Genomic DNA, 57,441 nt, shown 5'->3' with positions numbered 1-57,441 from the left:
CGACGTGTTGCTCAACCCGCCGTGCCCTGTTGCTGTCATTCCCACCCATGCGGCGCTGAAGAAGGCGGCCGCTGCGCGAGCGGCTGCGGAAGGTTCCTAGCGTCGTCTGGCACCGCTGGAGAGTGCTGCCTCAGAGCACTTCGACAAGCCGAAATCGTTCGAGAACCACCATCGTGTCATCGTTCACCGTGAACGACGGGTTCCCGAGGAAACTCCGCATCTCATTGCTGTGCCAGTAACGCTCATGTGCGGCCCGCCACTCGGAAAGAGAAGAGTGTCCCTCGCCCTCGTCGCGCGCATGCTCCCAGGGGACTAACCCGAGGCGAAAGTGTTGAACGTCGGTGATCTCGATCACGGCGACAGCCTTCTCAGCCGAATCAACCACAACCTGCCGCGCACCAACCTGCGGGAACGGATCGTCCTCGATTCGATACTCCACGGCCGTGGAGGTCGTCGACGTCTTACTCCCGTCGAGAATCGCCGAAACAAGCCGGTCGCGCAACGGCCCGGGAAAAGCAAACTCAACGCGGGGAGGATCGTCCTGATTCATGTGGCAACCTGGTCCAGGGCGCCTAGCGTCGCCGGGCGAGGCCGCGGTTGATCTGCCTGGCCCAGAGCGGCCCGCGGTAGAGGAACCCGGTGTAGCCCTGCACGAGGGTCGCGCCGGCGGCCAGGCGTTCCGCGACATCCGCCGCGGTCTCCACTCCCCCGACCGAGATCACGCACAGCTCCTGGGGAACGATGGAGCGGATCAGCCGCAGCATGGCGAGCGAGCGGGCGGCCAGCGGCGCGCCGGAGAGCCCGCCCGCGCCGGCGGCCTCGACCACCGAGCGCTTGGTGCGGAGGCCGTCGCGGGACAGTGTGGTGTTGGTGGCGATGATGCCGGACAGGCCCAGGTCGACCACCAGCTGCGCGATCCGGCGGGCTTCGTCGTCGCTCAGGTCGGGGGCGATCTTGACGAGCACGGGGGTGCCGTCCGCGGCATCCCGCACCGCCGTCAGCAGCGGAGCGAGCTTGTCGATCTCCTGCAGGCCGCGTAGGCCAGGGGTGTTCGGCGAGCTGACGTTGACCACGAGATAGTCGGCCGCCGGGGCGAGCAGCCGGGTGCTCTCGACGTAGTCGTCGACGGCGTTCTCCACGTCGACCACCCGCGATTTGCCGATGTTGATGCCGATCACCGGGCGGTTGCTGCGGGATGCCGCGGACCTGAGTCGTGGTGCGGCGGCGGTGGCCCCGTGGTTGTTGAAGCCCATCCGGTTGATCACCGCGCGGTCCGGGATGAGCCGGAACAGTCGCGGCTTGTCGTTGCCTGGCTGCTCGCGGGCGGTGATGGTGCCCACCTCGACGTGCCCGAAGCCGAGCTGGCCGAGCCCCAGAATGCCGAGTCCGTCCTTGTCGAAGCCCGCGGCGACGCCGAACGGCGAGTCGAAATGCAGGCCGAGGGTGTCAACGCCAAGTGACGGATCGGGCCGGGTGAACCGGTGCACCAGCGCGCCGATGCCGAGCGTGGGCAGCAGTCGGATCACGGTGAAGGCGAGGTGGTGCGCGCGTTCGGGGTCGAGCTTGGACAGGAACAGCCGGAACAGGATCGGGTACATGCTGCCGTTACTCGCCGGCGTCCGCGCGGTCGGTTTCGGTCGCCAGGACGCGGGTTTCGCGTTCGACCCTGAGCAGCGCGATGGCGGCCTCGAAGTCCTCGAGCGAGTCGAAGCTCTGGTAGACACTGGCGAAGCGCAGGTACGCCACCTCGTCGAGTTCCTGCAGCGGGGGCAGGATGGCGAGGCCGATGTCATTGGCCTCGATCTGCGAGGCGCCGGTGGAGCGGATGGTTTCCTCGACCCGCTGTGCGAGCACGGCCAGGTCAGAGTCGGTCACCGGGCGGCCCTGGCAGGCCTTGCGCACGCCGGAGACGATCTTCTCCCGACTGAAGGGTTCGACCACGCCGTTGCGCTTGATCACGTTCAGGCTGGCGGTTTCGATGGTGCTGAAGCGACGCCCGCACTCGGGGCACTGCCGACGGCGGCGGATGGACAGGCCGTCGTCGGTCGTCCGTGAATCGACGACCCTGCTGTCGGGGTGGCGGCAGAACGGACAGTACATGGTGGCTCCTTAGGCGGTCAGGCTGAGAACCGGGCGGTGATGGCGTCGCCGTGACCGGGAAGGTCCTCCGCGCTGCTGAGCGCCACGATGCGCGCCTCGACGGCGGCGAGAGCGTCGCGGTCGTAGCGGATGACCTGCTGCGGGCGCAGGAAGGTGTACGCGCCGAGCCCGGATGCGTAGCGTGCCTGCCCGCCGGTGGGCAGCACGTGATTGGACCCGGCCAGGTAGTCGCCGAGGCTGACCGGGGAGTTGCGGCCGAGGAAGATGGCGCCGGCGCTGTCGATCAGGGCCAGCGTGGCGTCGTCATCTGCGGTCTGGATTTCGAGGTGCTCCGGGCCGTACGCGTTGCTGAAGGCCGCGGCATCCGCCAAAGAATTCATCACCACGATCGCGGACTGCGGCCCGGACAGCGCGGTGAGCACGCGGGCACGGTGGTGAGTGGATGTCGCCAGCCGCTCCAGCTCGGCGGTGACGCGGTCGGCGAGTTCGGCGGAGTCGGTGACCAGCACTGAGCCGGCCAGCTCGTCGTGTTCGGCCTGGCTGATCAGGTCGGCGGCGACCAGGGTGGCGTCCGCGGTGTCGTCGGCGATGATGAGGATCTCGGTGGGGCCGGCTTCGGCGTCGATGCCGACCACGCCCTGTACGGCGCGCTTGGCGGCGGCGACGAACACGTTGCCGGGTCCGGTGACCACCTGCACCGGGTCAAGACCGATGCCGGCAACCCCGTGGGCGAGAGCGCCGATGGCGCCGGCGCCGCCCATGGCGTACACCTCGTCGATTCCGAGCAGTCCGGCGGCGCCGAGGATGGTGGGGTGCACGGCTCCCCCGAACGCCTTCTGCGGCGGGGAGGCCAGCGCGATCGAGCCCACGCCGGCGACCTGCGCGGCCACCACGTTCATCACCACGCTCGACGGGTAGACGGCCTTGCCGCCCGGTACGTAGAGACCGACCCGGGATACCGGCTGCCAGCGCTGCTCGATCACGGCACCGGGGGCGAGCTCGGTGCGGGCAGGCGGCGGTACCTGCGCGGCGGTGGCCTGACGTACCCGGATGATCGCCTCATCGAGGGCGGCGCGTACGTCTGGGGCGAGACCGTCGCGGGCGGCGTCGATGTCGGCCTGCGGCACCCGCACCCTGGACGGGCGCACCCCGTCGAAGCGTTCGGCCTGGTCGAGCAGCGCCGTTTCGCCGCGGTCGCGCACGTCGTCGATGAGGGCGTGCACCGCTTCGGTCACCGACGAGACGTCGTTCGCCGTGCGGGGTACGAGGGCGAGCAGCTCGGCGGGGCTTGGCGTGGCGCCGCGAAGATCAATGCGCTGAATCATGACCTATCCATGCTAGTTGCTCGGGTGTTGGGGCCGCGCCCGCAGGTGGGGTGGGGTGCTGGAGCTCGCGGTGCCGCTTGGGCTCGCGCGGGGTGCCGCTCGGTCGGAGAACGGCGGCTCGGGAGGACGTTTTTTGCGGATAACGTCCTCCCGAGCCGCCGAGCTCCGTCCGACCCGTTGGGGTGGGAGGCCTGGGCCCCGCCCCGAGAGTGAGGTCTGGCAATCGGTTCCTCCCTGGCCGCCGGCACCACCAATTGCCAGACCTCACAAGACGGGGGCAGCCGCGCCCGAGGCCGCGCCCGCAGGTGGGTGGGGTGCTGGGGCTCGCGGAGTGGCGGTCGGGCTCGCGCGGTGCCGCTCGGGCCCGCGGAGTGCCGCTCGGTCGGAGAACGGCGGCTCGGGAGGACGATTTTTGCGAATAACGTCCTCCGGAGCCGCCGAACTCCGTCCGACACGTGCCTCAGGGCGGCTCGGGCTACCTCAGGCGAAGCAGTTCGGCCCGAGCAGGCTCTTCAGTTCGCCGAACAGGTCGGCGCTGATCCGCACCGGGTACGGGATCTCGAACACCCGCGCGGTGTCGCCCTTGAGCAGCCGCAGCCGCACCTCGTTGTCGCCGGGGTGCCGGTTGAACACGTCGTACAGGGAGCGCACGATGTCGGTGGTGGCCCGGAACTCCTGCACCGAGATCTGCAGCGGACCGGAGCCCATCGCGTCCCCGACATCCGGAGTGAACATGCTCGCGGCATGCAGGTTCACGCCGTCGTCACGCACGCTCACCCGGCCCTTCAGCACGATGATCGAGTCGGCCTGCAGGGTCGGCCCGAACTCCTGGTAGCTCTTGCCGAGCAGCATCGCGGTGATCTCGCCGCCGAAGTCCTCGACCTGGATCATGCCGTACTGGTTGCCAGAGTTGCGGGCGGTGCGGTGCTGCACGGTGGTGACGAGCCCGGCGATGGTGACCTGCTCGCCATCCTTCACGGTCTCCCCGGCGAGGATGTCGGCGATGGACACCGACGCGTGCTTGGCCAGCGCGACCTCGAGCCCGGCCAGCGGGTGGTCGGAGACGTACAGGCCGAGCATCTCGCGTTCGAAGGCGAGCTTGTCTTTCTTACCCCACTCCGGACGCTCCGGCACCTTCGCGGTCTGCTGCGGCTCGTCGAACAGGCTGTCGAAGTCGAAGCCGACGTCACCGTTCTCTTCGCGTCGCTTGTCCTTGACCGCGCTCTCCACCGCCCCCTCGTGGATCTCGAGCAGCGCCCGCCGGGTGGATCCGAGCGAGTCGAATGCGCCGGCCTTGATCAGCGACTCCATGGTGCGCTTGTTTGCCGCCTGCAGCGGGATCTTCTTCAGGAAGTCGTGGAAGGTGGTGAAACGGCCCTTCGCTTCGCGGGCCTGCTTGATCAGGTCGACCACCGCGAAGCCGACGTTGCGCACCGCGCCGAGCCCGAACCGGATGTCCTCGCCCACGGCGGCGAAGTAGCCGATCGACTCGTTCACGTCGGGGGCCAGCACCTTGATGCCCATGCGGCGGCACTCGTTCAGGTAGATCGCCAGCTTGTCCTTGGAGTCGCCGACGCTGGTCAGCAGCGCGGCCATGTACTCGGCCGGGTAGTGCGCCTTCAGGTATGCGGTCCAGTAGGAGACGACACCGTAGGCGGCGGAGTGCGCCTTGTTGAACGCGTAGTCGGAGAACGGCAGCAGGATGTCCCAGAGCGCCTTGACCGCGGCATCCGAATATCCACGCTCGTGCATGCCGGCGCTGAAGCCCTCGTACTGCTTGTCGAGCTCTGATTTCTTCTTCTTGCCCATCGCGCGGCGCAGGATGTCGGCCTGGCCGAGGGAGAAGCCGGCCACCTTCTGCGCCACCGACATCACCTGCTCCTGATAGATGATCAGGCCGTAGGTGCCGCCGAGGATCTCCGCGAGCGGTTCCTCGAGCTCCGGGTGGATCGGGGTGATCGCCTGCAGCCCGTTCTTGCGCAGCGCGTAGTTGGTGTGCGAGTCGGCACCCATCGGGCCCGGCCGGTAGAGCGCGATAACCGCGGAGATGTCCTCGAAGTTGTCTGGCTTCATCAGCCGCAGCAGGCCACGCATCGGCCCGCCGTCGAGCTGGAACACGCCGAGCGTGTCTCCGCGGGATAGCAGGTCGTATGCGCCCTGGTCGTCGAGCGCCAGGCCCTCCAGGTCAAGCTTTGTCCCGCGGTTCAGCTCGATGTTGTCGAGCGCGTCGGAGATGATCGTCAGGTTCCGCAGCCCGAGGAAGTCCATCTTGATCAGGCCGAGCGACTCGCAGGCCGGATAGTCGAACTGGGTGACGATCTGGCCGTCCTGCTCCCGCTTCATGATCGGGATGATGTCGAGCAGCGGATGACTGGACATGATCACGCCCGCGGCGTGCACGCCCCACTGGCGCTTCAGGTTCTCCAGCCCGAGCGCGGTGTCGAACACCATCTTCGCGTCGGGGTCGGTCTCGACCACGGCGCGCACGTCGGCGGCTTCCTTGTACCGCGGGTGGTCCTTGTCGAAGATGCCGGTGAGCGGCACGTCCTTGCCCATGATGGGCGGCGGCATCGCCTTGGTGAGCTTCTCTCCCATGCCGAACGGGAAGCCGAGCACCCGTGAGGAGTCCTTGAGCGCCTGCTTGGCCTTGATGGTGCCGTAGGTGACGATCTGCGCGACACGCTCGTCGCCGTACTTCTCGGTGACGTACTTGATCACTTCGCCGCGGCGCCGGTCGTCAAAGTCGACGTCGAAGTCGGGCATCGAGACGCGGTCCGGGTTCAGGAAGCGCTCGAAGATCAGGCCGTGCTGCAGCGGGTCGAGGTCGGTGATCCGCAGCGCGTACGCGGCCATCGATCCGGCGCCGGAGCCACGGCCGGGACCGACCCGGATGCCCTGGTTCTTCGACCAGTTGATGAAGTCGGCGACCACCAGGAAGTAGCCGGGGAAGCCCATCTGCAGGATGACGCCGACCTCGTAGTCGGCGCGCTCGCGCACCGCATCCGGGATGCCGCCAGGGTAGCGGAACTTGAGACCCTCGTCGACCTCCTTGGTGAACCAGGTGTCCTCGGTCTCCCCCTCGGGAACCGGGTAGCGCGGCATGTAGTTGGCGTTCTCGTCGAAGCTCACGTCGCAGCGCTCGGCGATCAGCAGCGTGTTGTCGCAGGCCTCCGGGTAGTCCCGGAACAGCTCGCGCATCTGGGACGCGGACTTCAGGTAGAACTCGTCGGCATCGAACTTGAACCGGTTCGGGTCATCCAGCGTCGAGCCGGACTGCACGCAGAGCAGCGCCGCGTGGCTGGTGGCGTCGTGCGCGTGCGTGTAGTGCAGGTCGTTGGTGGCGACCAGCGGCAGGTCCATCTCCTTCGCCAGGCGCAGCAGGTCGGCCATGGCGCGGCGTTCCACGTTGATGCCGTGGTCCATGATTTCGCAGAAGAAGTTCTCTTTGCCGAAGATGTCGCGGAAGTCGCCCGCGGCCTTCTTCGCCTCCTCGTACTGGCCGAGCCGGATCCGGGTCTGGATCTCGCCGCTGGCGCAGCCGGTGGTGGCGATCAGGCCCTTGCCGTAGGTGGACAGCAGTTCGCGGTCCATCCGGGGCTTGAAGTAGTAACCCTCGATCGACGCCTTCGACGACAGCCGGAACAGGTTGTGCAGGCCCTCGTTGGTCTCGCTGAGCAGCGTCATGTGCGTGTACGCACCCGAGCCGGAGACGTCGTCTCCTCCGCCGTTGCCCCAGCGGATCCGGGTCTTGTCGCTGCGGTGCGTGCCGGGGGTGAGGTAGGCCTCGGTGCCGATGATCGGCTTGATGCCGGCGCTTGTGGCGCTCTTCCAGAAGTCGTATGCGCCGAACACGTTGCCGTGGTCGGTGACCGCGACGGCGGGCATTCCCTGCTCGGCCGCTGCCGCCACCAGCGGCTTCACCCTGGCGGCTCCATCCAGCATCGAGTACTCGCTATGCACATGCAGGTGCACAAAGGAATCGTTGCTCGAAGGCACAGGTTCTCCGTCTAGCTCGGGGTGGGTATCTAGCTTAGATCGTCGTCGGCGGAGGGCCGGTCAGGAGGCACGCAGCACGTCGAGAGCGTGCTGCAGATCTGCCGGGTAACCCGTGCTGAATTCGACGTACTGCTGGGTGGCCGGATGCCGGAAGCCGAGCCGCACCGCGTGCAGCCACTGCCGGCCGAGGCCGAGTTTCGCGGAAATCGTCGGGTCGGCGCCGTACATCGAGTCTCCGACGCAGGGATGCCGTTGGGCGGCCATGTGCACCCGGATCTGGTGGGTGCGGCCGGTCTCAAGGTGAATCTCGAGCAGCGACGCGCTCGGGAACGCCTCGATGGTCTCGTAGTGGGTGACCGAGGGCTTGCCGTCGGCGGTGACCGCGAACTTCCAGTCAGACGACGGATGCCGCCCGATCGGTGCGTCGATGGTGCCGGCCAGCGGATCGGGATGCCCCTGCACGACAGCGTGGTAGATCTTGTCGACCTCGCGGTCGTGGAACGCCCGCTTCAGCTCCCGGTAGGCGTGTTCACTCTTCGCCACCACCATCAGTCCGCTGGTGCCGGCGTCGAGCCGGTGCACGATGCCGGCGCGTTCTGCGGCTCCGGATGTCGCGATCCTGAACCCTGCGCCGGCGAGGGCGCCGAGTACGGTGGGGCCGGTCCAGCCGATCGAGGGGTGCGCGGCGACACCGACGGGTTTGTCGATCACCACGATGTCGTCGTCGTCGTGCACCACGGTGAGGTCGGGCACCAGGGTCGGTACGATCCTCGGCGGCTCCTTGGGCTGCCAGGTGACGTCAAGCCAGCCGCCGGCGGTCAGCCGGTCGGACTTGCCGAGCACCACCCCGTCAAGCGTCACTCCCCCGCCGGTCGCCACATCTGCGGCGAAACTGCGGGAAAATCCGAGCAGGCGAGCCAGCGCGCTATCGACCCGTTCACCGGCGAGGCCGTCGGGAACGGGCATGCTGCGGGATTCCATGGCTACGGGGTATCGATCGTCGGGGCGTCGTCGGATCGTGCGGCTTGGGTGCTGTCGGCGCGGGCCCCGGTCTGCTCGGTCTTCTGGCCGTCCAGTCCGATCCCGCGGACCGTCAGCAGGATGAACAGTCCCATGCTCGACACGATGGCGATGTCCGCCACGTTGAAGATGGCCGGGAAGCCCCAGACCTGGATGAAGTCGATCACGTGCCCCTGGCCGAAGCTCGGTTCACGGAACAGCCGGTCGGTGAGGTTGCCGAGCGTGCCGCCGAGCAGCAGTCCGAACATGACCGCCCATGCCAACGACCGGAGCCGGCGGGCGAAGATCAGGATGAAGACGACGACACCGGCCGCGACGATCGAGAAGATCCAGGTGAAGCCGATGCCGAGCGAGAACGCCGCGCCGGGGTTCAGCACGTACCGGAACAGCAGCAGGTCGCCGAGCACGGGCACGGCCTCGCCGAGCGGGAAGTTCTCGGTGATCAGGAACTTGCTGCCCTGATCCGCGAAGTAGGCAATAACGGCGACAACAGCAAGGAGGGCGAGCACCCGAAGACTAATCTTCGTGGTGCTTGCCCTCATCGCTGTCGGCTCAGTTGCTCCCGGCAAAACCGCTGTAGCTGGCAGGGGTGGATGTGTTGGCGCTCTGCGCCGACGACAGCGGCGCGGACTTCTCAGCCTGCGCACCGGCGGTCGTTGACGAGTCGAGGTCGCGCAGCTGGCCCTCGATGTAGCCCCGCAGCTTCTGGCGGTACTCGCGCTCGAAGGTGCGCAGCTCGTCCAGACGGTGCTCAAGCAGGGCACGTTCCTGGTCGAGCGAGCTGATCTGCTGGCGCTGTTTCGCTTCCGCCTCGGCGACGATGCGAGCGGCGGTGGCGTGGCCCTCGGCGATCAGCGCGTCGCGCTTCTCGACGCCTTCACGCACGTGTTCCTCGTGCAGGCGACGGGCGAGCTGCAGCAGGTTGTTGGTGTTCGTGGGGTCGACCGCGTTGGCGTCGGCGGCGGGCGTCGGGTACGACAGAGCCGGGGTCGGCGCGGGTGCCGCGGCCTGAGCAGGAGCCGGAACGACGGCTGCCGGCGCGGCGGCCGCGGACGAGGAGGATCCGCCGCTTCGCTGCAGCTCGCTGATGCGCGAGTCACTCGCGATGAGGCGCTGGCGCAGTTCCTCGTTCTCCTGGTGCAGGCGACGAAGCTCGACGACTACCTCGTCGAGGAAGTCATCAACCTCGTCCTGGTCGTAGCCCTCGCGGAACTTGGTCGGCTGGAACCGCTTGTTGACTACATCTTCAGGCGTCAAGGCCATAACCGTCACCTCTACTACTTTCTGTCACGGAACGTCGAACTAACGCTAGCAACTCCATGGCCCAGCACGGGCCAGAACGATTGACTTAACACTACAGGGAAGCGTCTGTGAGACCGGGTCATCGGATTCCGCCGACGATGGTCATCAGGATGATGCAGGCCAGCAGCACGATGGTCCAGCCGAAGTCGATGGCGGCGGCGCCGATCCGAAGCGGCGGCAGAACCTTCCGAACCATGCGCATCGGCGGGTCGGTCACGGTGTAGCTGGCCTCGGCGACGAGCAGCAGGAACCCCTGCGGCCGCCACCGGCGTGCCAGCACCCGCACCCAGTCGAAGATGAACCTGGCCCACATCGCCAGGAAGAACGCAAAGAGGGCGAAGTACAGCAGGTTCGCGATGATGGAAATAACCACCGCTACAGGTTACTGCTCGGAGAAGAACGAAGCCTCAACGTCGGACTCACCCTCGGCCGCTTCGCCGCTGACCGCGACGTGCGCGGGTGAGAGCAGGAACACCTTGTTGGTGACGCGCTCGATCTTGCCGTACAGGCCGAGCGACAGGCCGCTGGCGAAGTCGACGAGGCGACGGGCATCCGGTTCGGTCATCTGCGACAGGTTGATGATCACCGGGATTCCCTCGCGGAAGCTCTCGGCGATCACCTGGGCGTCCTTGTACTGGCGCGGGTGCACGGTGAGGATTTCATTCATGTCGGCTGGACCCGCATTTCGTGAGGTGGTCGGACGGCGGAGGGGCGTCACGGGCGCGCGTCCGGTGTTCGGCACGGCCACCGGCTGCGCGACGGGCGCTGCCGGTGCGGCAGGGCTCTGGGTGTTCTCGTACTCGAACTCTTCATCCGCGAGGCCGAGGTAGACCATCGTCTTACGCAGCGGGTTTGCCATTTGTTACCTCCACAGTGGGACTTCTGGTTTGAGATTAAGGGTGCAACGGGCGGTTTCCCGTGATTGCCGAGCCAATGCGAAGGTGTGTCGCGCCTTCGGCAATGGCCGCCGCGAAGTCCAGAGACATCCCGGCGGAGATGGCGCCCGCGTCTGGGGCGAGTGCTCTGACCCGGTCGGATGCCGCTTTGACTCTGGCGAACGCGCGGCGCGGCTCCTCGTCGAGAGGCGCCACCGCCATCACGCCGCGCAGCCGCAGTCCGGGGGCGGCGAGCACGCGCTCGACGAGCGGTTCGAGCTGGTCGAGGGCCACGCCGCCGCGGCCGGGGTCATCGGTGAGGTTGAGCTGCACGAAGCTGTCGAGCGGCTCGCCCTCGGCCAGGGCGTCGACCAGCGCCGGGCGGTCGATCGAGTGGATGGCGCTGGCGTACTGCCGCACCTGACGGGCCTTCTTGCTCTGCAGCTGGCCGACGAAATGCCAGCGCAGCCCCAGGTCGGCCAGCTCGGCCGCCTTGGCCTGGGCTTCCTGGTGGCGGTTCTCGCCGACGTCGCGCACCCCGAGTTCGGCCAGTTCACGCACCAGCGACGCCGGATGGAACTTGGTCACCACGATGGTGGTGATGTCGGCCGGGTCCCGGCCGACATCGCGCGCGGTGGCGGCGATCTGCTCTGACACAGTCGCCAGACGCTCGGCGAGCGGTGCGCCGTCACTCACAGGCTCACACCTCTCACCACGGTCTTGCTTCGAAACTGTTTACTTCAGGACTGTCTACTTCAGGAAGTCGGGGACGTCCAGGTCGTCGTCATCGTCGAAGTCCCGATCAATCGCGGCGGATGCCGGAAGCTCGGGCTCGCTCGACCAGGACGCCACAGGGCTCGGCTCTGCTGCCGCAAACGACGACTCCGCCGCGGGAACGGCAGCGCCGACCGACGCTGCTGCGGCAGCATCAACGAAATTTGACCGGCGGTCCTTCGCCTTCTGCGACGGCTCGCCGCCGTCGAACCCGGCCGCGATGACCGTGACGCGAACCTCATCGCCCAGGGTGTCGTCGATGACGGCACCGAAGATGATGTTGGCTTCGGGGTGCACGGCTTCCTGAACCAGGCGGGCGGCGTCGTTGATCTCGAAGATGCCCAGGTTGGAGCCACCCTGGATCGACAGCAGCACACCGTGCGCGCCGTCGATGGATGCCTCGAGCAGCGGTGAGGCGACCGCGAGTTCCGCGGCCTTGATCGCCCGATCGGCACCGCGTGAAGAGCCGATGCCCATCAGCGCGGAGCCTGCGCCCTGCATGACCGACTTCACGTCGGCGAAGTCGAGGTTGATCAGGCCGGGGGTGGTGATCAGGTCGGTGATGCCCTGCACGCCGGCGAGCAGCACCTGGTCGGCGGTCGCGAACGCTTCGAGCATACTGATGCCGCGGTCGCTGATCTCGAGCAGACGGTCGTTCGGCACCACGATGAGCGTGTCGACCTCGTTCTTCAGCGTCGCGACGCCGGCCTCGGCCTGCGCCTGACGACGCTTGCCCTCGAAGCCGAACGGCTTGGTGACCACGCCGATGGTGAGCGCGCCGATCGACTTGGCGATCCTCGCGACGACGGGCGCACCGCCGGTGCCCGTGCCGCCGCCCTCGCCGGCGGTGACGAAGACCATGTCGGCCCCGGCCAGTGCCTCTTCGATTTCTTCTGCGTGGTCCTCGGCGGCGCGTCGGCCGACCTCGGGATCAGCACCGGCGCCGAGGCCGCGAGTGATCTCGCGTCCGACGTCGAGCTTCACATCGGCGTCGCTCATGAGCAGCGCCTGTGCATCGGTATTGATGGCAACGAACTCGACGCCTCGCAGGCCGAGTTCGATCATGCGGTTGACGGCGTTAACGCCGCCTCCGCCAATACCGACCACCTTGATGACGGCTAGGTAGTTCTGGTTTGATGTCACGTCCGGCCTCCGGGAGAAACTTTCAACCTCTACTTGAGGTGTAAAGTTATGCTCAGTATGCATTTCTTAGTCTGAAATTAGGTGGCCGAGGGGTGCCGAACCCTCAGGCGCGCCCGCGTGTCGCGAATCGTTACTGATACTTGTCCCCCCAGCTTGTCACGAGCTGAATCAGGCGGGTCGGAACACGGCGATAGTCGGTGCGGAGACATCGAATTCTCCGGCCAACGCTGGGTCGGTCTGGCGGATCAGCTCGGCGAGCACCCGCGCCTTCTGGGCGGAGCCGTCGGCGCTGCCCCAGCTGACGCTCTGGCCCACCCCGTCGAGCACCAGCGTCACGTCGTCCTTGCTGCGCGCGGTCACCGCGTCGATGCGCCCGCGCAGCTCGGTCGGCACCGCGAGCAGCACCTCGACCACCGACTCGAACGCGGCGCTGTCTGCCGCGTGCCCGCCGACGTCGATCACGGGCACCCCGTCGACGCGGGTGTCCGAGGTGGCGATCACCACGCCGGCGGGGTCGACCAGGTCGAAGGCGGCTCCGCTGTTGATCGTGCCGATCGGGTCGCGCTCGGTGATCCTGACCACCAGGGTGTCCGGCGGCACGGCCTCGGTGACGAAGCTGCGGATCACCGGAAACGCGCCGAGCTCATCTTGCACCCGGCCGAGGTCGATCAGCGCGAGCGGCGTGCCCAGTTGATCGTCGATCGCGGCGCGCACCTCGTCGGCGCTGACGCGGGTGGCGCCCTCGATCTGGATGTTGCGAAGCGCCAGCGCGGGCGAGAACACCGCGATCACCACGGCGATCAGGAGAACCGCGCCGGCGCCGCCCGCGGTCGCCAGGATCGCACGGCGGCGCCTGGTGCGCCGGGTGAAGCGACGCACCTCGTCGCGTTCGTAGCGTTTGCGTGCGGCCTCGGCCCGGCGCAGCTGACGGCGCGCGGCGCGCTCCGCGGCGGCGGCCGAGGGCTCACGGCTGCCGGCGGGCTTGCGGATCCGCGGCATCCGCGGCATCCGCCGCCCCGTCGCTGCCTGCGGCGTCCCGCGCTCGCTCGACTGCGGGGTGGACGGCGGGGTCGCCTGCCCGGTCGCCGGGGTCGGCGCAGCTGCCGGTTCCCTGCGGCGAGACGGCGCGGGGGAAGCTTGCCGGTCGAATCCCTGTGGTCGCTTCACTGGATGGGGCGTCCGGTGCTCTACTCAGCCTGCTGGGGCTTGGCCTGCAGCGCCTCGAGAACCTGCGGGATGATCCGGTACACGTCACCACAGCTGAGGGTCATGATGATGTCCCCGTCCCGGGCAACGGATGCCGCCCGCTCGGCGGCCTGCTGCCAGTCGGGCAGGTAGTCCACGTGGCTGGCGTCGGCGAAGCGGTCGGAGACGAGCGCGCCGGTGACCCCGGGCTCCGGGTCTTCCCTGGCCCCGAACACGTCGAGCACGACGGTGTGGTCGGCAAGCTTCTCGTAGGTTTGGGCGAACTCGCCCGCCATCAGCCGGGTGCGGCTGTACAGGTGCGGTTGGTGCACCGCGATGATCCGGCCGGAGCCGACCACCGAGCGCGCGGCCGACAGCGCCGCGGCCACCTCGGTCGGGTGGTGGGCGTAGTCGTCGTAGACCCTCACCCCGCGCACGGTGCCGTGCAGTTCGAACCGGCGCCCCGTGCCGCCGAACACGCTGAGCGCGCGCATCACCCGGTCGGGGTCGAAGCCGAGGCCGACCAGCACGGTGAAGGCACCGGCCGCGTTGATGGCGTTGTGATGCCCGGGAACCGCGAGCGTGCTGGTGTAGTCGACGCCCTGCCAGGACACCGTGAAGGTGACGGGGCCCTCGGCGACGATCGAATGAACGCGGGCATCGGATGTCGCATCCTCACCGAACGTCAGCACCCGCTTGTCCGGGTGCTCGCTCCGCAGCGCCTCGGTGACGCGCACCGCTCCGGCGTCGTCGCTGGATACCACCACGAGCTCTGACGCCTTGCCGGCGAACTGCACGAACGCCGCATCGAAGGCCTCGTGCGTGCCGTAGTGGTCGAGGTGGTCGGCATCGACGTTGGTAATCAGTGCCACGGCGGTGTCGTAGAGCAGGAATGAGCCGTCGGATTCGTCGGCCTCGACCACGAACAGCTCGCCTGAGCCGGATGCCGCGGACACGCCGAGCGTCTGGATCACCCCGCCGTTCACGAAGCTGGGGTCTTCGCCGAGCTCGATCAGCGCGGTCACGAGCATCCCGGTGGACGTGGTCTTGCCGTGCGCGCCGGCCACCGCGATCAACCGTTGCCGGTTGATCAGCCAGGCCAGGGCCTGCGAGCGGTGCAGCACGGGGATCCCGGTGCTGAGCGCGCGCTGGTACTCGGGGTTGTCCTCCCAGAGGGCGCCGGTGACCACGACCGTGTCGGCGTCGCCGACGTTCGCCGCGTCGTGGCCGATCGACACCGTGGCGCCGGCTTCGCGCAATGCGAGCACCGTGTCGGTCTCGCGCAGGTCGGATCCGGTGACGGTGTGACCGGCGCCGAGGAACAGTCTGGCGATTCCGCTCATGCCGGAGCCGCCGATGCCCACGAAGTGCACGGCGCCGAGTTCGGCAGGGATCGGGGTGGAGAAATCGGGCTTGATCATCGCTTTCTAACCTACGCGTCTGCCCACGGCTTCAGCGACCAGGTCGGCCATCCGGTCGGCACCGTCCCGCACGCCGACCGTCGCCGCCCTCGCCGCCATGTCGGCGATGCGGTCCCGCCTGCGCAGCAGCGGAACCAGCTCGGAGGAGACCCAGTCCGGGGTGAACTCGGCGTCGAGCACCAGGCGGGCTCCCCCGGCCGACACCATGTCCTGGGCGTTGAAGCGCTGTTCGCCGTTGCCCACCGGGTACGGCACGAAGATCGCCGGAGTGCCGAGGGCGGCCAGCTCGGTGACGGTCGCGGCGCCCGACCGGGACACGGCCAGGTCGGCGACCGCCAGGGCCAGTTCCATCCGGTCGCAGTAGGGCATCAGGTGGTAGCCGGCCAGTTGGGGATCCTCGACCGGCGCCTTGGCGCCGGTGATGTGCAGCACCTGCCAGCCCGCGCCGAGGATCAGCGGGACGGCGGCGCTGACCGTGGTGTTGATCCGTCTGGCGCCGCTCGATCCGCCGGTGACCAGCAGCACCGGTTTGCCCGGGTCGAGGTCGAAGAACCGCAGCGCTTCGGCCCGTGCCGCGGTCTTGTCCAGCCGCTCGATCTCGGCGCGCAACGGCATGCCCACCAGCCTGCCGTGGCGGAGCTTGGTGCGGCGGAAGGTGGTGCCGACGAAGCGGCTGAGCAGGCTGCCGAGCCGGTTGGCGATGCCCGGTTTGGCGTTCGCCTCGTGCACGGCCAGCGGGATCTTCTCCTGCCAGGCCGCGAGATAGCCGGGCGGGCAGGCGTAGCCGCCGAATCCGACCACGGCGTCCACGCCGTACTCGGTCAAATAGCCCCGGGTCTGGGCGACCGCCCGCAGAAACCGGCGAGGAAATCGCAGCGCGGCGGCGTTCAGTTTGCGGGGGAACGGCAGCCGCGGGATGGTGAGCAGCTCGTAGCCGCGTTGCGGCACCAGCCGGGCTTCCAGGCCCTCCTTGGTGCCGAGCACCAGGATGCGGGCATCCGGTTCGCGTTCCTGGATGCGGTCGGCGACGGCGAGCAGGGGGTTGACGTGGCCGGCGGTGCCTCCGCCGGCGAGCAGGTATGTGGTCATCGTGCTGGACGGTTCCTGGCTGCGGTGTTTCGCTGGGCGGCGGCGAGACGCGACCGTTCTGCAGGGGTCATCGGATCGGTTCCACCGTTCTTGTCTGGCTGTGTTCGAGCGAACGAGAGTACAACACCAATCGCAAGGAGCGTCGCGATCAGCGCTGACCCGCCCGATGAGACCAGGGGCAACGGCACCCCGAGCACCGGCAGCACTCCGAGCACCACGGCGATGTTGACGAACGCCTGCCCGATCACCCACATCAGCACTCCGCCGGTGACGATTCGGGCGAATGGGTCGCGGGTCTGCCGCATGATCCGCACGAATGCGACCGCCATCACCACGAACAGCAGCAGCACGACCACGGCGCCGACCATTCCCAGCTCCTCGCCGATGATCGAGAAGATGAAGTCCGTCTCGGCGTGCGGCAGCCACGACCATTTGGTCTTCGAGTTGCCGAGCCCGACGCCGAACAGTCCGCCGGAGGCGAGCGCCCAGGTGCCGTGCTGGATCTGCCAGCACTCGTTGAGGTAGTCGTCGATGCCGCACCCGGACAGCCAGGCGTCGATGCGGGCGCGGCGGGAGGAGCTCAATTGCGCGAACAGCAGACCGAATGCGACGATTCCGGCCAGCGGCAGGGCGAGGAAACGCAGCCGGACGCCGGCGAAGAACAGCGACCCGAACACGATGCCCAGCATGATCACGGCGGTGCCGAGGTCGTTGCCGAGCAGCACCAGGCCGATCGCCAGAATCGCGACCGGGGCGATCGGCAGCGCCACGTGGCGCCAGTCGCGCAGCAGTTCGCGCTTGGTGGAGAGGATGAAGCCGAGCCAGACGCAGAGCGCCAGTTTCACCAGCTCGGAGGGCTGCACGGTGAAGGCGCCGAGGTCGAGCCAGTTGCGGTTGCCGCCGTAGCCGTAGCCGAGCCCGGTGAAGACCAGACACTGCATGATCAGGGTGAACACGACCGCACGCCAGGCCCACTTCTTCCAGAAGAATGCGGGCAGCCGGGAGACCACCAGCATCAGCGGGATGCCGATGAGCACGTACAAGCCCTGACCGGTGAACTCCGAGAAGGCGTCGTCGCTGGTCTTCAGCGCGGTGACCGATGACGAGGACAGCACCATCACCAGCCCGAAGATGGTGATGAACAGCGTGGTTCCGAGTAGCAGGAAGTAGTTGCCGGTTTCGGCCGCGAAGATCTTCTTCACCGCGACCACCGCGGTGGGTGCGGCCCGCCTCGGTTCGGACGCCGCCGCGGACGGCGCCAGCTCGTGCTGCTCGGGCCCGCTAGGGCTGGGGCGGGAGGGGTGGCGAGGTGGGATGTTCATCGTCTCCCCCTTCCGATAGTTCTCTGACTGCGTCGGCGAATCGGCGACCGCGGTCTGCGTAGTTGATGAACTGGTCCATCGCCGCTCCGGCCGGTGCCAGCAGCACGACGTCACCCGGGCGGGCGACGCCCGCTGCGAGCCGGACGGCCGCGGGCATCACCTGACTAGTGTCAGCCTCGTCGACCTCGAACAGGGGCAGCGTCGGGGCGTGTCGTTCGAACGCGCTGCGCAGCGCATCCCGGTCGACGCCGATGATGACGGCGGCGCTCAACCGCGGAGCGTGACGGGCCACCAGATCGTCGACATCTACGCCCTTGAGCAGCCCGCCGACGATCCAGACGACCGAGTCGAACGAGGTGAGCGACGCGTTCGCGGCATGCGGGTTGGTGGCCTTGGAATCGTTGACAAAGAGCACCTCGGCGATGGTGGCTACATGTTCGGTGCGGTGTTGGTCGATGCGGAAGCTGCGCAGCGCCTCGTGGATCACCGCGGGTTCGACGCCGATGGATCGGGCGAGCGCCGCGGCCGCGAGCACGTTCGCGACGGAGTGCGGGGCGCCAAGGCCCACCGTCTGCAGCTCCGCGAGTGTGGTGAGCTCTAGCGCGCTGTGCTGCCGGTCTTCGAGGAAGGCCCGGTCGCACAGGATGCCGTCGACGATGCCGAAGTCGCTCGGCCCTGGCGCGCCGAGGTCGAAGCCGATGGCGCGTGCGCCGTCCACGACATCCGCGTTCTCGACCATGCCGCGCGTCACAGGGTCGGCCTTGTTGTAGACGCAGGCGACCCTGGTGTTCTCGTACACCTTGGCTTTGGCGGCCCGGTATGCGCTCGCGGAGCCGTGCCAGTCGTAGTGGTCGTCGGCGATGTTCAGGCAGACGCTGGAGTGCGGGTAGAGCATCCCGCCGGGGTTTCGGTTGATCCAGTGCAGTTGGAAGCTGGAGAGTTCGATCACCAGCACGTCCCAGCCCTGCGGGTCGCGCACGGCATCCAGCACGGGAACGCCGATGTTGCCGGCGGGCGCCACCCGGAGGCCGGAGCCGAGGATCATCGAGGCGGTGAGCTGGGTGGTGGTGGTCTTGCCGTTGGTGCCGGTGATGCAGATCCACTCGGCGGGCCGGCCCACCTTGTCGCGCAGCCGCCAGGCGAGTTCGATGTCGCCCCAGATGGCGGTGCCGCTCCGCTCGGTCCACAGCACCAGTGGGTGGTCGGGACGGAAGCCGGGAGACACGATGGCCAGTTCCGGGTCGAAGCGCTCCAGCTCCTCGGGGACCATGCTGATCTGGCCGGGCTCCAGCAGTCGTGCGCCGATGATGTCGAGCAGTTGCCGGTGCTCGTCGGAGACCTGTGAGGCGATGACGAACACGTCTGCGCCGAGTTCGACGAGGGTGTCGGCTACCGCGAAACCGGTGACGCCGGCGCCGTAGACGGCCACTCGGAGTCCGCTCCAGTCGGAATGCCAACTGGTCAGGTGCGCCAGGCGATCGGCAAGTTCAGGGTTCACGATGTGCGGATTGCCCATTCCAGGTAGAAGAGCCCCACGCCGCTCGCGACGAACAGGCCCGCAATGATCCAGAACCGCACGACGACGGTGATCTCCGCCCAGCCCTTGAGCTCGAAGTGGTGGTGCAGCGGGCTCATCAGGAAGATGCGCTTCCCATGGGTCAGCTTGAAGTAGATGCGTTGCAGGATCACCGATCCGGTGACGATGACGAACAGGCCGCCGATCAGGATGATCAGCAGCTCGGTGCGGGTCAGCACGGCCAGTGCGGCCAGCGCGCCGCCGAGGGCGAGAGAGCCGGTGTCGCCCATGAACACCTGAGCCGGCGAGGTGTTCCACCAGAGGAACCCGATCAGCCCGCCGACGATGGCGGCGGAGACGATAGCGAGGTCGAGCGGTTCGCTGGTCTCGTAGCACTTGTATGCCACGGATGCGTGGGCGCCGCCCACGCAGGACTGGTTGAACTGCCAGAACGCGATCAGGATGTACCCGGCGAATGCGAGGATCGAGGCGCCGGTGGCCAGGCCGTCGAGACCGTCGGCCACGTTGACGCCGTTGGACGCGCCGAGGGTGATCATGACCACCCAGATGACGTAGAGCACGCTGCCGATGACGGTGCCGAGCAGCATGAAATCGAGCGCGTCGATGTCGCGCACCCAGGAGATCGCGGTCGATGCCGGGGTGTCACCGTTGCGGTCGACCAGGGTGATGGAGAGCACCGCGAACACGGTGCCGACGACGGTCTGGCCGATGATCTTGGCCCACGGGGTGAGGCCGAGGCTGCGCTGGTTGCGGGTCTTGGTGAAGTCGTCGATGAACCCGACCAGTCCGAGGCCCACCATCATCAGGATCACCAGCAGGGCCGAGGCGGTGACCGGTCCCCCGCCGATGGCCTGGCCGATGGCCTTGCCGACGAAGTAGCCGACCACGGCGCCCAGCACGAAGATGATTCCGCCCATGGTGGGCGTGCCGCGCTTGGAGTGGTGCGACTTCGGGCCGTCGTCGCGGATGAACTGGCCCCACTGCAACCGCTTGAACAGTCGGATGAACAGGGGGGTGAGCAGCAGGGTGAAGAGCAGTGAGACGGCGCCGGCAGTCAGCAGCGCGATCATGAGGTGGACTCCGACAGGCCGCCGATGCGGTCACCGAGGAAGCGCAGGCCAGCGGAGTTCGAGGACTTCACCAACACCACATCGCCCGGCCGGAGTTCTTCACTCAACAGATCGTACGCCTCGTCTGCGCTCTCAACGAGGACCGACTCCCCGTCCCATGAGCCCTCGAGGCCCGCCGCGTTGTGGATGTGCCTGGCCCGGTGGCCGACCACGATGAGCTTGCGCACATTTAGCCGCACGGTGAGCCGGCCGATCCGGTCGTGCTCCTCGTCGGCGAACTCGCCGAGCTCGGCCATCTCGCCGAGGACGGCGACCGAGCGTTGTTCCGGGGTGACGATCTGCGCGAGCGTCTTGAGCGCGGCGGCGGTGGAATCGGGGCTGGCGTTGTAAGCGTCGTTGATGACGATGATGCCGGGTGATGGGGTCAGCACCTCCATCCGCCAGCGCGCGGCTCTCGCCACGTCCTCGATCGCCGGGATCGAGCGGTCGAGCGGGATGTCGAGGGCGGTGGCGACCGCGATGGCGGCCAAGGCGTTCATCACGTGGTGTTCACCCAGGATGCGCAGCTGGACCCTACGGCGGTCGGTGCCGCTGACCAGGGTGAACGAGGTTCCGGCGGCGGTGGCCTCCACGTTCTCGGCGCGCGGGTTGGCGCTGGACGCCAGGCCGAACCAGCGCACGCTCGCGGCGGTCTGCTCGGCCATCCGCACCACCCGGCCGTCGTCGGCGTTGAGCACGGCGATGGCGGTGGCCGGCAGGCCGCGCACGATGGCCGCCTTCTCGTCGGCGATCGCGTCGACGCCGCCGAAGTTGCCGGCGTGCGCGAGGCCCACCTTCAGCACCACCGAGATGTCGGGGGTGACGATCGACATCAGATGGCTGATCTGCCCTGTGCCGCTGGCCCCCATCTCCACGATCAGGAAGCGGGTGTCGTAGTCGACCCGCAGCATCGACACCGGGGCGCCGACGTGGTTGTTGAATGACCCGTGCGGGGCGACGGTGGGTCCCTCGGCCTCGAGCACGGCCCGCAGCATGTTCTTGGTGGTGGTCTTGCCGTTGGATCCGGTGATGGCGATCACGGTCAGGGTGCCGCGCTCCCGCACCCGGGCGACGACGCCGCGGGCGAGGGCGGCCAGCGCCTGGTAACCGTCGGCGACCACCAGTTGGGGCACCGCCAGCTCGAGCGGGTGGTCGACCACGATCAGTGCCGCTCCGGCATCGGCTGCGGATGCCGCGAACAGGTGCCCGTCGGTCTCCTCACCGGGCAGGGCGAAGAAGATCGAGCCGGGCTCGACCAGGCGTGAGTCGGTCTGCACCGACCCGTCGACCATGGTCTCGGAAACCGCGGTCTCGGACTGCGCGGTCTCGGCGCTGGTGGCGGCCGGCAGCAGCAGCTGTCCGTCCAGGAGTGCGGCGACCTCGGCGAGGCTGAGCGCGATCACGCGTCCCACCCGGCTTCGCGCAGCGCGTCTCTGGCTTCATCCCGCGCCGAATACGGCACCCGAACCCCTTCGATGTCGCGGTAGTCCTGATGGCCGGGGCCTGCCCAGAGAATGGTGTCGCCCTGCTCGGCCAGCGACACGGCGTGACGGATGGCCTGCTTCGGATCGGCGATCTCGTACAGCGGCTTGTCAGGGGCGGCTTCCCGCGCGGCCTCGACCAAGGTGGCGCGGATGGTGTCGGGATTCTCGAAGCGCGGGTGGTGGTCGGTGACGATCACCACGTCGGCGAGTTCTGCGGCAACCCTGGCCATCCCGGGACGCTTGGTCTGGTCACGGTCGCCGGACACGCCGAACAGCATGATGACCTTGCCGGTGGTAAACCTGCGCAGCGCGGTGAGGGTGCGTTCGAACGCGTCGGAGCTGTGCCCGAAGTCGACGTACACCGAGGGGCCGGTGTCGCCGGACACTCGCTCGGTGCGGCCGGGCAGGTACGCGTCGATTCCGCCGTGGCCCTCCAGCGCGTGCGCGATGGCCTCGAGCTCGAAGCCGGCCTCGACCAGCATGACGATCGCCAGCGCGGCGTTGGCCGCCATGTGCCAGCCGATCAGTGGCACCCGGGTTCGGAGGCTGCGGCCCTCCGGGCCGGTGAGTACGAACTCGGTGTACGCCGGGTGTTCCTCGGTGACGGTGACCGTCCATTCGGCGTCGCGTCCGGGTGTGGCCGACACGGTGGTGACCGGGATGCGGCTGCGCTCCACCACTTTCTCGCCCCACTCGCTGTCGAGCGACACCACGCCGCGGCGGGCGTAGTCGGGGTCGAACAGCGCGAGCTTCGCCTCGAAGTACTGCTCCATGGTGCCGTAGTCGTCCAGGTGGTCGTGGCTGAGGTTGGTGAACCCCGCCACGTCGAAGACGATCCCGTCGACCCTGTGCCGGCTGAGCGCCTGGGCGCTCACCTCCACCACGACCGCGCGCACCGCGGCCTCGCGCATGCGGGCCAGCAGCGCGTGCAGCTCGCTGGCTTCGGGCGTGGTGAGCTTGCTGGTGATGCTGACGTCGCCGATGTGACGCTCGGCGGTGGAGCTGAGACCGGTGACCAGGCCCAGCTGCTTCAGCACCGCCTCGAGCAGGTAGGCGACCGAGGTCTTGCCGTTGGTGCCGGTGATGCCGAACAGCAGCGGCGGTTCTTCCCTGGTGCGGTACACCCAGGCGGAGATCTCGCCGAGGGCGGCGCGCGGAGAGTCGACCAGGATGACGGGCAGCCCGCTGGATTGCGCGAATTCGAGGCCGGCGGCATCCGTCATGATTGCCACCGCTCCCCCGTCACGGGCGGCGATCGCGTGCTCGGCGCCGTGGCTGTGCTGGCCCGGCACGCCCACGTACAGGTCGCCGGGGTGCAGGTCGCCGGTTGACAGGGTGACGCCGGTGATCTCGATGTCGAGCGGTCCCTGATAGTCCAGGCCGAACTCGTCCACCAGTCCGGCGAGAGATCGGGGTGACGGATGCTCCGGACGTAGTACCGGGGGGATCCGATCAGTCACAGCGTCTTCTTTCTTACCAGGTTGTCGGCAGATTGGGTGCGGGTTCTGTCGACGGGGGAACCCGGTACATCGTGAGTACCTGGGTCATGATCTTGCGGAAGGTCGGCGCCGCGGCGGCCGACGTCTTAATCGTATCGGGCTTGCCGTAGGTCACCACCACGGCGAACTGTGGGTCCTCTGCCGGGGCGAGTCCGGCGAGCGAAACCACGCGATCGTTGGTGTAGACCCCGCCCTCGGCCACCTCCGCCGTTCCGGACTTCGCCGCCACCCGGTAGCCGGGAATCTGCAACTGGTTGCGCAGCGATCCGCCGGTGACCACCGTCTCCATCATGTTCACCGCGCTGTCCGCCGCGTACTCGGAGACCACGTGCGTGGGCTCACCGGCGGGCTCGGTGACGGTGCCATCCGGCGCGGTGCAGCTGGCGACCAGGGTCAGCGGCATCCGCTCTCCGTTGTTGCCGAGCGTCTGGAAAATGCTGGCGATCTGAGCGGATGTCGCGGAGACACCCTGCCCGAACGAGATGTTGGCCGACTGGGTGACCCCCCAGTCGTCGCCGTGCGCCAGGATGCCCCCGGATTCGCCGTTGAAGCCCACCTCGGTGCGGCTGCCCAGGCCGAACTTCTTCAGGTAGTCGTAGCGCGCCGAGTCGCTCATCCGTTCACTCAGCATCGAGATTCCGATGTTCGAGGACTGCTGGATGATGCCGGCGGTGGTCCACTGCATCGTGGGGTGTGCGAAGGCGTCGCTGATCACGTCGCCGGAGGAGAGTTCCAGGGCGCCGGGCACGCTGACCTTGGTGTCAACGTCGGCGAGCCCCGCGTCGATCAGCATGGCGGCTGACATTGCCTTGAAGGTCGACCCCGGCTCGTACGGGGTGGAGAACGCGCGCGATCCGAGGTCGATTACGTTGGAGGCGTCGACGTTGTTGGGGTCGACGGCCGGGTAGTCGGCGAGGGCCATCACATGGCCGTCGCTGACCCGCACTACCACCGCGGTGGCCCAGTCGGCGCCGATCGCCTGCGCCTGCTCGCTGATGCGCTGCTGGGTGAACCACTGCAGGTCGAGGTCGATGGTGAGCTGCAGGGTGCCGCCGTCGATCGCCTGCTTGGAGGTCACGGTGCTCCCGGGGATCTGCACGCCGTCCATGCCGCGCTCGTAGGTCTGCGACCCGTTGGTGGCTTCGAGGCAGTCGTTCTCGCTAAATTCCAGCCCGGCCTGCGGTCCGTCGGTGCCGATCCAGCCGACCACGTTGCCGGCGACCTGCCCGTTCGGATAGGTGCGGCTCGGGCGGTTCTCGTAGTAGAGCCACGGCACCTTCAGAGCCCGCACCGCCGCCATCTGCTCGGCGGTGATGCCCTTCTGGATGTACATGAAGTTGGCGTCGGGGTCGGTGGCGAGCTGGTTCTGCACGGCGGCCTGCAGCGCCGCGACATCCGTGCCGAGCGTCTCGGCGATCTCCTTCACCACGTCGAGCAGCGGCACGGTGACGCGGGTGTTGTCCTCGAGTTTGCGGATGACGTCGCCCATGTTCTGCGGCGATGCGGTCACGTCGTAGCGCATCACGCTGTCGGCGAGGGCGACCCCGTTGCTGTCGAGGATGTCGCCGCGGGACGCGTAGGTGGTGACTCCTACCGACCGTTTGCCCTCGGATTGTTCGTTCAGTTCCTCGGCCCGCACGACCTGGATGTCGACGAGCCGCACCATGAACACCGCGACCAGGGCGAAGATGGCGATCAGGGTGATCGACGCTCGGACCCGAGAGCTGCGCGGTGGATTCACGGAGTCGTTCCTTCGGTCTGCGTGCGGGGCTGCGGTGGCGCTGTGCTCCTAGCGCGTGGTCGGAGCGGGCAGCGTGGTCGGGGCCGACGCTGTGGTCGGGGTTGACGCTACCGAGCCGGTGCCGGGTGCCGTGGCAGGCGCGCCAGCCGCGGGTGAGCTCGCGGCGGGGGTGCTGGTGATCCACGGTCCGGCCGCGGGCGCCTGCGCTGCCACCGGGGTGCCGGGGGCTGCGGTGCCGGGGGCTACCGCGCCCGGCAGGCCCTGGCCGGCGAGGTCGACGCCCTCGAGCAGGGAGTTCGCCACCAGCAGGCTGCCGCCGGCTCCGATCACACTGCCGCCCGCCGCGGTGGCCGGGGTCGGCGTGCCGAGCACGGCGCCGTCGGCGAGGCGCAGGAAGGCGGGGTTCGCGTTGCTCACCATGCCGAGTGATTCGGCGCTGGCGGCGAGGTGCTGCGGGGAGTTGAGCACGTCGAGCTGTTCGGTCAGCGTTCCGGCGGTGCGTCCGAGTTCCTTCTGTTCGGTCTGCAGCGCGGAGATCTGGTAGGCGCCGTCGCTCAACACGATGCTGATCAGCAGTTGCGCGATCAGGATGGCGAAGACGCCGGCGATGGTCACCAGGGCGTAAACGGTGCGCGGCCGCGCGCGACGCTGCTGCCGGGTCGGCGCCACCTCGATGCGGCGGGTGGGCGTCTCGCTCGGCTGCGGGTGCCGGTCGGGCAGCGCGTAGGCCAGATTGCTGTTCATTCGGGCCTCACGATTCGGGTTGCGGCGCGCAGCCGGACGGGTGTGGCGCGCGGGTTCGCGGCCTTTTCTTCTTCACTGGCGAGTTCGGCGCCTCGCACGAGCAGCCGGAACTCTGGTCGGTGCTCCGGCAGTTCCACCGGCAGTCCGGCCGGAGCCGTCGAGGTTGAGCGCGCCTGCAGGGCACGTTTGACGATGCGGTCCTCGAGCGACTGGTAGGCCAGCACCACGATGCGGCCGCCGGGTTCGAGCGCGTCGAGCGCCGCCGGGATGGCCCGCTGCAGCACCGACAGTTCCTGGTTCACCTCGATGCGCAGCGCCTGGAAGACCCGCTTGGCCGGGTGCCCGGCGCGCTGCAGCGCCGCCGGCGTCGCCCTGGCGATCACGTCGACGAGGTCGGCGGACCGGGTGAAGGGCTGCTCGGCGCGGCGTTCCACGATCTTCTTGGCGAACCGGGGGCTCAGCTTCTCTTCGCCGTACTCGTAGAAGATGCGGCGGAGTTCCGCCTCGCTGTACTCGGCGAGCACCCGTTCGGCGGTGAGCTCGGAGGTGGAGTCCATCCGCATGTCCAGCGGGGCGTCCTTCGAGTATGCGAAGCCGCGTTCCGTGCGGTCCAGCTGCAGTGACGAGACCCCGAGGTCGAAGAGGATGCCGGACACGGTGTCGACGCCGACGGAGTCGAGCGCCTCGTCGATGCGGTCGTACACCGTGTGCACCAGGCGGGCCCTCTCGCCGAACGGGGCAAGCCGCTCCCCCGCGATGGCGAGGGCCTCCAGGTCGCGGTCCAGACCGATCACGGTCAGTTCCGGGAAGCGGGTGAGCAGCGCTTCGGTGTGACCGCCCATGCCGAGGGTCGCGTCGATGGCGACGGCGCCGGGCTTGTCGATCGCCGGGGCGAGCAGTTCGATGGTGCGGTCTAGTTTGACCGGGGTGTGGATGTCGTTGCTCATGAGTACCGGGTGGGCTCCTGATCACTGATCCCCATCCATTCCGACCTGACACCGGGGAAGTGTGTCAGGGCGTTGCGAACGGCTGGGAGTCAGCGGCCAGGCGCTAGAAGAGTCCCGGAATCACCTCCTCTTCCGTGTTCGAGAAGGCTTCTTCCTTTTCCTGGTAGTAGGCGTTCCATGCGTCGGTCGCCCAGATCTCGGCGCGGTTGCCCGCACCGATGACGGTGAGATCGCGGTCGAGGCCGGCGTACTCACGGAGGTTGGCGGGGATGGTCACCCGGTTCTGCTTGTCTGGCACCTCATCGCTGGCGCCGGACAGGAACAGGCGCAAATAGTCGCGGGCCACCTTGCTGGTGAGCGGGGCCTGGCGGATGCGGTCGTGCTGTTCCTCGAATCCGCGGTTGCTGAACACGTAGACGCAGCGTTCCTGACCGCGAGTGAGCACCACGCCGGCGCTCAGTTCATCGCGGAATTTGGCCGGCAGGATGATGCGCCCTTTCTCGTCGAGTTTGGGGGCGTATGTGCCAAGAAACACGAGCGCTCTCCCCCCACTGTGTGGCCCCCCGGTTCAGGTGCACTCCACATTACTCCACTTTCAACCACACATTCAAGGTTTTCGAGCAATAATGTCCGATTTTTCCGGCGCGATCCCCCAGATTACGGGGCAATTGGTGGTGGAGGGAAATGGAGTAGTCGTGCCGAGCGGAGGCACAAAAAAAGGCCGACCCGAAGGTCGACCCTTGTTTTGTTTCACCCGCTCCTCCGGTAGAAGGCCTCAGTGGAGGAGGGTGGAGTGCCTGATGGAGCGGTTACCCGTGGTCGTCGTTGCGGCGATCCCACCTGGCATTGAGATTGTCCATAAACGATCCGCTACCCTTGCGCTTCTTCGCGCCAGGAGCGGCGGCGTCTTCCGGGGCCAGCCCGCGTCGGGGCGGCGAGAAGATGGTCAGCACACCGGCGAACATCACGACGAAACCGAGCACGCCCACCAGCGGTTGCTGAACTATGACACCCGTGACGAGAACCCCGATGCCCAGCAGGGCGAGCAGCACTCCGACGACGAGAACCGTGTAGTTCGGCTTCCCTCGTCGACCGCCGACCGTCGCCACGAAATCGGCATCGTTCTGATAGAGGCTGCGCTCCATCTCGTCAAGGAGCCGCTGCTCCTGCTCAGATAGTGGCATCTCGTACCCCCTTTGAGGCTCGGGTTGGACGCATGTATGACTCTCAATTGTATGCGTGCCCGCGCGGCTAGGCTAGGCGAATGGCTGAGAGTACGCGGTTAGTTGATCTGGTGCAGGCTGAACTTGACCGGTTTCTCGATGATCGCGCCGACCACCTGGCCGAAATCGCCTCAGAACTTCAGCCTTTCACCTCCTTCGCCCGGGAGCTGCTGCGCGGCGGCAAGCGATTCCGTGCCTTGTTCTGCTACTGGGGTTGGCAGTCCGTCACCGGGGTGGACGCCGACTTCGACCCGCTGCACGACTCCGCCGGGCACGCCGACCTCCCCTCTGTCGTGCTGGCCGCGACTGCCCTGGAGATGTTCCATGCCGCGGCCCTGGTTCACGACGACATCATGGACAACTCGGACACCCGGCGTGGGCTCCCCGCGGCGCACCGCCGATTCGAGGCGCTCCACCGCGATGGCCAGTGGCTGGGCCCGCACCAGGCCTTCGGACAGTCGGGGGCGCTGCTGCTCGGCGACCTGCTGCTCGGCTGGAGCGACGAATTGCTCGACTCCGGCCTCGCGACGCTGGCCAGCCGGGATGCGGCGATAGCCGCCCGCGCGGAGTTCAGCCGGATGCGCACCGAGGTGACGGTCGGGCAGTACCTCGACATCCTCGAGGAGAAGGCCTGGCGCACGCACCCCGACACCGAGCACCTTGAGCGGGCCGAGCGCGTGATCACCTACAAGACGGCGAAGTACAGCATCGAATCGCCGCTGACGATCGGTGGGGCGCTGGCGGGCGCGAGCGCCGATCAGCTGGCGTCCCTCCGCGCGTTCGGGCTTCCGCTCGGCATCGCCTACCAGTTGCGCGATGACCTGCTCGGGGTGTTCGGCGACGCGACGGTGACCGGCAAGCCCTCTGGCGATGATCTGCGCGAGGGCAAGCGCACCGTGCTGATCGCCCTGGCCCGTCCGCATCTTCCGTCAGGCATGCGGAACACCCTTGACGAGCTGCTCGGCGATCCCGATCTGGACGCCGAGCAGATCACCATGCTGCAGACGGCGATCCGCGAGAGCGGCGCCGTGGATCGGGTGGAGCGAGTGATCGGTCAGAACGTGCGGGCGGCCACGGAGGTGCTCGTCGACGCGCCCCTGTCCCGGGCGGCACGCCGCATGCTCGGCGAACTCGCCGAGACGGTCAGCCGCCGAGACGCCTAAGGACCGAGGCGCCTAACGACGGAGGCGCCGGAGCATCAGCCCAGCGCCTGGGCCACGCGACGCACCTCGGCCTTACGCCCGGCGAGCAGCGCGTCGATCGGTGCCGTGCCCAGGCTCGCTTCGTCGGCCAGCAGCCACTGCATGGCTTCTTCGTCGGTGAAGCCGGCGTCCGCGAGCACGATCAGGGTTCCGCGCAGCTCGCTGAGCGGCTCGTTGTCGACGATGAATTGGGCGGGAACCTTCAGCACACCGTCGACGCGCACGGCGAGCAGGGAGTGTTCCTCGATGAGGCGGCGCACGCGGCTCTGCGAGACACCGAGCACCTCGACGAGTTCAGGAATGGTCAGCCAGGTAGACGTGGTGGGGAGATCAGTCACGCTCTAAGCCTGCCACGACAGCGGCACCTGCCCCACAGTCCCCGCATGTTACGAACAGGTAAACCCGTTTAACTCTGGCCACACTAATTGACTTGCCTACTTATCTGTGACAGCGTGAATCAGTCGCCATCCCCTTGATGGCGGCGATCTCGGGGCCGGGAGTAAGACGGGGAAGCTGATGACGCAGAGTTTCGACAGTGCGACACCGCAAGACGAATCACCCACGAACGCGCATCGCGTGTTCGCCGGACTCGCCCCCACCCAGCTGCCCGCCGACCGGTCTCGTGAGCAGGTCAAGCGCACGCGCAGCCTGCTGAACACCGTGCCGATCGTGCTCGCCGGAAGCGTGGCCGTGTCGATGAACATGACGGCACCCGTCACCGAGGCCGAGATCCAACCGCGCGTGGACAGCGTGAAAACGAGCGCCAGCCAGCTGGGCAAGCAGATCAAGCAGGCCATCGTCTCGGCGGGGGCCGCGGTGAAGCCGGCATCCATCAGCACCGGCGCGTTCGCCACCGCCGCTGTCGCTCCGTCCACATACAAGGTGGCCGCCGGTGACACGGTCTCCTCGATCGCCGGCCGGTACGGCCTGTCGACGGCATCCGTTCTGGCGATGAATGGTCTCGGGTGGAAGTCGGTGATCTTCCCCGGCCAGGTGCTGAAGCTCGCGAGCGGCGGGGCGGTAGCTGCACCGGTGGCTGCGACACCCGCCCCGTCGACCTCTGACCGCTACACCATCAAGCAGGGCGACACGATCGGCCGCATCGCGTCGAGCTTCGGCGTGTCGACGCAGGCGGTCCTCAGCGCAAACGGCCTCAGCTGGTCGAGCATCATCTACCCAGGCCAGACCCTCGCCATCCCCGGGCAGGCCCTCGCCATACAGACCGTGTCCAGCGTGCAGAAGACCCCGGCGGCCACCGCTGGCAGCCACGTGATCCGCTCGGGCGACACCATCTCGTCCATCGCGAAGAAGTTTGGGGTGAGCCTGTCGTCGCTGCTGCGCGCCAACAACCTCTCCCCCTCCAGCATCATCTACGCGGGCCGCTCGCTCGTGATCCCGGGCGCAACGCCGGCCGCGGTCCCGTCCAGCCCGACTCAGACCGGCACCACCGTGACCAAGCTGTCCGAAGAGATGCGCACGAACGCCCGCACCATCGTGCGGGTCGGCCAGGACCTGGGCGTTCCGGATGCCGGCATCGTGATCGCTCTCGCTACCGCTATGCAGGAATCCAGCCTGCGCAACCTCAACTACGGCGACCGCGACTCGCTCGGACTGTTCCAGCAGCGCCCGAGCGCGGGCTGGGGCACGCCAGAGCAGATCATGAACCCCACCCACTCCGCCCGGTTGTTCTACGGCGGCGACTCTAACCCGAACTTCGGCGTGACCCGCGGTCTGCTCGAGATCCCGGGCTGGCAGTCGATGACGCTGACGCAGGCTGCGCAGGCGGTTCAGATCTCGGCGTTCCCCGACGCGTACGCGAAGTGGGAAACCAGCGCCCGTGCCTGGTTCGCCGATCTGCGCTGACACAACTCTGGAGGGCCACCGGCGTTGTTGCCGGAATCATCAGGTGGCCGACCCTAGACTCGACGAGTGAGCACGAATCTGACCGACCCGATGATTGGCCGTCTTATCGACGGCAGATATCAGGTTCGATCACGCATTGCGCGCGGCGGAATGGCCACCGTCTACCTCGCCACCGATCTGCGTCTGGATCGGCTAGTGGCGGTGAAGATCATGCACCCGCACCTCGCCGACGACACCCAGTTCAAGGAACGCTTCATCCAGGAGGCCCGCTCGGCCGCCCGCCTGGCGCACCCCAACGTGGTGAACGTGTTCGACCAGGGCCAGGACAGCGACTCGGCATACCTGGTGATGGAGTACCTGCCGGGCATCACCCTGCGTGACCTGCTCGACGAGTACGGCAGCCTCACCTCAGAGCAGACCATGGACATCATGGAGGCGGTGCTCTCCGGTCTTGCCGCGGCGCACAAGGCCGGCATCGTGCACCGCGACCTGAAGCCCGAGAACGTGCTGCTCGCCGACGACGGCCGCATCAAGATCGGCGACTTCGGCCTTGCCCGAGCGGCCAGCAATAACACCGCCACCGGCGCGGCGCTGCTCGGCACTATCGCCTACTTGTCGCCCGAACTGGTGACCCGGGGCGTGGCAGACACCCGCAGCGACATCTACGCGGTCGGCATCATGCTGTACGAGATGCTCACCGGCGAGCAGCCGTTCAAGGGTGAGCAGCCGATGCAGATCGCCTACCAGCACGCCAACGACTCTGTTCCGTCGCCGAGTTCGAAGAACCCGAAGGTACCCGCCGAACTCGACGAGATCGTGCTCTGGGCCACCGCCCGCGACCCGGAGGAGCGCCCGCGCGACGCCCGGGAGATGCTCGAGCAGGTGCGCGATACGGCACAGTCGCTGCAGTCCGCGCTGCCCACCGGCGCCACCGCCACCCAAAAGACCCTGGTGCTTGCCCCGCTCGTCGCGGCGAACCCGGATGCCGAGACCCAGGTGATCGGCCAGACCACGCGTCAGCCCACCGGCCCGGTGGCGACCGACAGCGCCTCAACCCTCGCGGTGTCATCGCGCAAGCGTCGCAAGAAGGGCTGGTGGCTGTTCGCTGTTGTGCTGCTGCTCGCCGCTGTCGCGGGCGGCGCCGGCTGGTACTTCGGTGCCGGCCCCGGTTCGCAGGTGAGAGTGCCGGATTCCATCCTGAACGTTTCACCGGAGGAGGCCACCCAGGCGCTCACTGAGCTGGGGCTCGAGGTGGCCGAGCCATCCGGATCAATCGACTCCCCCACCGTTGCCGTCGGCCTCGTCGCCGGGTCAACCCCTGAGGTGGGTGCCACCCTGAACCGCGGTAGCGCGGTGACCCTGTTGCTGTCCACCGGCCCCAAGCCGATGCCGTTGCCCGCCCTGGTCGGCACGATGGAGGAGGACGCCAAGGCCGAGATCGACGGCGAGTTCACCTACGCAGGGTCGACATACCAGTTCACCGATTCGGCGGCAGGTCAGGTGCTCGACGTGCTCGGCGCCGACGGGGCGAGCATCGCCGCCAATCCCGAGTACGGCGAGCTGCAGCCGATCACCCTGGTCGTCTCGAAGGGACCGATTCCGGATGTCTCCGGCCAGTCGGTCGACGAGGCCATCGCCACCCTGGCCGCCGTCGAGCTCACCGCGACGGTCGGCGGCACCGAGGCCAGCGAGTCGATCGACCGCGACCTGGTCATCCGCGCCCAGCCCCGGAATGACGCCCCGGTTACCCCCGGCAGCGAGCTCACCCTGATCACCTCCAGCGGCCTGCCGCAGGTGAAGGTCCCGAACGTCGTCGGAATGACCTGGGGCGAGGCGCGCAAGGTCTTGCAGGACGCCGGATTCGAGCTGAGCTACAACCGGATCGCCGACGCGCTGCCGGGCGGCTTCGAGGTGGAGGGCACCGACCCACCAGGCGGCGACTCCGTCGACAAGGGCTCGACGGTGTCTGTGCGTTTCGTCAACCCGTTCGACTGACCCAGGAGACCGACTCATTCGCATGTCCGCGTCATCGCCTGAGCTCGCGCCGTCGACATCCGTGCTGACCGACGCCGAACGGCGCAGGCTGACCCGCCGCCCCAGCGATCGGGCCATGATCGCCGTGCTGGCGGCGGCCGGTCTCGTCGCCGCGTTCATGCAGACCCTGGTGGTGCCGGTCATCCCGCACCTGCCTGAGCTGCTCGACACCACCTCGGCCGATGCCCAGTGGGTGCTCAGCTCCACGTTGCTTGCCGCCGCGATCTCCACCCCGATCAGCGGGCGCCTCGGCGACATGTACGGCAAACGCCGGATGGTGCTGGTGCTGCTCGGCATCCTGGTGATGGGGTCGCTGATCTCTGCGCTGTCCGTCACGCTGATTCCGATGCTGATCGGCCGCATCCTGCAGGGAATCTCGCTCGGCGTGATCGCCCTCGGCATCAGCGTGCTGCGTGATGTGATCCACCCGAAGAACCTGGCGGGGGCGGTGGCGCTGGTCAGTGCCACCCTTGGAGTGGGCGGCGCGGTGGGGCTGCCGCTGGCCGCGGTGATCGCGCAGAATTTCGACTGGCACCTGCTGTTCTGGCTGGCCGCGCTGCTCGGTGCCGGCAGCTTCGTGCTGGTGCTCAGCATCATCCCGGTCAGCACCCTGCGCACCGGCGGCAGTTTCGACTACGCGGGAGCGGTCGGGCTGGCAATCGGTCTGACCGCGGTGCTGCTGGCGGTGTCCAAGGGCACGGAGTGGGGCTGGACCAGCCCGGTGACGCTCAGCATCCTGATCGGCGGGGTCGTGGTCCTGGTGCTCTGGGGCTTCTACGAGCTGCGGCGCACCGACCCGCTCGTCGACCTGCGGGTCACGGCCAGGCGGCCGGTGCTGTTCACCAACCTCGCGTCGATCTCGGTGGGTTTCGCCTTCTTCGTCACCTCTGCGGCGTTGCCCGTGCTGCTCGAGTCCCCCACCACCGGTGGGGTGGGCCTCGGTCAGTCGCTCATCACCACCAGTCTTTGCCTGATGCCGGGCGGCTTGGTGATGTTCCTGGTCTCGCCACTGGCCGCGCGCCTGTCGGCGACGAAGGGACCGCGCGTCAGTCTGATCCTCGGTAGTGCGATCATCGCCTGCGCGTTCGGGCTGGGCTTCCTGCTGATGAACGAGGTATGGCAGGTGCTGCTGCTGTCGACGATCGTCGGCGCCGGCACCGGCTTCGCGTACTCGGCGCTGCCCACGCTGATCATGCACTCGGTGCCACCAACCGAGACGGCCGCGGCGAACGGCCTGAACTCGGTGATGCGCACACTGGGGTCCACGACATCCGCCACCCTGATCGGCATCATCCTCGCCACGCAGACCATGCCGGGCGCGGATGGGCCGCTGCCCACCGCACAGGCGTTCCACACGATCTTCTTCGTGGCCGCCGGGGTGGCGCTGTCCGGCGTGCTGCTCGCCCTGTTCATCCCGCGACGGGAACGGCAGTACGAGCACACCGCGAGCATCCCGGTGCACACAGGAATGGTCCCGGTACAGACCGGGACCACCCCTGTGCAGAGCGCGGGCTAGCGGGCGGAGAGCTCTTCGGCCACCAGGAACGCCAGCTCGAGCGACTGCATGTGGTTCAGGCGCGGGTCGCAGAGCGACTCGTACCGGGTGGCCAGGGTGGCCTCATCGATCTGCTCAGACCCGCCGAGGCACTCGGTGACGTCGTCGCCGGTGAGCTCCACGTGGATGCCGCCGGGATGGGTGCCGACGGCGCGGTGGGCCTCGAAGAAGCCCTTCACCTCGTCGACCACGTCATCGAAGCGGCGGGTCTTGTAGCCGGTCGGCGTGGTAAAACCGTTGCCGTGCATCGGGTCGGTGATCCACAGCGGGGTGGACTCCAGCTCCTTCGACGCCTCGAGCAGCGGCGGCAGGGCATCGCGAATCTGCCCGGCGCCCATGCGGGTGATGAAGGTGAGCCGCCCGGGTTCACGGTTCGGGTCGAGCTTGTCCACCAGCTGCTTCATCGTCTCGGCGGTCGCGCTCGGGCCGAGCTTGACCCCGATCGGGTTCCGCAGTCGCGAGAAGAAGTCGATGTGCGCGCCGTCCAGCTCGCGGGTGCGCTCCCCGATCCAGAGGAAGTGGGCCGACGTGTTGTACGGCGTGCCGGTGCGAGAGTCAATCCGGGTCATCGGGCGCTCGTAGTCCATCAGCAGGCCCTCGTGGCTGGAGTAGAACTCCACCCGCCTCAGCTCGTCGAAGTCGGCGCCTGCCGCCTCCATGAACTTGACGGCACGGTCGATCTCACCGGCAAGACCCTCGTAACGGCGGTTGGCCGGGTTCTCGGCGAAACCCTTGTTCCAGCTGTGCACCTGGCGCAGGTCGGCGAAGCCGCCCTGGGTGAACGCGCGAATCAGGTTCAGCGTCGACGCGGCGGTGTGGTAACCCTGCACCAGCCGATTCGGGTCTGCCATCCGCGACTCCGGGGTGAAGTCGTAGCCGTTGACGATGTCGCCGCGGTAGGCCGGCAGGGTGACGCCGCCGCGGGTCTCGGTGTCGCTGGAGCGGGGTTTGGCGAACTGCCCCGCCATGCGACCCATCTTGATGACCGGCATCGAGGCACCGTAGGTGAGCACGACGGCCATCTGCAGGATCGTCTTCACCCTGTCGCGGATCTGGTCTGCCGTCGCTCCGGCGAAGGTCTCGGCGCAGTCGCCGCCCTGCAGCAGGAACGCCTCGCCACGCGCCGCCTGCGCGATGCGAGAGCGCAGCACATCCACTTCACCGGCGAAAACCAGCGGCGGGAGGGTCGCGATCTCGGCGGATGCCGCGCCGACCGCATCCGGGTCTGGCCACTGTGGCTGCTGTTTCACCGGCAGGGTCCGCCAATAGTCGAGACCGGAGACCACGTCGGGATCGGCAATGACTATTGGTTCGGACAGATGTACCACGGGTGTTTCCTTCAGATCGGAATGGGATGCGGGCGTGACACGCCCGCAGCCAGCCTAGCCGAGCGAGTTGGGGGTGAAATCCGTCAGCGTCGGGCGCTGGAGGCGCGTTCCTTGACGGATGACGCGTAGACATCGACATACGGTTGGCCGCTGAGCTTGCGCAGCTCGTGCATGATCTCATCGGTCACCGAGCGCAGGATGAACCGGTCGCCCTCGAGGCCCTCGTAGCGGGAGAAGTCCAGCGGCTCGCCGAACACCACACCGATGCGGCGCACCTTGGGCATCTTGGTGCCGATCGGCATCACCTTGTCTGTGTCGATCATCGCCACAGGGATCACCTTCACGTGACCCTCGAGGATCATCCGGGCAACACCGGTGCGGCCGCGATACATGCTGCCATCCGGGCTTCGCGTGCCCTCGGGGTAGATGCCCAGCTGCTCACCCTTGGCCAGCACGCTGAGTCCGGTGTTGAGCGCCGCCTCGGAGGCCTTGCCACCGGATCGGTCGATGGAGAGCTGACCGGTGGCGGTGAAGAACAGTCGGGTCGCCCAGCCCTTCAGCCCGCGCCCGGTGAAGTAATCGCTCTTGGCAAGGAACGAGATGCGACGGTCGAGCACCAGCGGCAGGAACACCGAGTCAATGAACGACAGGTGGTTGCTCGCGAAGATCACCGGACCAGACTTGGGGATGCGCTCGGCGCCGGTGATCCAGGGCCGGAAAACGGTCAGAAGAAGAGGTCCGACCACGAGGTTCTTCATGAACCAATAAAACATGGGTTACCTTCCGACCGATCTCGAACACTCTAACGCGGCCGCCAGCCGTGCGGGACGGTTACAGGGCCGACGCGTGCACTCGGGCAAGATCGGCGGCGCCGACCACGCCGGCGGCGTTCACCAGGTCGGCGATCGCGAACTCGGGTTCCGGGTGGTAGCCGCGCGCCGGCAGATGCTCCAGGTATGACTCCCGGATCGGGTCGAGCAACAGCGACCCGGCCTGGGCCACTCCCCCGCCAATCACGAACAGTTGCGGGTCGAGCACGGCCCCGAGCGACGCGCAGGCCTGCCCGATCCAGTGGCCCAATTCGGTGAGCGCCTGCAGCGCTCCCCGGTCGCCCTGGAGGATGAGGGTCGCGACATCCGGCCCGGTCAATGATCCGCGGGATTCCCGCAGCCGCTCCAGTTCCCGGCCGATTCCGCCGGCGTCGGCGATCGCGTTGGCCATCCGCAGCAGGGCGCGGCCGGAGCCGTACTGTTCGATGCAGCCGCGCGCCCCGCAGCCGCAGGGCAGCCCGCCGGGGACGACGCGGAGATGACCGAGTTCGGCGCCGGCGCCGAAACCACCGCGGAACAGCCGGTCTTGGCTGACGATCGCCCCACCGACCCCGGTTCCGATGGTGAGCATCGTCATGTCGCGCACGTGCCTGCCGGCGCCGAACCGGAATTCGGCCCACCCTGCGGCGTTCGCATCGTTGTCGACGGTGATGTCCAGGTTCACCCGCTCCTGCAGCCGTGCCCGGAACGGTTCGTTACGCCAGCTGATGTTCGGCGCGTAGTAGATGGTGGACTGCGTGCGGTCGATGAAGCCTGCGGCGGCGACGCCCAGCGCCTGCACCTCATGCCCGTCGCGCAGCGCCTGCACCATGGTGACCACGGCGTCGAGGATCGCGTCGGGGTCGTTCGCCGGGGTCGGCGCCCGATGCTCGACGATGATCTCGCCTGACTCGGAGACCACGGCCCCCGCGATTTTCGTTCCGCCGATGTCGATTCCCAGAGCATGCACGAGAACAGAGTCTACTGACGCTCGGGTTTCACGCCTCAGAATCACTACATCCAACAGATGAGACAAGTTAGAGTAGACCAACCCAGCCCCGGTGCCGAAGGAGTCCCCGTGAGTGAATATTTTGTCCCCGCTGTCGTCCCCGCCGATCCCAACGCGAATGCGACCGATCTGCTGATCGACCGGGTCGCCGCGACACCGCACGCGCCGCTGTTCTCTGTGCCGACCGGTGACGGTGGTTGGTCGGATGTCACGGCCGCCGAGTTCCTCGCCCAGGTCACGGCCCTCGCCAAGGGGTTCGTTGCCGCAGGCATCGAGCCGGGCCAGAAGATCGGCTTCATCTGCAAGACCCGGTACGAGTGGACGCTGGTGGACTTCGCGGCCTGGTTTGCCGGCGCGCTGCTGGTGCCGATCTACGAGACGTCCTCGCCCACCCAGATCCGGTACAACCTCACCGACTCCGGCGCCACCGCTCTCATCGTGGAGACCGCGGACCATTTCGCCCGGTTCGACGAGATCGCCAGCGAACTCCCGCAGGTGAGCCTGGTCTGGCAGGTGGATCTGGGAGACCTGGACAAGCTCGCCGGCAGCGGCGGCGCCGTCAGCGACGCCGAGATCGAACGCCGGCGCAGCCTGGCGAAGGGCGCAGACATGGCCACCCTGATCTACACGTCGGGATCGACCGGGCAGCCCAAGGGCTGCATCATCACGCACTCCAACCTTGTCGAGTTGACGCGCAACGCGCAGGTCGCGATGAAGGAGGTCCTGGCCCCCGGGTCATCGACGCTGCTGTTCATCACCACCGCGCACATCTTCGCCCGGTTTATCTCAATCCTGGCGGTGCAGTCCGGCGTGCGGGTCGGCCACCAGGCCGACACCAAGCAGCTGCTGCCCTCGCTTGCCACCTTCAAGCCCACGTTCCTGCTGGCCGTGCCGCGCGTCTTCGAGAAGGTGTACAACGGCGCTGAGCAGAAGGCTGAAGCCGGCGGCAAGGGCAAGATCTTCCGCAAGGCCGCCCACGTGGCGATCGAGCACTCGAGAATCCTGGAAGAGGGCGGCACCATCCCGCTCGGCCTGAAACTGCAGTTCGCGCTGTTCGACAGGCTGGTCTACAGCAAGCTGCGCGCCGCAATGGGCGGCAACATCAAGTACGCCGTCTCCGGCTCCGCGCCACTCGGACCCCGTCTCGGACACTTCTTCCACAGCCTCGGCATCAAGATCCTCGAGGGCTACGGGCTCACCGAGACCACCGCACCGGCGACGGTGAACCTCGTGAACAAGTTCAAGATCGGCACCACCGGGCCGGCGCTGCCCGGCGTCGGCATCAGGATCGCCGACGATGGCGAGATCTGGGTCAAGGGCATCAACGTGTTCGGCGGGTACTGGAACAACCCCCAGGCCACCGCCGAGGTGTTTGACGGCGACTGGTTCAAGACCGGCGACATCGGCCAGCTCGACGACGACGGCTACCTGATCATCACCGGCCGGAAGAAGGAAATCATCGTCACCGCTGCCGGGAAGAACGTGTCACCGGCCGCGCTCGAAGACCCGATTCGCTCGCATCCGCTCGTCGGTCAGGTGGTGGTGATTGGAGACCAGCGCCCGTTCATTTCTGCGTTGATCACGCTCGACCCCGAGATGCTGCCGGTCTGGCTGAACAACAATGGAGAAGCTCCCGACCAGTCCCTGGCGGAGGCCGCGGTCAACCCGAAGGTCATCGACGAGATCCAGAAGGCCGTCGACGAGGCGAACGACCGGGTGTCGCGCGCCGAGTCGATCCGCAAGTTCACGGTGCTCGCCACCGACCTCACCGAGGCAAGCGGGCATCTGACGCCGAAGATGAGCATCAAGCGAGACGTGATCCTGCAGGATTTCGCGACCGTGATCGACGGAATGTACGTGTCACAGCCGGCGACGGAGGGTCACTCGCTGTCGCACTAGCCTCGCGTGGGCGTCGTGAGGTCTGCCATTTCGTCCTAAACCGGGCGCGTGAGGTCTGCCGTTCGGCCCTAAACCACGCGCGCAAAGGACCGAATGGCAGACCTCACCTGGAAATCGAGTCGCCGGCTGGGATTCGCCGCGGAACTGACCCGCGCGCGCGGCCCGGAATCTCCCCGACCTTCCTTCAGTAGGATCTCGCCTCGCGCTAGGTGTGCTGAGGTCTGGCATTTCGTCCTAAACCTGGCGCGCGAAGGACCGAATGGCAGACCTCACCCGAAGTCGGGTCGCCGGCTGGGTGCCAGCTTCGCGTTAGGCGTCCTGAGGTCTGCCGTTTTGTCCTAAACCGGGCGCGTGAAGGGCCGAAGAGCAGACTTCATCCGGCGGGCGACACGCGCGGGCGTGCAGCGACGGGTGTCAGGCAGGTGGCCTGACGGATGCCGCGGGCGCCGGGGCGCTCTAGTACCAGGGCGCCTGGCGGATGGCGCGCATCGCCTCGCGCTTCTCCTCTGGCTCGAGTCCCTCGATGAACAGGTGGCCGTCGAGGTGGTCGAGCTCGTGCTGCAGCGCCTGCGCCATCAGCCCGCTGCCGCCGAGTTCGATCGGCTTGCCGTCGAGGTCGATTCCGGTGACCCTGGCGTACGGGTAGCGGCGGCGGGGGAAGTAGAAGCCGGGAACCGACAGGCAGCCCTCGTCGACCAGGTCGGGTTCGCCGGAGAGTTCGGCGATAACCGGGTTCAGGATGTAGCCGACCTCGCCGTCCACGTTGTAGCTGAACGCCCGCAGGTTGACGCCAATCTGGCACGCGGCGACACCGGCGCGTCCCGGCAGCTTGACCGAGTCGATCAGGTCATCGACGAGGGCCTTCGCCTTGGGGTCGCCAGGGGTGACGGGGTCGGAAACGGAGCGGAGGACGGGATCTCCGAAAACGCGAATGTCGCGCGCGGTCATAGCGTGGTTCCTACTTCTTGGTCGAATGCGGGTTCGGCGTCGGGCAGTGCGTCAGGTAGTGCGTCGGGCGGGCAGCCCGTCGACAACGAGGGCGGCCAGCTCGCGAGCGGCATCCTTGGTGATCTGCTTCAGTTCCTTATAGTTCACGACCGAGCCCGCGGCCAGCTGCGGGTCGTACGGGATGCGCACGATCTCGCGCACCCGCGACCGGAAGTGCGACTCGATTTCGTCGAGCTTCACCAGGTTCGTGCCCTGCGTCGCGGTGTTCAGCGCAACCACGGCGTTGCGCACCAGCTCGCCGTACCCGTTCGCTTCCAGCCAGGTGAGGGTCTCCGACGCCAGCCGTGCCTCGTCGACGCTGCCGCCGGACACGATCACCACCGAGTCGGCTCGTTGCAGGGTCGCCCGCATCACCGAGTGCACGATGCCGGTGCCGCAGTCGGTGAGCACGATCGAGTAGAACCGGCTGCACAGGTCGGCGACCACGTTGTAGTCGTTCTCGTCGAACGCCTCGGAGAGCATCGGGTCGGTGTCCGACGCGAGGATGTCCAGCCGGGTCTCGTCGCGGCTGACCAGGGTGGAGAAGTCGGTGAATCCGCCGATGGATGCCGCCTTGGTGACCACATCGCGCACCGTCGCCCTGGTCTGCTTGGCCACCCGCTCTGACAGGGTTCCGCGGTCGGGGTTGGCGTCGATCGCGACAATCCGGTCTTCCCGCACATCGGCGAGGGCCATCCCCATCAGCGTGGTGATCGTGGTCTTGCCGACGCCGCCTTTGCGGGTGAGCACCGGAACGAACCGGGTGCCGCCCTCGAACGACTTGGAGATGCGGGCGTCAACGGCGCGGCGTGCACGATACGTGGCGGAGTCGCCCAGGTTGACCTGGTGGAAGGTGACGCCGTAGACGAACCGCGGCCACCTGCCCTGCGGTGCCGGCCTGCCGAACTTCTTGCCCTCGAGCAGCCGGTCCGCAGTGAGCATCGCCGAGGATTCCGGGGTGGTGGAGGCGTCGCCGCGCAGGCGCGCCTGCCTGCTGTACTGCGCGCGATCGTCGGCGACGGCGATGGGCGTCAGGTCGATCGCGGTCGTGCTGATCGGCACCGGAGTGACGTAGCCGGGGTTGACCGCCACGTCGTCGATCGCGATCGCGATCTCGTCCGCCGGAACCGCGCGCACCGGCGCGGGCAGGTCGATGTCGATGGTCAACGACTCGGGCAGCACCGCGGTGAGGTCGGGCTGTGCAAGCTCGACGAGCACCGCCTGCGAGGTGGCGGCATCCGCCGATTCCGACTCGAGGGTCGGGCCCTCTGGGTCGGTGTCGTTGCTCTGGTTGATCGCCACGTGGTGCTGTCCCTTTCGGTGGTTGACGTTTGAGCTTATCGCTGGCCTGCCGCCGAACCGAACATCCGTCGTTATGACGCCGGGTCGATGACTACCAGCAGGTCGCCCGCTTCCACCTGCTGGGTCGTCCCAATCGCGAGACGACGGACGGTTCCGGCGATGGGCGCGGTGATCGCCGCTTCCATCTTCATTGCCTCGATCGACGCCACGCTCTGCCCGGCGGAGACGGTCGTGCCGGGTTCCACCTGCAGGGTCACCACCCCGGAGAACGGGGCGGCGACCTGGCCCGGCTGGGCCGGGTCGGCCTTCTCGGCGCTGGTGATGTTCACGGCGATGCTGGTGTCGCGCACGAAGACCGGGCGGAGCTGGCCGTTGAGGGTGGCCATGACGGTGCGCATGCCCTTCTCGTCGGCTTCGCTGATCGCTTCAAGGCCGACGTAGAGGCTCACGCCCTTCTCGATGTCGACCACGTGCTCAGTTCCCGGTTTGAGGCCGTACAGGTAGTCGACGGTGTCGAGCACCGACAGGTCACCGTAGGCGGTGCGGGCCTGTTCGAACTGCTTGGTCGGGCCGGGGAACAGCAGTCGGTTCAGCGCGCGGCGCCGGGCGGAGGCGTCGCCGTCGAGCGCCTCGCGGTCGGCGGCGCTGATGTCGGTGACCCCGATTTTCACGGTGCGACCCTCGAGCACCTTGGTGCGGAACGGCTCGGGCCAGCCGCCGGGCAGGTCGCCGAGCTCGCCCGCCATGAACCCGATCACCGAGTCCGGGATGTCGTACTTCTGCGGGTTCTGCTCGAAGTCGTCCGGGTCGGCGCCGGTGGCGGCCAGCTGCAGCGCGAGGTCGCCGACGACCTTGCTCGACGGGGTCACCTTGGTGGGGCGGCCGAGGATCCGGTTCGCCGCCGCGTACCAGTCCTCCACCTTCTCGAACTGGTCGCCGAGGCCGAGCGCGATGGCCTGCTGGCGCAGGTTCGACAGCTGACCGCCGGGGATTTCGTGCTTGTACACCCGACCGGTGGGGCCGGGCAGGCCGGACTCGAAGGGCTTGTATACGCGCCGTACCGCTTCCCAATACGGTTCCAGGTCGCTGACCGCCTCCAGTGACAGGCCGGTGTCCCGGTCGGTGTGTGCCAGGGCGGCAACCAGGGCGGATGCCGAGGGCTGGCTGGTGGTGCCGGCCATCGGGGCGCTCGCTACGTCCACGGCATCCGCACCGGCTACGCTCGCCGCGATCAGGGTGGCCAACTGGCCGCCGGCGGTGTCATGGGTGTGCACGTGCACCGGAAGGTCGAACCGTTCCCGCAGTGCGGACACCAGCTTGCTCGCCGCTCCGGCTCGCAGCAGTCCGGCCATGTCCTTGATCGCCAGGATGTGCGCCCCTGACTCGACGATCTGTTCGGCCAGCCGCAGGTAGTAGTCGAGCGTGTACAGGTCTTCGGCAGGGTCGAGCATGTCGCCGCTGTAGCAGAACGCCACCTCGGCAACCGTGTTCCCGGTGTTCAGGACCGCGTCGATCGCGGGGCGCATCTGCGACACGTCGTTCAGCGCGTCGAAGATGCGGAAGATGTCGACGCCGGTGGCTGCCGCTTCCCGCACGAATGCGTCGGTCACCTCGGTCGGGTACGGCGTGTAACCGACGGTGTTGCGGCCGCGCAGCAGCATCTGCAGGTTGATGTTCGGCAGGTTCTCGCGGAACAGGGCGAGCCGCTCCCACGGGTCCTCGCCGAGGAACCGCAGCGCGACGTCGTAGGTGGCGCCGCCCCAGGCCTCCACCGAGAGCAGGCCGGGGGTCAGCCGGGCGACGTGCGGCAACACTGCGGCAAGATCCTTGGTGCGCACCCGGGTGGCCAGCAGAGACTGGTGGGCGTCGCGGAACGTGGTGTCGGTGACCGCCAGCGCCGTCTGGCGGCGCAGGTCGGCGGCGAACTCGACGGGCCCGAGCTCCTGCAGTCGCTGCCGGGAACCCTTCGGCGCCGGGCTGGACAGGTCGATCGCCGGCAGCTTGACCGCGGGGTCGAGCAGGCCGTTGCCTGCCCCGTTGGGCTGGTTCACGGTCACCTCGGCCAGCCAGTTCAGGATGCGCGAGCCGCGGTCCTTCGACACGTTCTCGTGCACCAGGTTGGGTCGTTCGTCGATGAACGAGGTGCTGAGGTCACCGGCGATGAACTCGGGGTCATCCAGCACGGCCTGCAGGAAGGGGATGTTGGTGGAGACGCCGCGGATGCGGAACTCGGCGAGTCCACGACGGGCTCGGGTGACGGCGGCGGCGAAGTCGCGCCCGCGGCAGGTCATCTTGGCGAGCATCGAGTCGAAGTGCGGGCTGATTTGGGCGCCGGCCGCCACCGTGCCGCCGTCCAGTCGGATGCCGGCGCCGCCAGGTGACCGGTAGGTGGAGATCTTGCCAGTGTCCGGCCGGAAGTTCTGAGTGGGGTCTTCGGTGGTGATGCGGCACTGCAGCGCGGCGCCGCGCAGCGACAGCTGGTGCTGCTGGAGGCCGAGCTCCTTCAGGGTCTGGCCTGCCGCAATGCGCATCTGCGACTGCACCAGGTCGACATCCGTCACCTCTTCTGTGACGGTGTGCTCCACCTGGATGCGCGGGTTCATCTCGATGAACACGTGCTTGCCCTTGTTGGGGCCCACCGTGTCCAGCAGGAACTCGACGGTGCCGGCGTTCACGTAGTTGATCGACTTGGCGAAGGCGACCGCGTCGCGGTACAGCGCCTGCCGGGTGTCCTCGTCGAGATTCGGGGCCGGGGCGATCTCGATGACCTTCTGGTTGCGTCGCTGCACCGAGCAGTCACGTTCGAACAGGTGCACCGTCTCGCCGGTCGAATCCGCGAGGATCTGCACCTCGATGTGCCGCGGGCGGAGCACCGCCTGCTCCAGGAACATGGTGGGGTCGCCGAACGCGCTGTCCGCCTCGCGCATGGCCTCCTGCAGCGCGGGACGCAGCTCTTCGCGGGTGTTCACTCGGCGCATGCCGCGGCCGCCGCCGCCGGCAACTGCCTTGGCGAAGACGGGGAATCCGATCTCCTCCGCTGCGGCGACGAGCACGTCGATGTCGGTGGTGGCCGGCGAAGACTTCAGCACGGGCACACCGGCGGCGATCGCGTATTCCTTCGCGGTGACCTTGTTACCGGCCATCTCCAGCACGGAGGTGTGCGGGCCGATGAAGGTGATGCCGTTGTCGGCGGCGGCCTGGGCGAGGTCAGGGTTCTCGGACAGGAAGCCGTATCCGGGGTAGATCGCGTCGGCGCCGCTCTGCTTCGCGACGCGGATGATCTCGTCGACATTCAGGTAGGCGCGCACCGGGTGACCGATCTCGCCGATCTGGTAGGCCTCATCCGCCTTCAGCCGGTGCAGCGAGTTGCGGTCCTCATACGGGAACACGGCGACGGTTTTGGCGCCCAGTTCGTACGCGGCGCGGAAAGCCCTGATCGCGATTTCTCCACGATTGGCAACGAGAATCTTGGTGAACATCCAGTCCCTTCCTGACTGGGAACGAGCCTACCCGGCAGCCGACACTGACGCGTTTGGGGGACAGATGGATAGCTGAGGCAATATTTAGGAAATTTTAGACTGGGGAAGGTAAGGTCTCTATTCGTGCATGTTCTGAGCGTCAGCTCCCTCAAGGGGGGCGTGGGAAAGACCACCGTCACGCTTGGGCTCGCCTCAGCGGCGTTTGCTAAAGGCCTGCGCACTCTCGTGGTGGACCTCGACCCGCAATCGGACGTGTCAACCGGAATGGACATCGTTGTCGCCGGTCACCTGAACGTGGCGGATGTGCTGGCGGCGCCCAAGGAGAAGACCGTGCGGGCCGCTATTGCGCCGTCCGGGTGGACCAAGGGTCGTCCGGGCAAGATCGACGTTCTGATCGGCAGCCCGTCGGCGTTGAACTTCGACGGGCCGCACCCGAGCATCCGCGATATCTGGAAGCTCGAGGAAGCCCTCGCCCACGTCGAGGCAGACTACGACCTGGTGCTCATCGACTGTGCGCCGTCGCTCAACGCGCTCACCCGCACCGCCTGGGCCGCCAGCGACCGGGTGACTGTGGTCACCGAACCCGGCCTGTTCTCGGTCGCCGCAGCCGACCGTGCGCTGCGCGCGATCGAGGAGATCCGCCGCGGCCTCTCCCCCAGACTTCAGCCGCTCGGCATCGTCGTGAACCGGGTGCGCCAGCAGTCGCTCGAGCACCAGTTCCGCATCAAGGAACTGCGGGACATGTTCGGTCCGCTGGTGCTCAGCCCGCAGTTGCCGGAGCGCACGTCGCTGCAGCAGGCGCAGGGCGCGGCGAAGCCGCTGCACATCTGGCCCGGCGAGAGTGCCCAGGAGATGGCCCGCAACTTCGACCAGCTGCTGGAGCGCGTCATGCGCACCGGCAAGATCGGCGAGTTCGCGCAAACCGCGTAAGGCCGTGGCTCGAGCTGGCGGCCGCGCGTCAGCCGTGCTGGGCGCGATCCACGATTGACCGGGCTACCTCCGAGAGCAGTGCCCCGCTGTTCCGCGCCCTGGCGCGGATCCGCCGGAATGCCTCGTCCATGCCCACGTGCTCAGTATGGGCGATCACGCCCTTTGCCTGCTCAATCACGATCCTGCTGTCCAGCGCATGCTGCAGCTGTTCCCGCACGATGTCCCCCGCGCGGATCGCACGCTCGTGCACGATGCTCACGCTGGCGACGTCGGCGAGAGCCTGCATCAGGGTCGCGTCCTGGTCGCTGAGGAACCCGGTGTCGGCCCGGAAGACGATCAGCGAGCCCAGCAGGTGCTCGCGCAGCCGTAACGGCACCGCGTGTACCGACCGATACCCGAGCGAGACCGCGCCGGCGGCGAAACCCGCCCACCGCGCGTCGACGCGCGTCAGGTCCCCGACGGCGACGGGTTCACCCGAGGCGTGTGCCTCAAGGCCGGGTCCCTCTGCTGTTTGCAGTAGGTCGATCAGCTGGGCATCCTCACGGGTGGATGCGATGATCCCGTGTTCGCCGTTGCCGTCGGTCACCAGGATGCCGGCGTCGGCCGCGCCGAGCAGGTCGACCGTGCGCTCCACCAAAGACTGCAGCAGGTCAACGATGTCGTAGCCGAGGACGAGGGCGTCGGCGAGTCCGACGAAGGCCTCGACCATCCGACTCTCTCTGGTTTTGCCCGCCCTGGTTTCGCCCGCCATTTCGATATCTTACGACGCACTCCGGCCGACTCACCCAACCAAGTTCATCCTCACCGGGCGAGGATCAGGGCGCCGCCGATGATCAGCGCCGCCACGTCTCGCACCGGGATGCCGCTGGCGAACGAATGCGCCCGGATCAGGAGCAGGGCGTCCTCGGCGCTGAGCCGGAGTTGCGCGATCACCATCCCGGTGGCCTGGTGCACCTCGCGGCGTGAGTACGCGACATCCGTCAGCTCCTGCGGATCGCGCGCCAAGGCGCGTCGCATCACGTGTGTGGCGGCGACTGAGGCCAGGCCGGTCGCGACGGTCAGTTTCTCTGGAGCCATGGCGCCCGGTTCGTCGCTGTACACGGTCACCGCGCCGATGCCGAGGGCACCGACCCGCAGCGGGAACGCGTGCACCGCCCGCACATGCGCCCGGTTGACGCTGCGCGCCAGCATCGGCCAGGACGAGCCGGACTCGGTGCGAATGTCGGCCACGATCACCGGCAGACGAGCGGATGCCGCATCCCAGCCGGGCCCCTCGCCGAGGTCGATCTGCGCTTCGTCGAGAAGCGCCGCCGCGGCATCCGATGCGCACACCATCTCGATACCGAACGGATCCCCCAGGGTCGAGATCGCCGCCCCGGTCGCCGCGAGCGCGACGATGAACGGCAGGCACAGTTCGGCGCCGTCCCCGGTGTCCGCTGCGGCGAAGGCCGCGTCATCCGTCATGGGGTCCAAAGCTCTGCCTCTGCGCCGTGAGCGGGCACTCGAACGGGTCCTTCTCCCCCAGGCCGACCCGGTTGATGTACCGCAGCACGATCCCGTAGGACTCGAACAACCCGGTCTGCGTGTACGGGATGTCCCGCTGTCGGCAGTATGCCGAGATGATCACCGCGGCCCGGCGCAGGTGCGGCCTCGGCATCGACGGGAAGAGGTGATGCTCGACCTGGTAGTTGAGGCCGCCCATCGCGGAGTCGAGCAGCCGACTGCCTCGGATGTTGCGGCTCATCAGCACCTGCCGACGCAGGAAATCCAACCGGACATCGTGCGGCACCAGCGGCATGCCCTTGTGGTTCGGGGCGAACGAGGCGCCCATGTAGAACCCGAACAGGCCCAGTTGGACGGCGAGGAAGGCGGCCGCGATGCCCGGGGAGAGCACCAGGAACACCAGAGTGGCCCAGCCGCCCAGCCGGATGCCGAGGAACAGGATCTCGACGGCGCGACGGTCAACGTGCTCGCGTTGGAACACACGGCGAACGCTGGCCGCGTGCAGCGAGAGCCCCTCCAGGAGCAGCACGGGAAAGAAGAACACCCCTTGATGGGCGACCAGCCACGCCGTGACCTTGTTGCGTCGGCGCGCCACCTGCTCGGGGGTAAAGGAGATCACCGGCAGGTCGATGTCGGGGTCTTCGCCTTTCTTGTTGGGGTTGGCGTGGTGGCGGGTGTGCTTGTGCTGCCACCAGCCGTAGCTCATACCCGTGAACAGGTCGCCAACGACGAGACTGACCCAGTCGTTCCATTTGCCCGACTTGAAAATTTGCCGATGCGCCGCATCGTGGCCGACGAAGGCGATCTGGGTGAACAGCACCGCGAACCCGGCGGCCAGCGCGAGCTGCCACCACGAGTCGCCGATCAGGATGAACGCGGCAATGAACACGCCAAGCAGAACCGGGATGGCGGCCAGCTTGGTCCAGTAGTAGCCGTAGCGGCGGCGCAACAGGCCGGATGCCCGGATGTCGCGGGCGAGCTCGGTGTACTCGCTGTTGCCAGGGGTGCCGTTGCCGGGCGTGCCGCCACCGGATGCCGCGGGGGCTTTCGGGTGGGTCGCGACGAGGCGCGGTGCCGCCTGATCGGCGTGGCTCATGGCATTCTCCAGACTTCGCTCGGGGCGACCGAGGTCTGGGGTTGCCTAGTGGTTCACGCTACGCCCGTGAGCGACGCCTGTGCCGAACTCACAGCCCACGTGGAGGAGCGGGCGGCGGCAGCGCGAGCGGCGGCAGCGGGTCAGGAGGCCCGGGAGGCCCGTCTGGTGGCCAGTTCATCGGCCGGGTCGTCACCCTTGATCGAGTCGATCTCGACCAGGCTGGTCTCGACCTCGCGCAGCACCTTGCCGACGGCGATGCCGAAGACACCCTGTCCGCGGCTGACCAGGTCAATGACCTCGTCGTTGGAGGTGCAGAGGTAGACGCTGGCGCCGTCGCTCATCAGCGTGGTCTGGGCGAGGTCGTTGATGCCGGCTTCGCGCAGCTGGTTGACGGCGGTGCGGATCTGCTGCAGGGAGATGCCGGTGTCGAGCAGGCGCTTGACGAGCTTCAGAACGAGGATGTCGCGGAAGCCGTACAAACGCTGCGAGCCGGAACCGGCCGCTCCGCGCACGGTGGGTTCGACGAGTCCGGTGCGGGCCCAGTAGTCGAGCTGGCGGTAGCTGATGCCGGCGGCGCGAGCCGCGACGGCGCCGCGATACCCGCTGGTGTCGTCCATATCGGGCAAACCGTCGGTAAAGAGCAGTCCGAGGTCGTAGCGATTGTCCTCGCTACGGCTGAGTTCACTCATTGGACTTCCTAACCTTCATGTTGAAGTTGACACTCCGACGGGGTGCTTCCCACCGTACTCACGGTGTCGGGATGGAGCAACGACATCCGACCTTTCTGGTCGGCGTGTCGAATTCGGTTTGTCTAACTCTGCAGTTTCGTGAGTGCCGACCTGATCAGACTGCTGCGAACAATCTCAAGCTGGCCGGCGATTTCGCGGGCGAGTTCCGCCGCTTTGGCGCGGCTCGACGCGTCTTTGCGTCGGGCAACGGGGATCAGGGCACTTTCGATGAGCCCGAGCTCGCGCTCGGCGGCCGCGCGGAATCCGCGCAGGTGGCGGGGCTCGATGCCGGTGCGCTGCAGCTCCACCAGGGAGCGCAGCACGGCGAGGGCGTCTTCCCCGTACAGGTCTGAGGGCACGATCAGCGATGCGGTGACCGCGTCGCCGAGCAGCATGGCGTTGGCGCCGGCCTCGCGTACCAGTTCGTCGCGGGTGTAGCGGCGCTCGGCGGAGAGCATCGACGGCCGGGCGACCGTTGTTCCGGCCGGCAGGTTGGGCGTGCGTCCCGCGTCGAGGTCATCGAGGTGAGTGCGGATGACCTTCAGCGGCAGGTAGTGGTCGCGCTGCATCGACAGGATCAGCCTCAGCCGTTCCACGTCGTCGACCGAGAACTTGCGGTACCCCGACTCGGTGCGAGCCGGTGAGATCAGCTGACGCTCCTCAAGAAACCGAAGCTTGGAGGGCGTGAGGTCAGGGAACTCGGGGTTGAGCCGCGCCAGCACCTGTCCGATGCTGAGCAGGGCTGGCGGGGATGCGGTGCGCGCAGCAGCAGTCGCGGCGCGAGGCACTAGCGTCGGGCCAGGTTGGCGAGGTCAACGCGGGAGGCGTAGAACGTCAGGCGGAACTTGCCCACCTGAACCTCTGCGCCATCCGTCAGCGTGGCGGTCTCGATCCGTTCGCCGTCGTAGTAGGTTCCGTTGAGCGATCCCAGGTCACGCACCTCGAAACCGGTGCCGTGACGCAGGAACTCCGCGTGCCGACGTGACACGGTCACGTCGTCGAGGAAGATGTCCGCGTCAGGGTGACGACCGGCGGTGGTGACGTCGGAATCGAGCAGGAAGCGTGCGCCTGTGTTCGGGCCACGACGAACGACCAGCAGTGCGGAGCCGGAAGGAAGCGCGTTGATCGCTTCCTGCTCGTCGAGTGACACTCCCGCTTCGAGCCCAGCCAGCTGGGCTCCGAAATCGTGGCCAAACGTGCGCGTGGTCTCGTTTTCGGGCGGGATGTTCTCGTCGGGCTGGCCCGAGTGCGTGGCATCGACCATCGTGAACCTCCTTGATGTTCCAGAGTATCGGATGAGGGTGGCAGGTGACCTGCCGATTCCGATTCAGCGGGCCGATCGTGAATGCTTGTCGCCAGTAATTGCGCGGGCAATTCCCCCCAAGCCGCGAACGCCAAGCCTAGACGAAATGAGTGCTCCACAACAACGTCTGAGCCGAAGGTTCACGGTGTGTGATCAGCCGCGCCCGAACTGCTGTGCTGCCGGGCAGTCAAACGGGTCGCGAGCGGCGAGCCCCACGCGGTTCAAGTAGTCGATGACAATCGCGTACGAGCGCAGCAGGGTGGTCTCGGTGTACGGGATCTGCTGGCTTGCGCAATGCTCACGCACGATCTCCTGGGCGCGACGCAGGTGCGGCCTGGCCATGCTCGGGAACAGGTGGTGTTCGACCTGGTAGTTCAGGCCGCCCATCAGAGTGCTCATCCAGAAGCCGCCCTTGATGTTGCGCGAGGTGAGCACCTGACGGCGCAGGAAGTCGACCTTGGTGCCGGCCGCGATGATCGGCATGCCCTTGTGGTTCGGCGCGAACGACGCACCCATGTAGATGCCGAAGACGGCCATCTGCACCCCGACGAACGCGAACGCCATGCCGAGCGGCAGCACCAGGAAGACGGCGGTCAGGTACCCGCCGAGACGAATTGCGATCATCGTGAGCTCCCGCTTGCGCCCATCGACCTTGCCGCGGCGAAGCAGCGACCGAATCGAGGTGTAGTGCAGGTTCAGCCCCTCCAGGGTCAGGAGCGGGAAGAACATGTAGCCCTGCACGCGAGTCAGCGCCCGCATGAAGCCCTTCTGCTTCGCCGCATCCTCTTCGAGGAAGGAGATCGTGTCGAACGCGATGTCGCCGTCTTTGCCGATGGTGTTCGGGTTCGCGTGGTGCCTGGTGTGCTTGGTCATCCACCACTGGTAGCTGGTGCCCACGATGGCGGACGCAATGAAGCGGCCCGCGCGGTCGTTGGCCGGCCCGCTCTCAAAGACCTGACGGTGGGCCGCTTCGTGCGCGAGGAATGCGAACTGCGTGAAGACGAGGCCCAGGGCGCCGGCGATGAGCAACTGGAACCAGGAATCGCCGAGCAGGATGAAGCCGGTGACGCAGCCGAGCAAGGCAAGGGTGAGAACCGCGAACATGCTGATGTAGAAGATGCGGCTGCGCCGCAAGAGTCCGCCTTCACGCACGGTGCTGAGCAGAGACGAGAAGGTGCTCACCATGTTCTGCTGGCCTTCGATGCGCGGTGTTGTCGTCCGGATTGGGCCGAGGGTTGTGGAGGTCAAAAACTGACCCTTCGGTTGGGTTCGACTTCCCAGCCGCGATCGTGAGCGAGTGCTCCGTAGATGAGTCCAGAGTATCGACACATGCTGACGTTTAGCCATGAATCCACGCCCGCGACTCCCCGTAGCTGGCAACTTGCGGCGAGACGAGAGAAATCTTTCCGTAATACCCCCCACTCGAGCCCCCGATGAGCTAGCCTTGCTGAACCGCAGTCTCTCGCGCACGTCGTGTGCGCTGGGACACCCTCCCCGGAGGGCCGGTGATGTTGAACAGTGTTTTATGAGAAGCAGGGCTTTTCTGAAGAGCGCACAAAGCACACCGCGACGATCGAATTCGACAGTCGAGTTCGATTACCACTTCAGAACGAAAGAATAAACAACATGGCCACTGGCATCGTGAAATGGTTCAACGCCGAAAAGGGTTTCGGATTCATCGCTCCTGAGGACGGCAGCCCCGACGTGTTCGCGCACTTCTCGGCTATCTCCTCCGGCGGTTACCGCACCCTCGAAGAGAACCAGCGCGTCGAGTTCGAGGTCGCCCGCGGCCCCAAGGGCCTGCAGGCCGAGAACATCCGCGTTATCTAGTCTCTCCTAGACGACTTTCGCCTTTCGAGGCGTGATCACCGTGAAGCCCCGGCGTTTATCGCCGGGGCTTCACGCGTATGCGGCGACGCTCCACAGGTGCTGCACGGCGTAGGCGCGTAACGGCCGCCACGCCTCGGCCATCGCCTGGCCCTGGGCGGCGCTGCCCACGCCGAGCGCCCGCTTCAGTACGAGATCGTCGGCCGGGAACGCGTCGCGGTCGCCGAGCGCACGGAAGGCCAGGTAGTCCACCGTCCACGGGCCGATGCCGGGCAACTCGAGCAGTCGGCGGCGGATCTCGGCGTGATCGCCGGACGGATCGATCGCGAGGCCGTCGGCGCAGGCCGCTGCCACTGCGTGGATGGTGCGCGCCCGACTGGCCGGCAGCCCGATCACCCGCTGCAGTTCCGCCACCGGCGCCGCCGCGACGGTCGCGGCCACCGGGAACGAGTGATAGCCGGCGACGGCCTCGACGCCGTACCGCCGCACCAGGCGCGCCCCGAACGTGCGCGCGGCGGCGAGCGAGACCTGCTGGCCCAGCACAGTCAGCAGCGCCGTTTCGAAGCCGTCGATGGATCCGAGAATGCGAAGCCCCGGACGCGCCAGCACGAGCGGGCCGATCACCGGGTCTGCTCCCAGCGCCGCGGACACCGACGACGGGTCGGTATCCAGGTCGAACCAGCGGCGGACGCGCGGCAGAAGCTCCGGCGCCGGCGGTCGGTCGAGCTCGAGCAGCAGGTGATCGTCGCGGAAGCGCACCGTGACGAGGGTCGGACCGGCGGATGTTGCGATCACCCGGGTGTGGGACAGCGTCTGCCGGTCGGTAACCTCGAGCCCGGGAACCGCGTGCGCGGCCAGTGTGGCGAGCAGCGGCATCCGTTCGTAACTGCCGGTGATCTCGAGTCGGATGCTGGTCATCCCTGCGTCCCGCCGTTTCCATGCCGAGTTTAATCGACATTCGCTCGACTAGCAGTTCTGGCTAGTCGCCAATAACCGACACGCCGTAGTTCGACCAAATACCCCCCAGACTGGGGGCACAGCGAACGCACAGCCGCCTGTAGAGTCCACAGCGTACCCCGAAAGGGTGCCAGTATCGCGGAGACAGGTCCCACCCAGGACACACCCGACTGTTGCCGCGATGCTGGCACCGTCTCGGCCCCCAAGTCATCACCCGCTACCCGATCAGCCGGGCAACCCACCCGGCAGCCGCTTACCCCCGGCGCAGCCATGCGCGTCAACCTGTAAACCCGAAATGCAGGTGCTTTACCGTGACAGCCCTCTCTACCCGCACGCCCCGAACACCCGCTCGCTCCACACACAGGCTTGGCCGATGACCGGCGTTGATCAGCCCGCTCACGCGGGCGGTGTGGGTTTTGGCCCCGTCGGACGCTCCACCGCCTCCGCTCGCCGCGCCGGCACTGCCAGCGCTCACCGGGCCAGCACTGCCAGCGCTCACAGTGTCAGCCCGGATGGCCCCAGCCTGGGCTCGGGCGTCTGGGCCCGCCGGTACCGCTCGAAACTGCTGGCAACCGACGTCGCCGTGATCCTGACCACGACGCTCGCCTTCACCGTGCTGATGGGGCCCGCGATCCCCGACACCGCGGCGGGCGCCTCACGCTGGTGGCTGATCACCGGCCTGATCGCGCTCGTCTGGTTCGGCGCGATGGGCGCCCTGCGCAGCAGGGAGTGGCGGGTCGTGGGCGTCGGCCCCACCGAGTACCACCGCGTCGTCGCCGCAACCGGCTTGGCGTTCGGTGTTGTCGCGGTGCTCACCCTGGTGGCCGACCTGAGTGTGCCGCGCGGCTTCTTCTTCACCGCCGCGCCCGTGGGCGTTCTCGGATTGCTCGCGAGCCGCTGGGCATGGCGCAACTGGCTGACGAAACAGCGCCGCTACGGGCACTACCTGTCTCAGGCCATCGTTCTCGGTCGCCGCTCGGACGTGGAGTACGTGGTGCAACAGATCGAACGCAAGTCTGGGGCCGCCTACCACGTGATCGGAGTTGCCCTCAGCAACGGATCCGACGGGCCGGTGCGGGTGGAAGGGCGTGAGGTGCCGGTGGTGGCGGATCTTGGTGATGTGGCGGACGCCACCGCCGCCCTGCAGGCCGACTTCGTGATCGTCGCCGGTGACCCTCGCGGTGGCCACGACTTCGTCCGCAACCTAGCCTGGGAGCTGGAACGCACGAACGCCGAACTGGTTCTGGCGTCTCGGCTGACGGATGTCGCGGGCCCGCGCATCCACTTCCGCCCGGTCGAGGGTTTGCCGTTGATGCACGTGGAGCTGCCGAACTACGAGGGCGCCCGGCACGTGCTGAAGCGCGGCTTCGACAGCGTGATGGCCGCCGGCGCCCTATTCATGCTGCTGCCACTTCTCGCGCTGATCGCGGTTCTGGTGGTGCGTGACAGCCCCGGCCCCGCCCTGTTCCGGCAGGAGCGCGTCGGACGTGACGGGCGCACCTTCCAGATGCTGAAGTTCCGCTCGATGGTGCAAACGGCGGAGGCCGACCTGGCGCTGCTGCTGGAGCAGAACGAGGGCGCCGGGCTGCTGTTCAAGATGGAGCACGACCCCCGCGTCACCCGACTCGGCAGGGTGCTGCGCCGGTACTCGCTCGACGAGTTGCCGCAGTTGTGGAACGTGCTGGTCGGTGACATGAGCCTGGTCGGTCCGCGCCCGCCGCTCCCGCGGGAGGTCGAGGCATACGAACGGCACGTGCACCGGCGGTTGTTCATCAAGCCTGGACTCACCGGCATGTGGCAGGTGAACGGTCGATCCAACCTGAGCTGGGAGGAGAGCGTGCGCCTCGACCTGTACTACGTGGAGAACTGGTCGCTGATGGGCGACCTGGTGATCCTCTGGCGTACGGCTAGAGTGCTCATGCATCCGGTCGGCGCGTACTGACATCGCGCCTGCTAGATCGTGAAGTCCTGCACCGACGCGTCGACCTCAACCTTGTTGGCTTCAACCGCGGCGCCGCGGTTGAAGCGCGCCGCCTCCCCCTCGCCGTAGTCCGCCGTGACGAGAATCGGCATGTGGTCTGAGATCCCGCGCGGCAGGGTGACGATGTTGTCGATCACCAGACCAGTGGATGTCGCGAGGTCGAAGTGACCGCGGAAATACTTGTACCGGGTGTACGTGGTGCTGTCGCTCAGGGTGAGGTCATACCCGAACACCTTCATGCGGGCGCCGAGCCGTTCGGTGAACCAGGGATAGTTGTAGTCCCCCACCATCAGGGTCGGCACGCCCGGTGCGAGCGCGTGCAACTGCCGCAGCGCGGCGCGGATTTGGTTGCGGCGCAGCGAGTTCAGTGCCGTCAGCGGCGCGGCGTGGAACGACGCGACGATCAGTTCGCGGTCCGCTTCGGTGTCGAGAAGCCTGGTGCCGAGCAGCCGCTCGTGCGCCGGGGTGAGCACCCGGTCGTGCAGCGATTTCTTCAGCTCGAACGCCTGCGTCTTGACGGCGGTGAACCGGTCGCGGCGGTAATACAGCGCCAGCCCGAGCCGGTTGCGCTTGGTGGAGTCGGCCAGGTGCAGAGGGCCCACCTCAGCGGGAAGCTCGAGCGTGTCGCACTCCTGCAGGCAGAGCATGTCGGGGTCGTGCCGCTGGACGAGTGCGACGAGTTCGCCGACCGCTCGGTGCTTACGCAAGTTGTAACTGATCACCCTCATAAAAAGTCAGCCTACGTTTTCTCGCTGCGAGTTCTGCACACGTCCGATGTCAGTTCGTTGATCGGCCGCGGTCGAACGGTTCGACCGCACAGTTCCGGCGGGGCGCGCTGGCGCTTAGGATGCCGATATCCGCATGCCCGTCGGGAGGTTGCCGTGCCACTGGATCCGATCTTCTCCGACCGACTCAATACGCACCGCAGATACCTGTTGGGTCAGGCCATCGACAGGGTGAAGTCGCTCCTGCGCTGGCCCAATCCCGAGGCGTTCCGACGGCTGCCCCGCCGGCGGAATGGACGCGCGGCCGCGCGAAGCACCCCCGCCGTGGCACAGGTTTCCGGCGTCGAGGTGATTCGCTCCGCGTCGGGCGGGCTCAAGACGGTGGAGCCCACGCCACCTGCCGCCCCGGCCACCAGCCAGCGGCAGGCGAGGGCCCGCAAGCGGAAGGCGGCGCTCGCCTGGGACAGGAAAGAGCTCGCCACGGTGGGCATCCCCGGCCCCGAGCTGCGCACCCAGGAGCACCAGGTTGCCGTGTCCGGATACCCCGCCGTGCGCGTGCGGATCTACTACCCAGACTCGGCGACCGCTGGCATCGTGCCGGTGTGCCTCGCCTTCTTCGGCGGAGCCTTCCGGATGGGCGGCATCGATTTTCCGACCACGGATGCCGCGTTCCGTCGGCGTGCCGCGGAGTCGGGAGTGGCGATCGCGGCCGTGGACTACGCGCTGGCGCCGGAGCATCGCTATCCGACGCAGGTTTACCAGGGCCATGCCGCCCTGACCTGGTTGTTCGAGTCGGCCGAGGCCCTCGGCATCGATCCCGGCCGCGTCGCCATCGCCGGAGTCTCGGCCGGTGGCAACATTGCCGCGGCGGTGACCCTGATGAACCGGGAACGGTCCAGGCTCCCGATCCGGTTGCAACTGCTCGAGGTGCCGGTGGTCGACCTCACCGGTCGGCACATCGACCTCAGGCCGACCCGCGCCATGCGTATCCCCTCGGTGCTGGCGATGCGCGAAATGCGGTCGGTGGCGCGCACCTACCTGGCCAGGCGCGAGCAGGCGCTGGAACCGTGGGCCTCACCGCTGCTCGC

51 protein-coding genes (2 of these 51 running past the window's edge) are annotated in these 57,441 nt (G+C 67.6%); 10 read left to right on the top strand and 41 right to left on the bottom strand.

All coding sequences use genetic code 11. From position 1 onward, the window contains the following. Positions 1-100: the end of a universal stress protein gene (locus HCT51_RS07280; RefSeq protein ID WP_166872400.1), read on the top strand. It extends 785 nt beyond the left edge of the window; only the last 100 of its 885 coding nucleotides appear in the window; the start codon falls outside the window, past its left edge; the stop codon is at positions 98-100. A gap of 30 nt (positions 101-130) precedes the next feature. Here HCT51_RS07280 and HCT51_RS07275 read toward each other — a convergent pair whose 3' ends face one another. The 25 genes from HCT51_RS07275 to HCT51_RS07155 form a co-directional block, all read right to left on the bottom strand. Then, positions 131-550 (bottom strand): ASCH domain-containing protein, encoded by a 420-nt coding sequence (locus tag HCT51_RS07275; protein WP_166872403.1) that lies wholly within the window; start codon positions 548-550, stop codon positions 131-133. Positions 551-572: 22 nt separating this feature from the next. After that, complete coding sequence (locus HCT51_RS07270) at positions 573-1,598, bottom strand: quinone-dependent dihydroorotate dehydrogenase (protein WP_166872406.1); 1,026 nt, start codon at positions 1,596-1,598, stop codon at positions 573-575. Between the two features lie 7 nt (positions 1,599-1,605). Beyond that, a complete protein-coding gene (gene nrdR, locus HCT51_RS07265; RefSeq protein WP_166872409.1) occupies positions 1,606-2,100 on the bottom strand; it encodes a transcriptional regulator NrdR in 495 nt (164 codons plus the stop codon). Between the two features lie 17 nt (positions 2,101-2,117). Continuing rightward, positions 2,118-3,425 carry a histidinol dehydrogenase gene (gene hisD, locus HCT51_RS07260; protein ID WP_166872412.1) on the bottom strand — a complete coding sequence of 436 codons (1,308 nt, stop codon included), beginning with the start codon at positions 3,423-3,425 and terminating at the stop codon, positions 2,118-2,120. Between the two features lie 480 nt (positions 3,426-3,905). After that, entirely contained in the window at positions 3,906-7,367 is a 3,462-nt protein-coding gene (gene dnaE / locus HCT51_RS07255) for a DNA polymerase III subunit alpha (RefSeq protein WP_166872932.1), read from the bottom strand. 114 nt (positions 7,368-7,481) lie between these two features. After that, the gene (locus HCT51_RS07250; protein ID WP_166872415.1) at positions 7,482-8,402 is read right to left on the bottom strand and encodes an RluA family pseudouridine synthase; all 921 of its coding nucleotides are present in this window, start codon (positions 8,400-8,402) and stop codon (positions 7,482-7,484) included. 2 nt (positions 8,403-8,404) lie between these two features. Next, positions 8,405-8,983: a signal peptidase II gene (lspA, locus tag HCT51_RS07245; protein ID WP_166872418.1), complete on the bottom strand. Its 579-nt coding sequence runs from the start codon at positions 8,981-8,983 to the stop codon at positions 8,405-8,407. Between the two features lie 10 nt (positions 8,984-8,993). Further along, positions 8,994-9,704: a DivIVA domain-containing protein gene (locus HCT51_RS07240; protein WP_166872421.1), complete on the bottom strand. Its 711-nt coding sequence runs from the start codon at positions 9,702-9,704 to the stop codon at positions 8,994-8,996. Positions 9,705-9,822: 118 nt separating this feature from the next. After that, positions 9,823-10,116 (bottom strand): YggT family protein, encoded by a 294-nt coding sequence (locus tag HCT51_RS07235; protein WP_255523555.1) that lies wholly within the window; start codon positions 10,114-10,116, stop codon positions 9,823-9,825. A gap of 9 nt (positions 10,117-10,125) precedes the next feature. After that, complete coding sequence (locus HCT51_RS07230; protein ID WP_166872424.1) at positions 10,126-10,602, bottom strand: cell division protein SepF; 477 nt, start codon at positions 10,600-10,602, stop codon at positions 10,126-10,128. A 34-nt stretch (positions 10,603-10,636) separates the two neighbouring features. Next, positions 10,637-11,314 (bottom strand): YggS family pyridoxal phosphate-dependent enzyme, encoded by a 678-nt coding sequence (locus tag HCT51_RS07225; protein ID WP_166872426.1) that lies wholly within the window; start codon positions 11,312-11,314, stop codon positions 10,637-10,639. Positions 11,315-11,368: 54 nt separating this feature from the next. Beyond that, positions 11,369-12,535 carry a cell division protein FtsZ gene (gene ftsZ / locus HCT51_RS07220; protein WP_166872429.1) on the bottom strand — a complete coding sequence of 389 codons (1,167 nt, stop codon included), beginning with the start codon at positions 12,533-12,535 and terminating at the stop codon, positions 11,369-11,371. A 168-nt stretch (positions 12,536-12,703) separates the two neighbouring features. Then, positions 12,704-13,702, bottom strand: a complete 999-nt coding sequence (locus tag HCT51_RS07215; RefSeq protein WP_224760723.1) for an FtsQ-type POTRA domain-containing protein — start codon at positions 13,700-13,702, stop codon at positions 12,704-12,706. 20 nt (positions 13,703-13,722) lie between these two features. Further along, positions 13,723-15,141 (bottom strand): UDP-N-acetylmuramate--L-alanine ligase, encoded by a 1,419-nt coding sequence (murC, locus tag HCT51_RS07210; RefSeq protein WP_166872432.1) that lies wholly within the window; start codon positions 15,139-15,141, stop codon positions 13,723-13,725. A 6-nt stretch (positions 15,142-15,147) separates the two neighbouring features. Then, on the bottom strand, positions 15,148-16,230 hold the full coding sequence (gene murG, locus HCT51_RS07205; protein ID WP_166872435.1) for an undecaprenyldiphospho-muramoylpentapeptide beta-N-acetylglucosaminyltransferase: 1,083 nt from the start codon (positions 16,228-16,230) through the stop codon (positions 15,148-15,150). After that, positions 16,227-17,552, bottom strand: a complete 1,326-nt coding sequence (gene ftsW, locus HCT51_RS07200) for a putative lipid II flippase FtsW (protein ID WP_166872438.1) — start codon at positions 17,550-17,552, stop codon at positions 16,227-16,229. Before ftsW ends, murG begins: the two co-directional genes overlap by 4 nt. Beyond that, positions 17,512-19,068 (bottom strand): UDP-N-acetylmuramoyl-L-alanine--D-glutamate ligase, encoded by a 1,557-nt coding sequence (gene murD / locus HCT51_RS07195; protein ID WP_166872441.1) that lies wholly within the window; start codon positions 19,066-19,068, stop codon positions 17,512-17,514. The genes ftsW and murD overlap by 41 nt, the downstream gene beginning before the upstream one ends. After that, the gene (gene mraY, locus HCT51_RS07190) at positions 19,047-20,159 is read right to left on the bottom strand and encodes a phospho-N-acetylmuramoyl-pentapeptide-transferase (RefSeq protein WP_166872444.1); all 1,113 of its coding nucleotides are present in this window, start codon (positions 20,157-20,159) and stop codon (positions 19,047-19,049) included. The genes murD and mraY overlap by 22 nt, the downstream gene beginning before the upstream one ends. Further along, positions 20,156-21,601 (bottom strand): UDP-N-acetylmuramoyl-tripeptide--D-alanyl-D-alanine ligase, encoded by a 1,446-nt coding sequence (locus HCT51_RS07185; RefSeq protein ID WP_191413872.1) that lies wholly within the window; start codon positions 21,599-21,601, stop codon positions 20,156-20,158. The genes mraY and HCT51_RS07185 overlap by 4 nt, the downstream gene beginning before the upstream one ends. Then, complete coding sequence (locus HCT51_RS07180; protein ID WP_166872447.1) at positions 21,598-23,142, bottom strand: Mur ligase family protein; 1,545 nt, start codon at positions 23,140-23,142, stop codon at positions 21,598-21,600. Before HCT51_RS07180 ends, HCT51_RS07185 begins: the two co-directional genes overlap by 4 nt. A gap of 13 nt (positions 23,143-23,155) precedes the next feature. Continuing rightward, a complete protein-coding gene (locus HCT51_RS07175) occupies positions 23,156-24,922 on the bottom strand; it encodes a peptidoglycan D,D-transpeptidase FtsI family protein (RefSeq protein WP_224760722.1) in 1,767 nt (588 codons plus the stop codon). Positions 24,923-24,970: 48 nt separating this feature from the next. Continuing rightward, complete coding sequence (gene ftsL / locus HCT51_RS07170) at positions 24,971-25,666, bottom strand: cell division protein FtsL (protein ID WP_166872451.1); 696 nt, start codon at positions 25,664-25,666, stop codon at positions 24,971-24,973. After that, complete coding sequence (gene rsmH / locus HCT51_RS07165; protein ID WP_166872454.1) at positions 25,663-26,613, bottom strand: 16S rRNA (cytosine(1402)-N(4))-methyltransferase RsmH; 951 nt, start codon at positions 26,611-26,613, stop codon at positions 25,663-25,665. Before rsmH ends, ftsL begins: the two co-directional genes overlap by 4 nt. 103 nt (positions 26,614-26,716) lie before the next feature. After that, entirely contained in the window at positions 26,717-27,148 is a 432-nt protein-coding gene (mraZ, locus tag HCT51_RS07160; RefSeq protein ID WP_166872457.1) for a division/cell wall cluster transcriptional repressor MraZ, read from the bottom strand. A 274-nt stretch (positions 27,149-27,422) separates the two neighbouring features. Beyond that, entirely contained in the window at positions 27,423-27,797 is a 375-nt protein-coding gene (locus HCT51_RS07155; RefSeq protein WP_166872460.1) for a DUF3040 domain-containing protein, read from the bottom strand. A gap of 80 nt (positions 27,798-27,877) precedes the next feature. Here HCT51_RS07155 and HCT51_RS07150 point away from each other — a divergent pair, with 80 nt between their 5' ends. Continuing rightward, on the top strand, positions 27,878-28,999 hold the full coding sequence (locus HCT51_RS07150) for a polyprenyl synthetase family protein (RefSeq protein ID WP_166872463.1): 1,122 nt from the start codon (positions 27,878-27,880) through the stop codon (positions 28,997-28,999). Between the two features lie 35 nt (positions 29,000-29,034). On the opposite strand, the gene HCT51_RS07145 is transcribed toward HCT51_RS07150, so the two are convergent. Further along, complete coding sequence (locus HCT51_RS07145; RefSeq protein WP_166872467.1) at positions 29,035-29,376, bottom strand: Rv2175c family DNA-binding protein; 342 nt, start codon at positions 29,374-29,376, stop codon at positions 29,035-29,037. 178 nt (positions 29,377-29,554) lie between these two features. Here HCT51_RS07145 and HCT51_RS07140 point away from each other — a divergent pair, with 178 nt between their 5' ends. From HCT51_RS07140 to HCT51_RS07130, 3 genes are all read left to right on the top strand, one after another. Next, positions 29,555-30,901 carry a muramidase family protein gene (locus HCT51_RS07140; RefSeq protein ID WP_224760721.1) on the top strand — a complete coding sequence of 449 codons (1,347 nt, stop codon included), beginning with the start codon at positions 29,555-29,557 and terminating at the stop codon, positions 30,899-30,901. 66 nt (positions 30,902-30,967) lie between these two features. Further along, positions 30,968-32,896: a Stk1 family PASTA domain-containing Ser/Thr kinase gene (pknB, locus tag HCT51_RS07135; RefSeq protein ID WP_166872470.1), complete on the top strand. Its 1,929-nt coding sequence runs from the start codon at positions 30,968-30,970 to the stop codon at positions 32,894-32,896. Between the two features lie 22 nt (positions 32,897-32,918). Beyond that, on the top strand, positions 32,919-34,451 hold the full coding sequence (locus HCT51_RS07130; RefSeq protein WP_166872473.1) for an MFS transporter: 1,533 nt from the start codon (positions 32,919-32,921) through the stop codon (positions 34,449-34,451). Here HCT51_RS07130 and HCT51_RS07125 read toward each other — a convergent pair. The 3 genes from HCT51_RS07125 to HCT51_RS07115 all read right to left on the bottom strand — a co-directional run bounded on the left by HCT51_RS07125 (position 34,448) and on the right by HCT51_RS07115 (position 37,597). Then, positions 34,448-35,818 (bottom strand): class II 3-deoxy-7-phosphoheptulonate synthase, encoded by a 1,371-nt coding sequence (locus HCT51_RS07125; RefSeq protein ID WP_166872476.1) that lies wholly within the window; start codon positions 35,816-35,818, stop codon positions 34,448-34,450. The genes HCT51_RS07130 and HCT51_RS07125 overlap by 4 nt on opposite strands. A gap of 83 nt (positions 35,819-35,901) precedes the next feature. Further along, entirely contained in the window at positions 35,902-36,591 is a 690-nt protein-coding gene (locus HCT51_RS07120) for a lysophospholipid acyltransferase family protein (RefSeq protein WP_166872479.1), read from the bottom strand. Between the two features lie 58 nt (positions 36,592-36,649). Continuing rightward, the gene (locus HCT51_RS07115; protein WP_166872482.1) at positions 36,650-37,597 is read right to left on the bottom strand and encodes an ROK family glucokinase; all 948 of its coding nucleotides are present in this window, start codon (positions 37,595-37,597) and stop codon (positions 36,650-36,652) included. A gap of 108 nt (positions 37,598-37,705) precedes the next feature. On the opposite strand from HCT51_RS07115, the gene HCT51_RS07110 reads away from it, so the two are divergent. After that, positions 37,706-39,535 carry an AMP-dependent synthetase/ligase gene (locus tag HCT51_RS07110; RefSeq protein WP_166872485.1) on the top strand — a complete coding sequence of 610 codons (1,830 nt, stop codon included), beginning with the start codon at positions 37,706-37,708 and terminating at the stop codon, positions 39,533-39,535. A 456-nt stretch (positions 39,536-39,991) separates the two neighbouring features. Here the strand turns inward: HCT51_RS07110 and def are convergent, their stop codons facing one another. The 3 genes from def to HCT51_RS07095 all read right to left on the bottom strand — a co-directional run bounded on the left by def (position 39,992) and on the right by HCT51_RS07095 (position 45,303). Further along, positions 39,992-40,483, bottom strand: a complete 492-nt coding sequence (gene def, locus HCT51_RS07105; protein ID WP_166872488.1) for a peptide deformylase — start codon at positions 40,481-40,483, stop codon at positions 39,992-39,994. Positions 40,484-40,534: 51 nt separating this feature from the next. After that, positions 40,535-41,824, bottom strand: a complete 1,290-nt coding sequence (locus HCT51_RS07100; RefSeq protein ID WP_166872491.1) for a MinD/ParA family ATP-binding protein — start codon at positions 41,822-41,824, stop codon at positions 40,535-40,537. A 71-nt stretch (positions 41,825-41,895) separates the two neighbouring features. Further along, on the bottom strand, positions 41,896-45,303 hold the full coding sequence (locus HCT51_RS07095; RefSeq protein ID WP_166872494.1) for a pyruvate carboxylase: 3,408 nt from the start codon (positions 45,301-45,303) through the stop codon (positions 41,896-41,898). A gap of 123 nt (positions 45,304-45,426) precedes the next feature. Here HCT51_RS07095 and HCT51_RS07090 point away from each other — a divergent pair, with 123 nt between their 5' ends. After that, positions 45,427-46,233, top strand: coding sequence for a ParA family protein (locus tag HCT51_RS07090; protein WP_166872497.1), 807 nt, complete (start codon positions 45,427-45,429; stop codon positions 46,231-46,233). A 28-nt stretch (positions 46,234-46,261) separates the two neighbouring features. On the opposite strand, the gene HCT51_RS07085 is transcribed toward HCT51_RS07090, so the two are convergent. From HCT51_RS07085 to HCT51_RS07055, 7 genes are all read right to left on the bottom strand, one after another. Further along, positions 46,262-46,984: a GAF and ANTAR domain-containing protein gene (locus HCT51_RS07085; RefSeq protein WP_166872500.1), complete on the bottom strand. Its 723-nt coding sequence runs from the start codon at positions 46,982-46,984 to the stop codon at positions 46,262-46,264. Positions 46,985-47,034: 50 nt separating this feature from the next. Beyond that, the gene (locus HCT51_RS07080) at positions 47,035-47,697 is read right to left on the bottom strand and encodes a GAF and ANTAR domain-containing protein (protein WP_166872505.1); all 663 of its coding nucleotides are present in this window, start codon (positions 47,695-47,697) and stop codon (positions 47,035-47,037) included. Beyond that, complete coding sequence (locus tag HCT51_RS07075) at positions 47,687-48,832, bottom strand: fatty acid desaturase family protein (protein WP_166872508.1); 1,146 nt, start codon at positions 48,830-48,832, stop codon at positions 47,687-47,689. The genes HCT51_RS07080 and HCT51_RS07075 overlap by 11 nt, the downstream gene beginning before the upstream one ends. A 140-nt stretch (positions 48,833-48,972) precedes the next feature. Then, positions 48,973-49,521: a MerR family transcriptional regulator gene (locus HCT51_RS07070; protein WP_166872512.1), complete on the bottom strand. Its 549-nt coding sequence runs from the start codon at positions 49,519-49,521 to the stop codon at positions 48,973-48,975. A 122-nt stretch (positions 49,522-49,643) separates the two neighbouring features. After that, a complete protein-coding gene (ftsR, locus tag HCT51_RS07065) occupies positions 49,644-50,348 on the bottom strand; it encodes a transcriptional regulator FtsR (RefSeq protein WP_166872516.1) in 705 nt (234 codons plus the stop codon). Beyond that, complete coding sequence (locus HCT51_RS07060) at positions 50,348-50,824, bottom strand: FHA domain-containing protein (RefSeq protein WP_166872519.1); 477 nt, start codon at positions 50,822-50,824, stop codon at positions 50,348-50,350. Before HCT51_RS07060 ends, ftsR begins: the two co-directional genes overlap by 1 nt. 192 nt (positions 50,825-51,016) lie before the next feature. After that, positions 51,017-52,111: a fatty acid desaturase family protein gene (locus HCT51_RS07055; RefSeq protein ID WP_370626954.1), complete on the bottom strand. Its 1,095-nt coding sequence runs from the start codon at positions 52,109-52,111 to the stop codon at positions 51,017-51,019. A 378-nt stretch (positions 52,112-52,489) separates the two neighbouring features. Between HCT51_RS07055 and HCT51_RS07050 the strand changes: the two genes are divergently transcribed. Next, positions 52,490-52,693, top strand: coding sequence for a cold-shock protein (locus HCT51_RS07050; protein WP_166872522.1), 204 nt, complete (start codon positions 52,490-52,492; stop codon positions 52,691-52,693). A 69-nt stretch (positions 52,694-52,762) separates the two neighbouring features. On the opposite strand, the gene HCT51_RS07045 is transcribed toward HCT51_RS07050, so the two are convergent. Next, positions 52,763-53,608: a DNA-3-methyladenine glycosylase family protein gene (locus HCT51_RS07045; protein ID WP_166872525.1), complete on the bottom strand. Its 846-nt coding sequence runs from the start codon at positions 53,606-53,608 to the stop codon at positions 52,763-52,765. A gap of 412 nt (positions 53,609-54,020) precedes the next feature. Between HCT51_RS07045 and HCT51_RS07040 the strand changes: the two genes are divergently transcribed. Then, positions 54,021-55,589 carry a sugar transferase gene (locus tag HCT51_RS07040; protein ID WP_224760720.1) on the top strand — a complete coding sequence of 523 codons (1,569 nt, stop codon included), beginning with the start codon at positions 54,021-54,023 and terminating at the stop codon, positions 55,587-55,589. An 11-nt stretch (positions 55,590-55,600) separates the two neighbouring features. Here the strand turns inward: HCT51_RS07040 and HCT51_RS07035 are convergent, their stop codons facing one another. After that, on the bottom strand, positions 55,601-56,356 hold the full coding sequence (locus HCT51_RS07035) for an endonuclease/exonuclease/phosphatase family protein (protein WP_166872528.1): 756 nt from the start codon (positions 56,354-56,356) through the stop codon (positions 55,601-55,603). Between the two features lie 153 nt (positions 56,357-56,509). Here HCT51_RS07035 and HCT51_RS07030 point away from each other — a divergent pair, with 153 nt between their 5' ends. Continuing rightward, positions 56,510-57,441 carry the 5' portion of an alpha/beta hydrolase gene (locus HCT51_RS07030; protein ID WP_166872531.1) on the top strand. It continues 229 nt past the right edge of the window, so the window shows 932 of its 1,161 coding nt (coding positions 1-932); its start codon is at positions 56,510-56,512; the stop codon falls past the right edge of the window.

The organism is Salinibacterium sp. ZJ450, from assembly GCF_011751885.2.
In the GTDB taxonomy this organism is placed as follows: Bacteria; Actinomycetota; Actinomycetes; order Actinomycetales; family Microbacteriaceae; genus Ruicaihuangia.
The sequence above is the reverse complement of the archived record's forward strand: the minus strand, read 5'-3'. Positions and strand labels throughout refer to the sequence as shown.

Coding starts and splice junctions, on each gene's coding strand:
- HCT51_RS07275 (WP_166872403.1), bottom strand. CDS start 550: ATGAATCAGGACGATCCTCCCCGCGTTGAGTTTGCTTTTCCCGGGCCG.
- HCT51_RS07270 (WP_166872406.1), bottom strand. CDS start 1,598: ATGTACCCGATCCTGTTCCGGCTGTTCCTGTCCAAGCTCGACCCCGAA.
- nrdR (WP_166872409.1), bottom strand. CDS start 2,100: ATGTACTGTCCGTTCTGCCGCCACCCCGACAGCAGGGTCGTCGATTCA.
- hisD (WP_166872412.1), bottom strand. CDS start 3,425: ATGATTCAGCGCATTGATCTTCGCGGCGCCACGCCAAGCCCCGCCGAG.
- dnaE (WP_166872932.1), bottom strand. CDS start 7,367: ATGCTGGATGGAGCCGCCAGGGTGAAGCCGCTGGTGGCGGCAGCGGCC.
- HCT51_RS07250 (WP_166872415.1), bottom strand. CDS start 8,402: ATGGAATCCCGCAGCATGCCCGTTCCCGACGGCCTCGCCGGTGAACGG.
- lspA (WP_166872418.1), bottom strand. CDS start 8,983: ATGAGGGCAAGCACCACGAAGATTAGTCTTCGGGTGCTCGCCCTCCTT.
- HCT51_RS07240 (WP_166872421.1), bottom strand. CDS start 9,704: ATGGCCTTGACGCCTGAAGATGTAGTCAACAAGCGGTTCCAGCCGACC.
- HCT51_RS07230 (WP_166872424.1), bottom strand. CDS start 10,602: ATGGCAAACCCGCTGCGTAAGACGATGGTCTACCTCGGCCTCGCGGAT.
- murC (WP_166872432.1), bottom strand. CDS start 15,141: ATGATCAAGCCCGATTTCTCCACCCCGATCCCTGCCGAACTCGGCGCC.
- murG (WP_166872435.1), bottom strand. CDS start 16,230: ATGACCACATACCTGCTCGCCGGCGGAGGCACCGCCGGCCACGTCAAC.
- ftsW (WP_166872438.1), bottom strand. CDS start 17,552: ATGAACATCCCACCTCGCCACCCCTCCCGCCCCAGCCCTAGCGGGCCC.
- murD (WP_166872441.1), bottom strand. CDS start 19,068: ATGGGCAATCCGCACATCGTGAACCCTGAACTTGCCGATCGCCTGGCG.
- mraY (WP_166872444.1), bottom strand. CDS start 20,159: ATGATCGCGCTGCTGACTGCCGGCGCCGTCTCACTGCTCTTCACCCTG.
- ftsL (WP_166872451.1), bottom strand. CDS start 25,666: ATGAACAGCAATCTGGCCTACGCGCTGCCCGACCGGCACCCGCAGCCG.
- rsmH (WP_166872454.1), bottom strand. CDS start 26,613: ATGAGCAACGACATCCACACCCCGGTCAAACTAGACCGCACCATCGAA.
- HCT51_RS07155 (WP_166872460.1), bottom strand. CDS start 27,797: ATGCCACTATCTGAGCAGGAGCAGCGGCTCCTTGACGAGATGGAGCGC.
- HCT51_RS07150 (WP_166872463.1), top strand. CDS start 27,878: ATGGCTGAGAGTACGCGGTTAGTTGATCTGGTGCAGGCTGAACTTGAC.
- HCT51_RS07140 (WP_224760721.1), top strand. CDS start 29,555: ATGACGCAGAGTTTCGACAGTGCGACACCGCAAGACGAATCACCCACG.
- HCT51_RS07130 (WP_166872473.1), top strand. CDS start 32,919: ATGTCCGCGTCATCGCCTGAGCTCGCGCCGTCGACATCCGTGCTGACC.
- HCT51_RS07120 (WP_166872479.1), bottom strand. CDS start 36,591: ATGTTTTATTGGTTCATGAAGAACCTCGTGGTCGGACCTCTTCTTCTG.
- def (WP_166872488.1), bottom strand. CDS start 40,483: ATGACCGCGCGCGACATTCGCGTTTTCGGAGATCCCGTCCTCCGCTCC.
- HCT51_RS07095 (WP_166872494.1), bottom strand. CDS start 45,303: ATGTTCACCAAGATTCTCGTTGCCAATCGTGGAGAAATCGCGATCAGG.
- HCT51_RS07085 (WP_166872500.1), bottom strand. CDS start 46,984: ATGGCGGGCGAAACCAGGGCGGGCAAAACCAGAGAGAGTCGGATGGTC.
- HCT51_RS07080 (WP_166872505.1), bottom strand. CDS start 47,697: ATGACGGATGACGCGGCCTTCGCCGCAGCGGACACCGGGGACGGCGCC.
- HCT51_RS07075 (WP_166872508.1), bottom strand. CDS start 48,832: ATGAGCCACGCCGATCAGGCGGCACCGCGCCTCGTCGCGACCCACCCG.
- HCT51_RS07070 (WP_166872512.1), bottom strand. CDS start 49,521: ATGAGTGAACTCAGCCGTAGCGAGGACAATCGCTACGACCTCGGACTG.
- HCT51_RS07060 (WP_166872519.1), bottom strand. CDS start 50,824: ATGGTCGATGCCACGCACTCGGGCCAGCCCGACGAGAACATCCCGCCC.
- HCT51_RS07050 (WP_166872522.1), top strand. CDS start 52,490: ATGGCCACTGGCATCGTGAAATGGTTCAACGCCGAAAAGGGTTTCGGA.
- HCT51_RS07045 (WP_166872525.1), bottom strand. CDS start 53,608: ATGACCAGCATCCGACTCGAGATCACCGGCAGTTACGAACGGATGCCG.
- HCT51_RS07040 (WP_224760720.1), top strand. CDS start 54,021: ATGACCGGCGTTGATCAGCCCGCTCACGCGGGCGGTGTGGGTTTTGGC.
- HCT51_RS07035 (WP_166872528.1), bottom strand. CDS start 56,356: ATGAGGGTGATCAGTTACAACTTGCGTAAGCACCGAGCGGTCGGCGAA.